Consider the following 42,399-nt stretch of genomic DNA (forward strand, 5'->3'; position numbering starts at 1 on the left):
TAACCGAATTAATTTCGGTTTTAAAAGTCTTTCTAACAAAAGATAAAGTATCCCTGGAAGCTCCATGAACCTGTGGAATACATCGAAAAGAATATGGATCCTGAACACTCGCCTTTTCCTGTTCTGCCAGTTCACTACCGGCTAAAAACTCCCTTAATCGTTCTGCTGTTTTAATTTGCCCCCTGTGGGGACGAACCATATGAACCAGTTCGTCAAACGGAGACATATTGCAATCAAAGGCATCTATAGAAATCGCCGAGATCACATCGGCCAAATAACATAATTTATAAGATTCGGTTAAGGCAAATACCCCATGGGCACTCATAAACTGGGTGCCATTCAATAATGCTAAACCTTCCTTGGATTGAAGTTCTATTGGATTCCAGCCAAACTTATCCAGAATCTTAGCGGCCATAACCCTTTCCCCTTCAAAATATACTTCACCCTTTCCTATAAGCGGCAAAGCCAGATGTGCTAAAGGAGCCAAATCTCCCGAAGCCCCAAGGGAACCCTGTTCATAAATTACAGGAAGTACATCGTTATTATAAAAATCTATCAATCGCTGAACGGTTCCCAAAGCAATTCCAGAATGACCATAACTCAAAGATTGGATTTTCAATAAGAGCATCAATCTTATAATTGGTTTGGAAACAAGGTCCCCGGTACCGCATGCATGCGACATTACCAGATTTTCCTGCAGTTGGGTAAGGTGATCGGAGGAAATTTTTACATTGCAAAGGGATCCAAAACCTGTATTTATTCCATAAATGGGGACATCACTTTGTTTAATCTTATCATCCAGGTATTTTCTCGATTTTTCAATATTCAACCTGGATTCTTCGCTCAACTCCAGTTTTCTTTTATTGGTGATAATATCCTGAAGCACACACAGGTCAAGTACCGCAGAGCTTATATAGTGATTGGAATCCATAAATATTCGGTTGGTTTTATCGGGTTTTATGTTAGCAGAAATTTTTTCAATTCAATAAAAGGAAAATAATGTTCAGGTATCTACTGTTAAACGTTTGCTAAATTAATTGAATATTTTGCAATTTATTCCATTTGCGAATCAATTTTAAATAAATCTAAAAATGCACGGCCAATATTTGCCGCAATATCACCCGAGATCATTCCCTGATAACTCTTTTCATCTGCCATAATATCACCTGCCCTTCCATGTAAATATACTCCGAATACCGCTGCATTTAATGGGTCGTATTTCTGGGAAATAAGCCCCGTAATCACTCCGGACAGCACATCTCCAGATCCTGCGGTAGCCATTCCGGGATTTCCTGTATTATTAATAAACATTTCATCCCCTGAAATCGTAAAGGTAAAAGCCCCTTTAATAACCAGGATCACCTTATGTTTTGTAGTGAATTTCTTTGCCTTATCCAATTTTTCAAAATCATTCTTCCATTTTCCTATAAGTCGTTCCAATTCTTTTGGATGTGGAGTCAAAACAGAATTTTTGGGCAATAACTTCAGTAATTCCTTTTCTTTTGAAAGCATATTTAAACCATCGGCATCGATTACCATAGGATTTGAAGTTTGTTGCAGCAATTGCTTAAAAGCATTTAAAGGCACTGTTGAAGTCCCTGCTCCCATTCCAAAACAGATAACATCCGGTTCTATATCAAATGTAATGTTGCTAAGTTCATTTTCATCAATATCTGTAATCACCATGGCTTCAGGCAAAACCGTTTGAAGTACCTGGTAACCGCATTTTGGAGAAAAGAATGTCACCAATCCTGCTCCGGTTCGTAATGCGGCAGTACCGGCTAAGGCGATGCTTCCAATCTTACCGTAGCTTCCTCCAATTATTAACGAATGTCCATAATCGCCCTTATGGGAATTTTTTTTCCTCGGAATATATAACCCGATAGCTTCATTTTTATCGATAAGCCGGGCTTTGGCCGGCGCTTGATGCAGAAATTCCCTGTCCAGGCCAATATCCAGTATCTGCAAATCCCCAACAAAACCGGCAGTTTGTGGCAGGAAAAAAATCAGTTTTGGAGCTTGAAAAGAAAGTGTGAAATTCGCCTTTATGACAGCGTCATTTTCTGAAGGAATCTTCTCTGAAAAAAGACCGGAAGGCATATCGACGGAAAGTATAAATGCCCCTGAAGAATTTATGTGTTTCACTAACTTCCCTACCCATTCATCCAGGGACCTGTTAAGTCCAATCCCAAAAATGCCATCGATAATAAAATCTGTTTTCTTTAAATCGGGAAGATCATCTTTTTTCGTTAACAAGATTGGCCATGAGGAAGCCACCTCTTTAATTTTTTCATAATTGGCTAAAAAATCTTCAGAGCGTTTATTGCTGTAATTAACAACGTAGATCGTTACATTATACCCGTTTTCTATCAACAACCTGCCTATCACAAGTCCATCTCCTCCATTATTTCCAATTCCGCAAAATATCTTAATCGAAATTTTAGCACCCTGCAACCTGGAATGAATTTCATTAAAAACAAGCGTAGCAGCTCGTTCCATAAGTATTTCTGAAGTTATTCCTTCTTTTTCAATGGTTACTTTATCTGCTTCTGCTAATTGTTCAACATCAAAAATCTTCATAAATGTCATTTTATATAGGCAATACAAATATAAAACTTCCTAACCCCAAACCCTCTTACATAACAAATTCTTAATAAAAACTGTTCAATTGGACTATATTCAGTCTGAATTAAATAAATTTGCCCAAATTTTAAACAGATGAAAGAAGTCGCTCTTAATGCCATACATACATCTTTAAACGCGAAGATGGTTCCTTTTGCAGGTTATATGATGCCTGTTTCATACGAGGGAGTAACTATAGAACATGAAACCGTTCGTAAAGCCGTGGGTGTTTTTGATGTTTCCCATATGGGAGAATTTCTTATTACCGGACCCCATGCCCTTGAGCTTATTCAAAAAGTATGTACTAATGATGCATCAAAACTTATAGACGGCAAAGCCCAATATACCTGTATGCCAAATGAAAATGGCGGGATTGTAGACGATTTGCTCATTTACAGGATTCAGGAAGAAAAATATTTACTGGTTGTAAACGCTTCCAATATTGAAAAGGATTGGAACTGGATTGCCCAGCATAATTCCATGGATGCTACGATGCGGGATCTTTCTGAAGAGTATTCCCTGCTGGCAATTCAGGGTCCAAAAGCAGCCGAAGCAATGCAATCTTTAACCCAGGTAGATCTTGCAAATATGAAGTTTTACACCTTTGAGGTAGCAGAATTTGCCGGAGTTAAAAATGTGATTATATCGGCGACAGGATATACCGGAAGCGGTGGTTTTGAGATCTATTTCAAAAATGAAGATGCCGTTCAAATTTGGGAAAATGTAATGGAAGCCGGAGCCGATTTTGGCATTAAACCAATAGGCCTTGCCGCCCGCGACACTTTGCGTTTGGAAATGGGTTTTTGCCTTTATGGAAATGATATCGATGACACCACCTCTCCTATTGAAGCCGGTTTAGGCTGGATCACAAAATTCACCAAGGATTTTGTAAATTCTGAAAATCTTAAAAAACAAAAGGAAGAAGGTCCTACCAGAAAATTGATCGCTTTTGAAATGGAAGAAAGAGGAATCCCCCGTCACGACTACGATATTGTAGATGAAAATGGCAAGATTATTGGCGTAGTAACCTCGGGCACCATGTCACCTTCATTAGATAAAGGTATAGGAATGGGGTATGTTCCATTGGAAATTGCCAAAACCGGAGAAAAAATCTTTATACAGGTCCGGAAGAAAGCTATCCCTGCAAAACAGGTGAAGTTGCCCTTTTATAAAGGATAAAACTATTGAAAAAAATTTTGATTTTAGGAGCAAGCGGCTTTATAGGCAATGCCTTATATAAAGAGCTTTGCTCCTATTTTGATACCTATGGAACCTATTATTCCAACGCTAAATCATTCAGCAAAAACCAAAAGTTTTTTGAGTATGATATGGAATCGGAAAACATTGAAATTTTACTGGAGAACCTAAAGCCCACCATAATTATTTCGGCACTTCGCGGAAATTTTGATGCCCAGGTGAGCACCCATTTTTCTATTATTGATTACCTTCTGAAGAATGACTGCAAGCTGATTTTTATCTCATCGGCCAACGTTTTTGACGGGTTCACCAATTACCCTTCCTATGAATATGACAAGACATTGTCTCAAAGTATTTACGGAAGGTTTAAAATTAAAATTGAAAATGCACTTTTAAGACTTCCCAATAACAAATACAATGTTTTGCGATTACCAATGGTTTTTGGAGCAAACTCCCCACGTGTTATGGAGATTAAAAACAAAATAGAATTTGGAGAACCGCTCGAGGTTTTTCCAAATGTGATAATTAATGCTACCGAAGTTTCTAAATTAACCCAGCAGGTACATTACCTCATAAACCGAAAAAAACAAGGGGTTTTTCATTTGGGAAGCAATGATCTCACCCATCAAAACGACCTGATAACCGATATTGCCGAAGTGTTGGGATATAATAATCCACTTCTTAAACAGGTTTACGACTCCAATTATGACCGGTTTTTGGCAGTTTTACCCAAGGATAATCCGCTACCAAAAAATCTCCAGGTTTCTATTCATCAAGTGATCCAAGCTTCCATTATCATATAAAAACACTACAGCTAAGCACATAATTAACCCCAGAAGAATCTCGCTTTTTATCCCTATAATCCTTAACTTTAAAAAATCGAAATCTATTATTCAAAAAGCCGTTACTAAATTAAAAATAATACAAAATGAAAAAACTAACCGAACAAGAGATCAACGATAGACTGGAAAATTTGGAAGGATGGGATTATTCTGAAAATGCAATCCATACCTCTTTTGAATTTGAGAACTTTAAAGAAGCTTTTACCCTGATGACACGTATTGCTTTTGAAGCCGAAGCGCAACAACATCATCCGGATTGGTCGAACGTTTATAACCAGTTGGAAATAAAATTATCTACCCACGATGCCGGTGGAGTGACAGAAAAAGATTTTAAATTGGCAAATGCAATCGAAGGAATTGTAAACGCAGATTAATACTGAAGATCTAGAACCTCGGGGCAAGCCCACGAGGTACGAATTGGAAACTAATTTTAAAAACCCGAGGCAAGCCTCGGGGGAATTAAACCCTCAATGAGGGATTAAAACAAACCTACGTTCCATTTTTTAGTTAAAGAATGGAACGTTTTTTTTATTTTTACACCAGAATTAAATTTTTTATGGGAAGAGCATTCGAATTTAGAAAAGCACGAAAGATGAAACGCTGGTCTGCAATGGCCAAGGCATTTACCAGAATTGGAAAAGATATTGTAATGGCGGTCAAGGAAGGCGGTCCGGATCCGGATGCCAATTCCAGGTTAAGGGCAGTGATCCAGAATGCCAAGAGTATTAACATGCCCAAGGAAAATGTAGAACGAGCAATAAAACGAGCCAGCGATAAAAGCCAGGGTGATTATAAGATCGTAATGTTTGAAGGCTATGCTCCTCATGGAATCGCCGTGCTGGTAGAAACTGCAACCGACAATAACAACAGGACCGTGGCCAATGTTCGGATGCACTTTAGCAAAGCCGACGGGAATCTGGGAACTTCAGGATCTGTGGAATTTATGTTTGACCACACCTGTAATTTCAGGATTCATGCAGAAGGTTTAGATCCTGAAGAATTGGAGTTGGAATTGATAGATTTTGGTGCAGAGGAAGTATTTCAGGATGAAGATGATATTCTTATCTATGCCCCTTTTGAAAATTTCGGATCAATTCAGAAAGAACTGGAACACAGAAACATTGAAATTCTTTCTTCCGGATTTGAAAGAATTCCCCAGGTTACAAAAAAACTTTCTGAAGAAGAAGCCGCAGATGTAGAAAAACTACTGGACCGCCTGGAGGAAGATGATGATGTGCAAAACGTGTATCACACTATGGAAGAAGTTATGCACGAGGAATAAGAGTTGATAAAAACATAATAATCAGGAATAGAGTTAATTAGAAAAATTATATAAAGTGTTACTTTAGAAATAAATAATCTTAAAAATTTCTGTTTCAAAATCCAGAAGTATCTTTTCAGGATATTTCAAATCAATGGCATTTCAAATTTTTCAGGATTTTTTCCCTGAACATCCTGATAAAATTTGCGGATTTTGGAGAAGTCTTTCTCCTTATCATTTGAAGTATAAAAGGGCTCTGAAAACCTAACTATCTTTTTTTTGTAGTCAAAAGAGACCATAATAATAGGAACTTCGGCTTCTTTTGCTATGTAATAAAATCCGGTTTTCCAATTTCTTACTTTTTCCCTGGTTCCTTCAGGAGAAAGTGCAAGTCTAAAAACAGGTCTGGATTTAAAAATTCCGGCGATTGTCTCCACTTTATTCTGTTTGGGAGTACGGTCCAGGGGAGTTCCACCCACCCATTTAAAATACCAGCCAAAAGGAGCTTGAAACAATTCTTTTTTAGCAACAAAATCAATTTGCAAACCAAGGATATTACGCACCAACAGCCCGGTAAAAAAGTCAAACCAACTGGTGTGAGGGGCAACTATAATAACGCATTTTTTAACAGAAGCATCAATTTCGCCGTCCAGTTTCCAACCGGATATTTTGCATAATAAAAAATGTGAAAATCCTCGCATTAAATTTATTCTACCTTTTCTGCAGATCTGGGAGCTCTTTTTTCTCTGGTTGCTTTGGTTATTTCTCCTTTACGACGTTTACGCTCTTCTATTAACAGCGATAATTCTCTTCCGGTTTGCCCGCGAACCGAAGTGTTTTCCTGGGCTCTTCTTATTAAATAAGGCACCACTTCCCTTACAGGGCCAAATGGCAAAAGCTTGGCTGCATTATAACCTTTTCTGGCCAGGTTATAACTTATATGGTCACTCATCCCAAATAACTGACTGAACCATGCCCGGGTGTCATTTTTTGAAATATCCTTGTTCTCCATAATTTGCATGGCAAGGTAATTACTCACTTCATTATGGGTTCCAATAAAAGTGGAGATATCATCAATATTGTCCAGGCAGTAAGACATAACACCATTAAAACTAACATCTGTAGCTTCTTTGCTTTCGCATATGGGAGTGATATACCCCATTTTTTTCGCCCTTTCATTTTCCTTTTCCATATAAGCACCCCGAACGATCTTTGCGCCAATTTTAAAACCTTCCTTTTTGCCCTTTATGTGAAGATCCTCAAGATATTGCTGCCTGTCCCATCTGTAACATTGTAAGGTATTAAACACAATTGCTTTCTCACCGTTATATTTTCTCATCATACGCTCCATAAGTTCATCTGCAGCATCCTGCATCCAGGATTCTTCGCCATCAGCCAACACGCTGATATCATGTTGGTATGCAGCCTCACATATATTTTCCACACGCTGTTGCACACGCTGCCATTCCTTTTCTTCCTCTTCAGTCAGGGTAACTTTCGATGTTACTTTTTCCCAAATCCCAAGTCTTCCAATTCCGGTTGGCTTAAATACAGCAAAAGCAAGTTCCTTGTTTTCTGCAGCAAATTTAATAATACCGATTTTCTTTTTCATAGCAGCATCAAATTGCTCCTCCTCCTCTTTTCCTTCTACCGAATAATCCAGGATACTATGCAGCTTCTTCGTGTACATCTTTCTAATGGTAGGCAGGCAATCCTCCATGGTCTCCCCTCCGCTAAACTGATTAAAAATAGTGGCTTTAATAAGTCCTTCCACAGGAAGATGCAGTTTTAAAGACCAATTGGTAAGTGCAGTGCCTATTTTTACCAAGGTGGGACGGTTTATCATTCCAAAAAGAAATAACGCCCTGTTGAGTTCCTCATCAGATTTTAACTTAAAAGCTGTCTCGGTATCGTTGAAAATTTTTTCAGTAATCATTACAATTGAATTAATACACAAATATAATTATTGAGTATTGATTATTTATCAAAATTCTCCTTATTTTCGACATATTTTAATAAAGCGCAAAACCTTATTAACTATGACTTCTTCCTCCAATCAGGCCCCGGTCTTTTACTCTGAAAATGCCTACCTGCAATTGAACAATTTTCTGGATCGTTCCAACCATTCCGCAGTGTTTATTTTAGTGGATACCAACACTCACAATCATTGTCTTCCTGCATTTTTAGAAAAGCTTGAAACATCAAAAACCATAGAGGTAATAGAAATGGATGCGGGAGAAGAGTTCAAAAACATTGAAACCTGTACCGGTATCTGGAATGCATTATCTGAACTTGGAGCCGACAGGAAAGGCCTTATGATTAATCTTGGCGGTGGGGTTGTTACAGATCTTGGAGGATTTGTAGCCGGCACTTTTAAACGTGGGATTGAATTCATCAACGTTCCTACAAGTCTTTTATCCATGGTAGATGCCTCTGTTGGTGGAAAAACCGGGGTAGATCTCGGAAGTCTTAAAAACCAGGTAGGGGTAATTACTCAACCGCAAATGGTCCTGATAGATCCCGAATACCTGTCAAGTTTACCGGCAAATGAGATGCGCAGCGGTCTTGCCGAGATTTTAAAGCACGGACTCATTGCCGATAAGCAATACTGGGAGAAGGCCACAGATTTGCAAAAGCTTACCCTGGAAGATCTTGAAGAATTAATAGCAGAGTCTATTGAAATAAAAACCAGGATTGTTGAACAAGATCCAACAGAACAAAATATAAGAAAAACCCTGAATTTTGGACATACCCTGGGCCATGCAATCGAATCCTATTACTTATCACATCCTGAAAAGGAAAAACTCCTGCACGGGGAGGCTATCGCTATTGGAATGATCATGGCGCTTTATATTTCCACTAAAATTTCCAACTTCCCGGAACCTCAATTGAAAGAGATTACAAAAAAAATCCTGGAGGTATTTCAAAAGGTAAAAATCACCAAAAAAGACTTTGAAAAGATAATTGAACTTTTAAAATTTGATAAGAAAAACACACATGGCCGTATAAACTTTGTGCTTTTAAAAGAAATTGGCAGCCCGGTAATTGACCGTACAGTCCCTAATAATCTTATTTTGGAGGCCCTGGAATATTATAAAAACGCTTAACCGGGAATCATTCAGGCGGGCCTACCTCGAATTTATAAAAATATTTTTCAATATCTGAGGTTTTTGATTTTCTTAGTCCCTAAGAATCGTCCAGACCTACCATTTTCAGAAAAAGACGATCGCTGTTTTTAGGGTTATGTACATTTCACCTTTAATTATTTTTTAAAATAATTCTGTTTTTGTTTGATTATGAACTAGTTATTTATTTATATTCCAGTCTGAAAATATAGAATTGGAGTATTGCATTTTTAGTATTTCCCAGATTGCAGATATTGTGAATTTTGTTATAATTGCACCAAGAAATATTAGCTATGAAACGATCATAACGGATGCACTATATAAACATCGATGACGATATGCGAATTACTCCCTGTAGCAATCGGGAAACCAATAAAAAACAATAAATGTCCACATATGAAAAGAGTCATTGTAGATTACAAAAAATTAACCCCGGAGATTTTAAGTCTCCTGGTGGAGAAATATCCCGATGGTTATGATGATGATCAAATCATTTCCTTTAAAAATGCAAAAAATGAAACGGTTGAAGCTGTTGAAGTAAAAACTTCAGACTCCATTTATCTTGTTAAGGTAAGTACCAGACTGGAAAATACTATGGCCAACTATGACGAAGATGATTATGAGGATGCCGATTTTAATGAACCTATTGTAGAAATTCCCGAAAAAAATGCTGAAGAAGAAGAACCCGAAGACTAAACCAGCTTTCTGGGAGCACGCTCATGAGTTGGAATGCTCAGTAAATATTTATAGTACTGATGATCTCACTAACCTTTTTATACAATGTTAGGATTAACCGAAATTTTTAATTTTTTCAAGAAGATTTTTTAAAAATACCACAAGTAATCAAAAAAGATCAAAATAAGACTTGTGCGAATCATTTTAAGCCTTGCTAAACCTTAGAATCACGTTTTTTTTTGCCATAATTCATACTTTCCCGTAATCTTTTTAAAATCTCGTGATCTTCACGAAGTTTCACCCTTTTATTGTTAAGCTTTTCAATCTCCTTGTAAATTGCCGGCTGACTAAACCGGTTGGGTCTTATGGTTTCATTTTTATGCAGGGCATATTGCACCGTGAATTCGGCACCAAAAAACAGGATCAAACAGGTATAATTCACCCAAAGCAAAATTAGCACTATGGAAGAAGCACCTCCGTAAACAGATCCTGGATTACTTTGCCCAAAATAATAACCTATCAAAAATTCACCAATAAGAAACAAAATAGTGGTTAATACTGCCCCGTAAAGCGTTATTCTCCATTTGATTACAATATCGGGCAACAACTTAAATATAGCTCCAAAAAGAAAGGTAATAAAGATAAATGAGAGACTGTAATTTATGATTTCCAGGCCTACGGCAGTAATAACAGGAGCACTTTCCTCTATGTATTCTCCCATTATTTTTACCAGCCAAGTTATTACCAAAGAAAGCAACAACAGAAATCCAATCACCAGGATCATCCCGAAGGATATGAGTCGGTCAATGAGCATCCTCAGGAAATTTTCCTTTCTGGCAACCACGTTCCAAATGTTGTTCATGGCGATTTTCAATCTGAAAAATACTCCCGTAGCACCAAATAAGAGAATAGAAATCCCAAAAACGATCGCCCAGGTAGAGTTTTCGGTTACTGCAGCATTGCTTATCATTTTTTCTATGGCCAAAGCTGCATCATTCCCAATAAAGCCACTTATCTGGTCATTAATTCGGCCCTGAGCAGCTTCCCTTCCAAAAAAATATCCGGCAATGGAAACAACAATTATGAGAAGAGATGGCAAAGAAAAAATAGCATAATACGCTATTATAGCACTTTCGGCCCATGGATCATTGCTTAACCAGCTGCTATAGGTTCTTTTCAGAAGCCTAAAAAATGTTTTTATACGATTCATAATTTATAGTTCCCCTTGAATAATTTCAAATGATGTTTCTCATGGCCTGCAATAATAAATCCCGCAGCTCCTGCACTTAAATCCTGACCATTTGAAAGACCAACGAATTGCATCATTTTAGGAGTAAAACTTTTAAACAAAAAAATTGTTGAATCCCTTACGGCTATATATTCGTCAATAAAATCAGCCAAACTTCTTTCATTGGCATTTGCGGCAGAAACGTACTTATCCTGATCAAAACCCGGTAGGGATCCTTGGTCTTTTCTGGAAATACAAAGTGCACGATATTGAAAAATCCTTTCTGTATCCAGCATATGCTGAAGCACCTCTGCAATAGTCCATTTCCCTTCTGCATACTTAAAATGAAGATCGACATCTTTCTCTGCGGAATTGAATAAACTCAACATAGCTTCTTTTTGTGTTTGCAACAATTCGGTTAAATCAAGATCCGGAAGCAGGCCGGTATATTGCTGATAATATTCCGGGTAATCGCTTTTTTTTAACTCTTTAATATTCATCTGAAAATTATATTTATTTGGTTAACGGGACTTTCAAATTTAGATATTTATTGGTCTCCCTATAGCCCATCGGGGAGTAATTCGCATATCTTCATTATTTGTTTCGTGTTTCCGTTTTACTCCTTTCATCAATATAAAAAAAACCCCTTTAAACATAGTGTTTTAAAGGGGTTTTAATAAAATTTTAATAATAATCTAGAGGTTTTGAAAGATAGAATGCATCAATCGCTTTTTATCGTTCATGCTTTCCTCAAGAGAGATCATAGTCTCTGTTCTGTAAACACCTTCAATATCATCTAACTGAAAAATTATTTCCTTTGCGTGTTGTGTATCACGGGCACGGATTTTACAGAAAACGTTAAATTTCCCAGTAGTAACGTGTGCTACAGTAACAAAAGGAATATCGTTTATGCGTTCTAAAACAAATTTTGTTTGAGAAGTGTTTTTAAGAAAAATTCCTACGTATGCAATAAAGGCATATCCCAACTTTTCATAATTCAGGGTTAAGGTTGAGCCTAAAATTATTTGGGCCTCTTCCATCTTTTTCACCCTAACATGTACCGTTCCGGCAGAAATATTTAATTTTTTAGCGATATCGGTAAATGGAGTCCGGGTATTCTCGATGAGCATATTAAGAATTTGATGATCTGTTTCATCTAGTTTATACTTTGCCATAATCTTAAAGTCTTTAATTAAAAAGACAAAATTAATATATCTAATTAAATAATTGACAATTATTTGCAATTATTTTCATAATTTATAGTGAAAATTTCATCATTTATAAAGATTTTGTTAACTATAACGTTTTCGGAAAGTTCCTGGTTATCATTCAACCGTATAGCCGAATTATTGCACTGTATTTCGCGGTGCGCATAGAAAGCCAGCTTCGGACTTATTTTCTCAATAACCGGTATAAATTCAATTTTATAATTAGAAAATACTTCTTTAAACTGAATCGCAACATCAACAAATTCCGATTTAAATAAAACATCCCTTAAAATAACATCATAAAACAGTTTCTGATTCTCCGGAATATCAAAATAACGCTGAAAATCCATTTTTTGATAGGATCCGGATGAAATAGCCGTTAATCCGCATAAAATGGCTGCAGCCACATGTTCCCGGATTTTTTCACGATGATAATCATGCTGAAGATGCCCCGCTTCAAAGAGAATGGTAGGCACTCCCCGACTTTGAAAACTATCACCGGTACAATTTATATTGAAGGAATCATCATAGCGACCAATTTGACCTTTTAAATTTTCTTTAAGCTCTTCTGCCATCGCGGCAATGATTTGCATGGACTTTATTCGGGACGGGGTAATGGTTCTTTCCGTGTCCATTGCTGGCGTGAGAAATGAAATACTGGCAGGGTGAGCTGTATTTCCGGCACTAAATATTGTACGTTGATCGTGCAGATTAAAACAAAAATCGGGCTTAAAATCATCAAAAAGCGATCGCAATAACTTGCTTTCCTTTTCTTTGAGGTCTTTTGCATCACGGTTTAAATCAACATTATTCGCGTTTACGCGGGTATATGCGCTGGCCCCGTCCGGATTCAACATAGGAATAACGGAAATCGTACAATTCTCAAGGATCTGCTTTAAAACAGGGTTGTCACCTTGCCTATAAAATGCATTCAGCACATCAAGAATAGCTTTGGTCGTAGTAGATTCATTTCCGTGCATTTGTGACCAAGCCAGAATCTTAATTTTTCCAGTTCCTAAAGTGAGTTTATGAACAGGCATCCCTAATGCAGATTCTCCAATTTTTTTAAGCTGAAATTTAGTGCTAAGACTTTTTAGAATTCCATCAATATAAGAATAGGCAAGATACCTTCCTGTTATCTCCTGAAGCTTCACTAAAGGATATAACTGAAGCATCGTTTTATAGGCCGAATTTTTATTTTCCATGTTTACAAAAGTAAATAATCAAATATTCACATTTGTAAACAGGTATATTTTACAAATGTGTTTACATTAGTGAACAAAGAGGAGTGGTTTCTTCTCGCCTGAAATGGAAAATTTCCATAGGGGTAAAAATTAATACTTAAAATACTATATTTTAGCTGTTTAAGTCTTATTATATAAACCTTTAATTTGCGGTTAAAATGTAAATTCACAAATGTAACTTGCCTGGTTTCGTTATGTTTGTTACATTTGTAAACACACTTCTAATACAAGTAAATTCACAATGGTAAACAGCGACGATTTCTCTAAAAGATTGCAAAAAATTCTGGAATACTACGACCTCTCTGCAGCTGCTTTCTCCGATGCGATAGATGTTGGACGCTCCTCCATCTCGCATATTCTCTCCGGAAGAAATAAACCAAGCCTGGATTTTGTGCTGAAAGTGATTCAAACATATCCGGAAGTGGAACTGTATTGGTTACTGAACGGGAAAGGCTCTTTTCCAAATACACCCGGAAAAACGCAGACCCCTGAAAAACAAACTAAGCAGGCATCTTCAACTTCTCCAGCGCAGACGGTTTCCGATGATCTTCCTGCTAAAACCTCTTTTTCTGAAAACAGCGACAAATCTTCAGCAGATAAAAAGATCAGGAAAATCGTTATTTTTTACCAGGATGGGACTTTTGAGGCTTTCGAAAATTGAATTTCAGCCTTAAAATACCGTTATTTGCAGTGTGAAGTATGCCCCTAAATTGCACCCGAATTGCTTCCACAGGATAACCGGAGGTTTATTAACACCACAAGAATTCTATAATGAAAAAACCAGTGCTTTTAATTCCCATATTGCTTTTATTTATTGCCTGTTACTCCCCTCAAAGAGATTGCTTACAATTTAAAACAGGAAGCTTCCAATTTGAGTCTTATTTGAATGGAGAGCTTGTAACTTCTACTTTTGTGAGGAATGATTCAATAGAAATTGATAAGTTCGAGGGAAAAACGGATACCTCCTCCGTTCGATGGATCAATGATTGCGAGTATATCGTGAAGAATTTAAATCCGAAAAACATGGCAGAACAAAAACCCTTGCACATCAAGATTCTTACAACCGATAAGAACACGTATACCTTTGAATATGGATTGGTGGGGGAAACGAATAAGCAGAAAGGCTCTGTTACTAAAATTGACTAAGGTTTAGCGCTTCCTTTTCGAAGTAATTCATTTTGCTCCTGGATAAGTTCGGTGAGATCTGAAAGCAACTGAATATCTTTAGGGGTTTCAACAGTTTTGTTTTTGGGATCCTGGGATTTTCTTCTAAACCTGTTCATGAATTTCACCACAAGAAATATCGTAAACCCAACTATAAGAAAATCAAGAATCGCTTCCACAAAAGCGCCATAACCTATTGAAATTTCCTGAATTTCAGCTGTACCCTCTTTTGCAGCCAACAGACCTTCCCTAAGAATGATCTTTCTGTCGGCAAAATTGACTCCTTCTGTTAAAAGTGATAATGGAGGTAGAACCACTTTTTTCACGAGAACATCTACAACTTTATTAAAGGCGGTACCAATAATGATCCCTACCGCCATATCGATCATATTGCCTTTGACGGCAAATTCCTTAAACTCTTTTAGAATACCCATTATTCATCAAATAAGTTAATCTGGCTTTCATCAGTTTTAGGTTTCTTAGCTGTAATTTCGCCTATATGCTCATCTGCTCCGCCTTCAGGATTTAAGGTTTCTTCATCATTAACCTCTATGTCTTCGGTCGAAATTTCTTCAGGTTGAAACGGAATAGGATCAAGCAGGTTTAATTGTTTTAATTTTTCTGCAGTTAATTGATTTCCAAGTGCCTTAATACCCTTAACTGAAATAAACTCTTCAATATTAACCTCTTCATTATCACGCTGATCTTTTCCTTTCAATTTGTTAAATACAAGCTCTACCCTTGGGATATAATCTGTAGAAACAAGTTCCAGAAAAGATTTTTCTTGATCGCCAATAAAATTCTCTTCCTTATCCGGGTTCTCTATAAGAAAACGTTTAACGTAATAGCGTTCTTTTTCGGCTTCCCAATAGATTGCTGAAATCGGTTTTTTTGGAATCCATTTTTCAAGGATTATTATTTCTTCGTCAAATCGTGTTGTTATCTCGGGTTTAATGGTTTTAACCACGCCATCCTGAGTGATGACTAAAAGCCTGTCTTCTCCGCGGAACTCTCCAAGCAATTCTCCGCGCTCATCTACATTAAGCCGTTTTACGCTTTCATCAAACCAAATTCTTCGTGGTTTCAGGGTGGAAACTCCTTCCTCTTTTAATTCTATCTTTTTAATTGCATATTTGGTAACGATGTTCCCTTTTACATTGCGACCTTTGATAAGCATATCGGCAAAATCAAGTTCAAATTTCAACTTTTTTATGCTTCCTACCTGTCGCAGGTAAACGGTAACCACTTCTGCTTCCCCGTTTGGATTTGCAGAAAAATAATGGATTTTGGATTCCTTTTTTCCCTGCGTGATATCATATTCCCGGTCACGCGTTATCGAGGTAACCGCCAGTCGTTTAATGTAGGAAGCACCATTTTTTCCATCCCGGTATATAAGATTGTAAATGGTTCTCTTATCCTTTTTCTTAAAAACAGCAACGTGGATAATATCCTTACCAACAAAAGTTTTTGCATCTACTTTGGTCACCATCATTTTTCCATCTCCGGTAAAACAAATAATATCATCAATATCTGAACAATCTGTAACGAATTCGTCCTTTTTTAAAGACGTACCTATAAAGCCCTCTTTTCGGTTTACATATAATTTGGTATTGCGCATCGCCACCTTGGTAGCTTCTATGTCATCAAAAAGTCGCAAATGTGTTTTACGCTCTTTTCCTTCGCCATATTCCTTTTTCAATCTGGTGAAATATGCGATGGCATAATCGGTTAGGTGCGCCAGGTGATGTTTTACTTTTTCGATTTCCTCTTCAAGCGCATCAATTTTTTGCTGGGCTTTATCAATATCAAATTTTGAAATTCTTTTTATTCGAATCTCCGTCAATCGCACGATATCCTCTTCAGTAATCGCACGTTTTAAATGTTTGGTATGCGGTTTTAGTCCTTCGTCAATCGCGTGGATTACTCCCTGCCAGGTTTCTTCTTCTTCAATATCGCGGTAAATTCGTTTTTCAATGAATATTCGTTCCAGAGAAGCGAAATGCCATTGTTCTTCAAATTCACCCAGTTTTATCTCCAAATCTGCCTTCAGTAAACCAAGGGTATGATCTGTAGAACGCATCAACATTTCTGTTACCCCAAGAAAAATAGGTTTGTTATCAATAATAACGCAACCCAGCGGGGAGATCGAATTCTCACAACTGGTAAATGCATATAACGCATCTATGGTTTTATCTGGAGAAATGTTTGGCGGGAGATAGATTAAAATCTCAACATGTTCTGCCGTATTATCTTCTATCTTCTTGATTTTGATCTTCCCTTTATCATTAGCCTTAAGTATAGATTCAATTAAGGTTGTGGTGGTTGTTCCATAAGGGATTTCGGTAATAGCGAGGGTGGTTTTGTCATATTGCGAAATCTTGGCCCTTATACGAACTTTTCCTCCGCGTTTACCGTCATTATAGTCGGTGATATCTGCTTCCCCGGAAGTTGGGAAATCGGGATAGATCACGAATTTTTTTCCTTTCAAATGTTTTATGGAAGCATCTATAAGTTCGATGAAATTATGCGGAAGAATACGGGTGCTTAGTCCAACGGCAATCCCTTCGGCGCCCTGTGCCAGCAATAACGGAAACCTTACCGGCAGGTTTACCGGTTCCTTTTTTCTGCCATCATAGGAAAGTTGCCAATAGGTGAGTTTTTGATTAAATAAAACTTCCAAAGCAAATTTTGATAACCTGGCCTCGATATACCGCGGTGCAGCGGCTCTATCTCCGGTAAGTACATTTCCCCAGTTTCCCTGCGCATCAATCAAAAGGTCTTTTTGGCCAATTTGAACCATGGCATCACCAATACTGGCATCTCCGTGTGGATGATACTGCATGGTGTGCCCAACTATATTCGCAACTTTGTTATACCGGCCGTCATCAAGATCTTTCATAGAGTGCATGATACGGCGTTGTACAGGTTTAAACCCATCTTCAACTGCCGGTACTGCCCTTTCCAGGATTACATACGAAGCATAATCAAGAAACCAATCCTTGTACATTCCTGTAACACGAATAAGTTGTTCTTTTGGTTGCTCCTGAAGTTCTTCCGGGGTATTATCCTGATTTTCTATATCCATTTAAGAAATTAATTTATTCTTTTCCAACACCTTGTTTAAGGATTCTATCATTCCTTTCTTTTTCTTTCCACCAAGGAAAGTGATATTAAAACGGTAGGACCTTGGCCCTTTTTTTCTGCGGCTGGTGATATAAATTTTAAGTGTGCAATAAAATCCATAATCACTCACCTTAAAGTCCAGGAGTTTTGTTTTAGGAAATTCGGCCCGTTTCACCCGATATTCCATAAACTTTGAAAAAAACAGTCCGTTGTTTTTGAAATTAAGCGTCTCTCCATCGCTATCGAATTCAAACAGCTGACCAATACGATGGAAATAAATCCCAAAAGCCAGCAAAATCAAATTTGGAAAAAAGTGGCTCAGTTTTACCGGGTTTTCAGGATCGGTATTCATCAGTTCAACATTCACAAAGATATTAGTGACAAATGCGGCCACCAGGATCATATAAATGGAAGGGACTATTCTGGTTTCGGTAGTGTTTTTAAACCTCATAGGCTATTCTCTTCAACCAGGTCCAATTCAAATTTCAGATTCTCAATAATAAATTCCTGCCTGTCCGGAGTATTTTTTCCCATATAAAAGCTCAGTAATTCTTCAATAGACAGTTCCTTATCCAGCATCACGGGATCCAGACGGATATCTTCCCCTATAAAATGTTTAAATTCATCGGGAGAAATTTCCCCCAATCCTTTAAATCGGGTTATTTCCGCTTTTCCGGTAAGTTTGGTTACCGCCTGCTGTCTTTCATTTTCACTGTAACAATAAATGGTTTCTTTTTTATTCCGAACCCTAAATAAAGGGGTTTGCAGGATATATAAATGATTTTCTTTGATCAGCTCCGGAAAGAATTGCAGAAAGAAGGTTATCAATAACAACCGGATGTGCATTCCATCTACATCGGCATCTGTGGCGATCACGATGTTGTTATACCGAAGATCGGCGATGGATTCCTCTATATTAAGCGCTGCCTGAAGCAGGTTAAATTCTTCATTTTCATAAACGATCTTTTTTGAAAGTCCGTAACTGTTCAAAGGTTTTCCCTTTAAGCTGAAAACCGCCTGAGTATTAACATCCCGGGATTTTGTAATGGAACCACTGGCCGAATCTCCCTCGGTGATAAAAAGTGTGGATTCCAGGTAACGCTCCTTTTTGCTATCTCCAAGATGGATTCGGCAATCCCGAAGTTTTTTATTGTGTAAACTGGATTTTTTCGCCCTGTCCTTGGCGAGTTTCCTAATTCCTGAAAGCTCTTTTCGTTCGCGTTCCGCCTGTAATATTTTACGGTGCAGTTTTTCTGCAGTGTCCTGATTTTTGTGAAGGAAATTATCAAGCTGGGTTTTTAAAAAATCGTTGATATAGGTTCGTACCGTTGGCAAATCCCCGCCCATATCGGTAGAACCGAGTTTTGTTTTGGTTTGACTTTCAAAAACGGGCTCCATCACTTTTATGCTGATGGCTGCAACAACCGATTTTCGAATATCGGCTGCTTCATAGTTTTTTCCGTAATATTCCCGGATTGTTTTAACCAGTGCTTCTCTGAAGGCGAGGAGATGTGTTCCTCCCTGAGACGTGTTTTGTCCGTTTACGAAAGAGTGATATTCTTCAGAATATTGAGATTTACTGTGAGTTAAGGCAACCTCTATATCATGTCCCCTTAAATGTATGATGGGGTATAATTGATCATCGTTGGAAATGCTATCTCCCAGAAGGTCTTTTAATCCATTTTCAGAATAAAATTTCTCACCGTTAAACATTATTGTCAATCCCGGATTGAGATAGACATAATTTTTGAGCATTTTCTCAATATACTCGTTGCGGTATTTGAAATTTTTAAAGATGGATTCATCAGGAATGAACGTGACTTTTGTACCCCGACGGCGGGAAGTTTCATCCAGGATCTCTTCATTTACAAGATTTCCCTGTTCAAAATCCACCGATTTGGATTTCCCGTCCCTGTTGGATTCCACCCTGAAACTGGAAGAAAGCGCATTCACCGCTTTGGTTCCAACCCCATTTAATCCTACCGATTTTTTGAAGGCGCGGGAATCATATTTGCCACCGGTGTTCATTTTTGAAACCACCTCCACCACTTTCCCAAGAGGAATTCCACGACCATAATCGCGAACAATCACTTTTTGGTTTTGTACAGAGACCTCAATGGTTTTACCAGATCCCATGACAAATTCATCAATACTGTTATCCAGTACTTCTTTTAAAAGGATATAGATCCCATCATCGGCGGTGGAACCATCACCAAGTTTCCCAATATACATCCCGGGACGCATACGGATATGCTCCTTCCAATCAAGGGATCGTATATTGTCTTCGGTATATTTGGTTTCCTCGGTCATAAGTGGATTGTAAACTTTCGTCGCTAATATAAGGTTTACGTGAAAAAGTTAAAACAGCCTACCCACAAAGTAATTAACAATATTTTAAGGTGCAATGTTAATTAGATGTGAGATATGAATAATGAGAAATTTTTTGTCTATTTGAATTTGACTATTTCATTTATTAGCAAGTAATCTTTTTCTAGTCTTGTCTCTTGGCTCTATTTTTCTTTTCACTATACTCTTTTCTCTATTTTTTTTCTCAATACTTAATACTCAATACTCACATCTAAATACCAGCTATTTTTTTTCTTAAATCTCACATCTAATATTTCAATACCAACTACACGTTGAACCTAAAGTGCATCACATCCCCATCTTTTACTATATATTCTTTCCCTTCTACCTTCATTTTTCCGGCTTCTTTCACCTTTGCTTCGCTTCCAAAACTCGCAAAATCATCATAGGCGATCACTTCTGCACGGATAAAACCTTTTTCAAAATCGGTATGGATCACTCCGGCGGCTTGTGGCGCACTGGATCCTGTTGGGATTGTCCAGGCTCTCACTTCCTTAACACCTGCGGTGAAGTAGGTTTGAAGTTTTAAAAGGCGGTATGCAGAACGGATTAGTTTAGCCGATCCCGGTTCATCCAAACCTATGTCCTGTAGAAACATTTTGCGCTCCTCATAATCATCAAGTTCGGTAATATCAGCTTCGGTTCCAACGGCAAGGACCAAAACTTCGGCGTTTTCATCTTTTACCGCTTCTTTCACTTTATCTACATATACATTTCCGCTGGTTGCAGATTTTTCATCTACATTACAAACATACATTACCGGCTTATCTGAGATCAATTGCAGGTTTGCGATAAATTCTTCCCGCTCTTCAGCTGTAAGGTCGGTTAAGGCGCGTACAGATTTTCCTGCTTCAAGACCTTTTTTCACCTTTAGCAAAGCAGCTTCTTCCTTTTGAGCGTCCTTATTCCCTATTTTAGCGGCACGCTTTACCTTTTCCAGTTTTTTATCTACTGTTTCAAGATCTTTAAGCTGAAGTTCCATATCGATGGTTTCCTTATCCCTTACAGGATCTACAGACCCATCTACGTGCACGATATTATCATCTTCAAAACAACGTAATACGTGTAAAATAGCATCGGTTTCGCGAATATTCCCAAGAAACTGATTTCCAAGGCCTTCGCCTTTACTGGCTCCTTTTACTAACCCGGCAATATCCACAATCTCTACAACAGCAGGTTGCACCCGCTCCGGATTTACAAGAGCTTCCAGTTTTTCAAGACGGCTGTCCGGTACATTAACCACGCCTACATTGGGTTCTATGGTACAAAACGGGAAATTTGCACTTTGCGCTTTGGCATTTGATAAACAATTAAATAAGGTAGATTTTCCTACGTTTGGCAATCCAACAATTCCAGCTTTCATATGTGTATTTTATTATTTTTCATTTATTGGCCTCCCAATAGCTATCGGGAGTATTTCGCATAACTTCATCCGTGTTTGTATAGGGTTTCCGAAATGCTCATTTCATATGTATTTTTATATTATTTTTTGTCTTTTCCCTTCAACCACGTATTTATCGGGATTTTTTAGCATAAATCACTGCCTGTGAGCAGAAAAAATCATCAGTTTTAATATCCAAATCGATTTATTTACTGTTTTTAATGCAAATTCTAATCCTTTTTTTGCGGCTGCAAAGATAGGTTTTAAAGTTGGAAAATATAAATATTAACCTGTTCCTTACCTCTTAAATATGTTTAAATTTAAGCAGGATTAGGAACATCTTCATCTTGAAACATAAGCAACAAAGATATTATTCATTGGATTAAAAAATCAATTTTCAAAAATAATAAGAAATCAAAAACCTCGGGGAATTAAACCTCGCAAGGAGGGTTTTAAAAATTTAAAAATTCAGGACTTAGCATCAAAGTTTGTTTTTTTGGTATTTTAAAGTGTTAAATAACCCTAAATTATTTCTTATAAAAGGGTACTTTTGTTTTTTTGAAACTTTATTAATAATTAATACTATTTTCTATGAGTAAATTTTTACTATTTATTTTGGCTGGTTTTGCTCCATTCTTAATATCGGCACAGGAAGTAACGGGAACCGTTACAGATAATTCAGGAATGCTACTGCCGGGTGTAAATGTGGTAGAAAAAGGTACCAGCAATGGAACTACTACAGATTTCGACGGCAAGTTCAGCATTGATATAGGACCGGAAGAAATTCTTGTTTTCAGTTATATAGGATTTGAAACGCAGGAAGTGAATGTAGACGGGAGATCTACAATAAATGTAACTCTTGCAGACGGAATGACCCTAAGCGAAGTTCAGATTGTAGGTTCCCGAAGTCCTAAAAGAACCGCTACAGATACGCCGGTAGCAATAGATGTCATCGATGTTCAGGAAGTAGCCACTCAAACCGGTCGGATTGAAATAAACGAATTGCTGCAATACGCGGCGCCTTCTTTTAATGCCAACAAACAATCGGGTTCTGATGGTGCCGATCATATTGATCCTGCTTCATTAAGAGGATTGGGGCCAGATCAAACCCTGGTACTTATCAATGGGAAAAGAAGACACCAGTCTTCATTAGTCAACATATTTGGAACCAGAGGACGCGGAAATACAGGAACCGATTTAAATGCCATTCCTGCCGGTGCTATTAAAAGGATCGAAATTTTAAGAGATGGCGCTTCAGCCCAATATGGATCTGATGCGATTGCCGGAGTTATCAATCTTGTTTTAAACGATGAGGTAGAAAAATTTACCGGAAATATAAATTACGGTTTCTATAGCACAAATGCCGAAGGTAACTTTCCCACAGGAACTCCAAATACCGATGGGAACAGGCTGGATACCGAAAGAGATGGAAACCAAATAGGTAAAGACAAGGATTTTGATGGAGGTTCTGTAAAAGTGACGGCAAACTATGGTGTTGCAATAGGGGAAGAAGGTTTTGCCAACTTTACCACAGAATATATCAGTAAAAATAAAACCTTAAGACCTGGTTTCGATTTTAGACGTGGTTTTGGGGAAGCAGCGATAGACGGATTTAATTTCTTCGGAAATGTTATGGTTCCCGTTTCAGAAAAATCCCAATTTTATGCTTTTGGTGGCCGTAATTACAGGGATACTGATGCGTACGCCTTTACACGAAACAATCCTACCGCAAGAAATGTTGTAAGCATTTACCCTGATGGTTTTACACCAAGAATTACTTCTATAATTACAGATAATTCTGTTGCTGCTGGTTTTAGAACAGAAACAGAAAGTGGATGGAAAATGGACGTGAGTAACACCTGGGGAAAGAACTTTTTCCATTATTATATCAAGGGAACTTTAAATGCTTCTTTACAAGATGATTCTCCAACAAATTTTGATGCTGGTGGGCATAGTTTAAGTCAGAATACTGTTAATCTGGATTTCTCTAAGTATTATGAAAATATGCTGGAAGGTGTAAACCTCGCTTTTGGTGCAGAATATAAAACTGAGAATTTTATGATCTTTGCAGGTGAGGAAGGCTCCTGGGCCACATATGATGGTACAGGAAATGTTAACAATGCTTATGATGACATTGTTAGGGATTTAAATGGAAATCCTGTTTTAGGCATGAACAATAATCCGATTCCAAATCCAAATGAAGATTTATTAACCGCTGGACCTGGAGGATCTCAAGGATTCCCAGGATATGGACCAGCGAATGAAGTGGACAGAAGTAGATCTAACGTATCTTTTTATGTAGATACTGAATTTGATATTACAGATAGGTTTTTGGTTGCAGCAGCAGCCAGATTTGAAGATTACAGTGATTTTGGAAGCACGATTAATGGAAAATTAGCTACCAGATATAAGGTGACTGAAAATGTAAATGTTAGAGGTTCTGTAAGTACAGGTTTTAGAGCGCCATCTTTAGCACAAATCTATTACAATTTAAAGTTCACCAATTTTGTGGGCGGACAGGCTTTGGAATCTTTGTTATCTCCTAATAATAGTCCTGTAACTGCATCTTTCGGCATTGGACCTTTGCAAGAAGAAACCGCATTTAATGCCTCTTTAGGTTTTACAGCAAATCTTGGAAATTTCACTGCTACAGTAGATGGATATTATATAGACATTCAAGATCGTATAGTTCTAACAGGGAACTTTGATGCACCACAAATTGATAATGTGGAAGCAGCACAATTCTTTGCAAATGGTGCAGACACCGAAACTTTAGGATTGGACATTGTACTTTCTCATAAGGCAATATTAGGACAGGGAACTTTCACTTCAAGTTTAATAGGGAATTTCAATGATATGAGTATTACCAGCGTGAAGAACGGACAATTAGATGAACAAACTTTCTTTGGTGAAAGAGATAAAGCATTTTTATTAGCTTCTGCTCCAGACAGCAAAATAATCTTGAACCTGATGTATGATATCAATAAATTTGACATTGCATTAGGATTAAACCGTTTTAGTGAAGTAAAACTACTGGATTTTCAAACCTTTGAAGATGTTGCAGATTATGGCAGCTTTGAGGATCAGATAGCAGCAGCGACAGATACTTATGGGGCTAAAATAACTGCCGATTTAAATTTAGGATATAAAATAAGTGATAACTTAAAATTAAATATTGGTGGCAATAACCTTTTCAATGTATATCCAGATCAACAGGACGATTGGAGTGAAGGTGGAGGATACTGGGATTCTGTACAAATGGGCTTTGGGGGAGCGTATTATTATGCGAAGCTCAATTTGAACTTCTAAAATCCAAACTTTATTTTAACCGGGTGCTCCAAATGGAGCACCCTTTTTTTTTCCGGAATTTCAAAAGCTGATCATTATCATGTTTACCCCTATTTTCACAGGAATTTATATGTTATTGAAGGCCTTAAATTCGAAATAGTCCTATTTTTGCAGACGTAGAAAAAACCATATCATGAACAAAGGTATTTATATTGCAACCCTGGAATCAAATAGCGGAAAATCGCTTATCTCTTTAGGTTTAATGCGCACCCTGCTTGGGAAAACTGTAAAAGTTGGTTATTTCAGGCCGATTATAGATGATGTTGAAGCCGGAAAAAAGGACAATCACATCGACACGATATTAAGTTATTTTAAGTTAAAACAAAATTATGAAGATGCCTTTGCATTCACTCGCAGGGAGATAATTCAGAAACGAAATGATGGAAAATCCGGAGAGATCATCGATACCATCATTCGAAAATACAAGAACCTGGAAGAACGGTTCGACATTGTTTTAGTTGAAGGGAGTGATTTTTCCGGAGAAGGCAGCGTATTTGAATTTGATGTAAATGTGCTTATCGCCAAGAATTTGGGAATCCCTGTAATTATTGTTGCCAGCGGAAAAAACAAAACCCGTGAAATACTAAAGGGAAATCTGCAAATGGCCTATCACGCTTTTGTTAATAAAGATGTACGGGTTTTGGCGATGGTAAGCAATAAAATAGAGCTTCAAAATCTGGAGGTCGCAACTTCTGCGATGAATGAATTTTTACCGGCAGAAATAGGGAATTTTGCAATTCCATTAATAGACACTCTTGGAAATCCAACTCTGAAAGAAATTCTAAAGGATTTGGACGGAAAGGTCCTTTTTGGAGAAGAATATCTGGACAATCAAACCGGGAATTTTGGGGTTGGAGCCATGCAGCTTAGAAATTACCTGAAGCACCTGAAAGATGAAAGTCTTGTAATCACCCCCGGAGATCGGGCCGATATTATTCTTGGGGCATTACAGGCTAATATCTCCACAAATTACCCTAAAATATCCGGAATTATTCTCACCGGAGGATTGATCCCGGAAGATACCATCCTGAAACTTATTGACGGATTATCCCAGGTGGTTCCAATTATTTCTGTTGAAGGTGGCACTTTTAATGTGGCCAATAAAATAGGGATGATAAAATCCAATATTTATGCTGACAGTATTCAGAAAATTGAAACTTCCATCAGTATTTTTGAGAAATATGTATCCTTTGATCCTTTGCTCGAAAGGTTAATAAATTTTGAACCAAGCGGGATCACTCCACGAATGTTTCAATACAGTCTTGTGCAACGGGCCAGAATGGCCAAAAAACACATCGTTTTACCTGAAGGAACAGACGACCGTATCCTGATAGCAGCTTCCCGACTCATCGCAATGGACCTTGTGGATATTACCCTGTTGGGCGATCCGGAAATAATCAAATCAAAAGTTGGAAACCTGGGGATTACTATGGATTTTGAGAAGGTAAAGATCATCAACCCTGCAAAAAATGAATATTTTAAAGATTTTGCCAATACTTATTATGACTTGCGAAAACATAAAAACATCAACCTGGACATAGCAAAAGACAGGATGCACGACGTTTCCTATTTTGGAACAATGATGATCTATAAAGGACTGGCAGACGGAATGGTGTCCGGAGCGGCACATACCACGCAACACACTATAGTACCGGCACTTCAGTTTATAAAGACAAAACCCGGAGTTTCCCTGGTTTCCTCCGTTTTCTTTATGTGTCTGGAAGACAGGGTTTCAGTATTTGGAGATTGCGCTATCAACCCCAACCCTACTGCTGAAGAATTGGCAGAGATTACTATTTCCTCTGCAGAAAGCAGCAAGGCCTTTGGAATTGAACCTAAGATAGCGATGCTCTCCTACTCTTCCGGAAGTTCAGGAAAAGGGGAAGATGTGGATAAAGTGCGGGCAGCCACCGAAATTGTAAAACGATTACGTCCGGACCTTAAAATAGAAGGGCCCATTCAATATGATGCTGCGGTAGATCCGGGCATTGGGAAAAGCAAACTTCCGGATTCCGAAGTGGCAGGACAAGCCAGTGTATTGATATTTCCCGATCTAAATACCGGTAACAACACCTATAAAGCCGTTCAACGGGAAACTGGCGCAGTTGCCATTGGGCCTATGTTACAGGGTTTAAACAAACCGGTAAACGATTTAAGTAGGGGCTGCACTGTAGATGATATCTTTAACACCGTTATTTTAACTGCAATACAGGCTCAGGGAATATAAGTTGAAAAGGAGATTTAATTCCCGCTTGGTTTCATCAAGTTTGAATTCTGAAAGTTCTGTTTTATAAAATAAAAAATACATACATGAAAAAAATCTTAGTGATCAATTCCGGAAGTTCTTCCTTAAAATTTCAACTTATACAGATGCCAGAGGAGCACGTATTGGCCTACGGGCTTGTAGAGCGCATTGGGCAGGAATCCGGGAAACTGAGTTATTCTTCTGAAAAATTTTCCGCTTCAGAAGAAAAGGAAGTTGCAAATCATTCTGAAGCCTTAAAATCGGTTACTACGCTATTGATGGATCCTGAAAACGGAGTGATTCAAAATGCATCCGAAATTCCCGCAATTGGACACCGGGTGGTTCATGGCGGCGATAAATTTTCAGAAACCATCCTTATTGATGAAAAGGTAAAAGCAACTATAAAGGATTTATTTTCCCTTGCGCCACTTCATAATCCACCTAATTTAAACGGAATTGAAGTAGCCGAATCGATTTTTCCAAATTCCAAACAAATCGCTGTTTTTGACACTGCGTTCCACCGCAGTATTCCCGCCCGTGCAAACCGATATGCAATTCCGAATTCATTTTTTGAGGAATATAACATCCAGTTATATGGGTTTCATGGAACAAGCCACAAATATGTTTCAGAAAAGGCAATGGAATATACAGGCGCTAAAAAGTCAAAGATTATAAGCATACATCTTGGAAATGGATGCAGTATTACCGCGATTAAGGATGGGAAAAGCATCGATCATTCCCTGGGATTTGGACCTGTTAACGGACTCATTATGGGAACCCGCAGCGGAGATATCGATCAATCGGTGATCTTTTATATGATCAGTCAACTGGGATACACGACTCAGGAAGTGAGCGATCTCCTGCATCATAAAAGTGGAATGTTGGGACTTACAGGTTATAGCGATCTTCGGGATATTGAGAGCGAAGCTGAAAAAGGCAACCGTGATTGCCAACTTGCCCTTGATATGAATGCGTACCGAATAAAGAAATACATTGGTGGATACGCCGCTGCTATGAACGGCCTGGATACTATTATTTTTACCGCTGGAATTGGCGAAAACAGTTCTACTATAAGAGCGTTGGTTTGCAAGGAAATGGAATTCCTGGGAATTGAGCTTGATGAGAGCGAAAATAACAATCGGTCTAAAGAGATCAGGAAGATTAGTACACACGGTTCTAAAGTAGCTATTTTGGTAATCCCAACCAATGAAGAGCTGGAAATTGCAAAGCAGGTTTTTTCTTTGATTTCCTGATTAAAAATCAATACTATCCGGTAAAGAATCAAGATCGTCCCGCCTTTGGCGTAACTGCAAGAACCAGGAACCAAGACTTGATTTTAATTAACTGATGAACATTTAGTGATGATTTCTATTTTTTTTAGAATACTATAATTATTGGTATAATTTAAAAATTAAGAAAAGTAAGGTTTGTTTTTAAAAATCTCCTTGGAATGAGTAAACCTAACGAGGTCTCAAAGAACTGTTAGGTTTAAATGCAATCTAATTCGAAAAAAACCTCACAGGTTTTAAAGTATCTGTGAGGTTTAAATTCAGGCCGAATTTCAATCTTGTTCGAAATATAACATCACAGGTCTCAATGACGGCTTAGGACCTGTGATGTTTAAATTCATGACAAATTTTCCTTTGTTTCAAAACTATTTCAGTATAAAAATACCGGTAAATCTCCACCCTGCTGATTTTCAGAAAATTAATTTATTTGTAAACAATCAATTGTTTATAAAATTTTAATTAACTGACAATCAATAGTTTGATTAATTTTCCTTGTAAACTTTTAATAATCAAAATGATTTTTGCTGTGTATTTTTTTATACATTTATCCCACGGCAATAAGCTCTTTATAATCAAATTTTACAAGCAAAATGAAAATCGAAACTACCCAAACCCCGGCAAAAACATACACTCAGGATGAAGCATTTGAAGCTTCCGTAGCATATTTTAAGGGCGATGAGCTTGCGGCCAGGGTTTGGATCAATAAATATGCTTTAAAGGATTCTTACGGCAACATTTACGAAAAAGATCCACAGGCTATGCACGTGAGATTGGCAAAAGAGATAGCAAGAATTGAAGCCAATTATGCCAATCCACTTACTGAAAATGAAGTTTTAGGTCTTATAGAAAATTTTAAATACATCGTACCACAGGGAAGCCCAATGGCCGGAATTGGCAATAAATACCAAACCGGGTCTTTATCCAATTGTTTTGTTATTGGGAATGATGGTGACAGTGATTCCTACGGAAGTATCATGAAGATAGACCAGGAGCAGGTGCAGCTTATGAAGCGGCGTGGCGGCGTGGGACACGATCTTTCCCACATTCGTCCTAAAGGTTCCCCGGTAAAAAACTCGGCCCTCACCTCGACCGGGCTGGTTCCTTTTATGGAGCGTTACTCCAATTCTACCCGTGAAGTTGCACAGGATGGACGAAGAGGTGCTTTAATGCTTTCGGTTTCCATCAATCATCCGGATGCAGAAGATTTTATAGATGCTAAGATGGAGCAGGGAAAAGTTACCGGCGCCAATGTTTCGGTAAGGATAGACGATGAATTTATGAAAGCCGTTAAATCCAATTCCAAATACATTCAGAAATTTCCGATTCACAGCGAAAACCCGAAATATACTCATGAAATAGAAGCCGGAGCAATTTGGAACAAGATCGTACACAACGCATGGAAATCGGCAGAGCCGGGAATCCTGTTTTGGGATACCATCACCCGGGAATCTGTGCCAGACTGTTATGCAGATCTTGGCTATAAAACGGTATCTACCAATCCTTGCGGAGAAATCCCGCTTTGTCCTTACGATTCCTGCAGGTTGCTGGCCATCAATTTATTTTCCTATGTTGAAAATCCATTCACGGAGGAGGCAAGTTTTAATTTTGAGCTGTTTAAAAAACATGTTGCCATTGCACAGCGGATCATGGATGATATCATCGACCTGGAACTTGAGAAAATTGACACGATTTTAGCAAAGATAACTGCCGATCCGGAAAATGATGAGATTAAAAGAGTAGAACGAAATCTTTGGCTGGAGATTCGTAAAAAAGCACGGGAAGGAAGACGCACCGGGGTTGGTATTACTGCTGAAGGCGATATGCTTGCCGGACTTGGAATAAAGTACGGAAGCGAAAAAGGAATAGAATTTTCAGTGAAAATACATAAAACCCTGGCTATCGAGGCCTACCGAAGTTCAGTTGAAATGGCTAAAGAGCGTGGTGCTTTCGAATTTTATGATTCAGAAAGAGAAAAAAACAATCCGTTTATTCAGCGAATCAAGGAGGAAGATGAAAAACTTTACTTCGAAATGATGGAATACGGAAGAAGAAATATTGCACTTTTAACCATCGCTCCTACCGGAACCACCAGTTTAATGACGCAAACCACTTCCGGAATTGAGCCTGTATTCATGCCGGTATACAAAAGGAGAAGAAAAGTGAACCCAAACGATAAGGAAGCCCGGGTGGATTTTGTAGATGAAACCGGGGATTCCTGGGAAGAATACGTTGTTTTCCATCACCGTTTCAAGCAATGGATGGAAGCCAATGGTTATGAAATAGACAAGAATTACACGCAGAAGGATCTTGACAAATTGGTGAAAAAATCTCCTTACTACAAAGCAACATCCAATGATATTGACTGGCTTAGCAAAGTAAAAATGCAGGGAGCAGTTCAAAAATGGGTAGATCATTCAATTAGCGTAACCATAAACCTGCCAAATGATGCTACCGAGGAATTGGTAGGAAACCTATACCTGCAGGCCTGGGAAGAAGGATGTAAAGGTGTTACGGTGTATCGTGATGGTTCACGATCGGGAGTTTTAATCTCCAATGAAGAAAAAAAAGAAGAAAAAAACACCTTATCAAATTTCCCTACTAAACGTCCACAAATTTTGGAAGCAGATGTAGTCCGCTTTCAAAATAACAAGGAAAAATGGATCGCTTTCATAGGCCGTATAGACGAGCGACCTTATGAGATCTTCACAGGTTTTGCTGATGATGAAGATGGCATTTTGATTCCACGTTGGGTAAATGAAGGGCTAATTATTAAGAATAAAAATGAAGACGGGACATCAAGGTATGATTTTCAGTATAAAAACCAACGGGGATACAAAACCACGATCGAGGGCTTGTCCCATAAATTTGACCCGGAATTCTGGAATTACGCAAAACTGATCTCCAGCACCCTTCGCCATGGAATGCCAATTGAAAAAGCCGTAGATCTTATCAACAGTTTGCAATTGGATAATGAGTCCATCAACACATGGAAAAACGGTGTTGCCAGAGCTTTAAAACGTTACGTAGCCGATGGTACGGAGGCAAAGGGACAAAAATGTGCCAATTGTAACTCCACAAATTTAATTTACCAGGAAGGCTGTTTAACCTGCAAGGATTGCGGTTCTTCAAAATGCGGATAAATAAAAAAGAGTAAAGAGTAAAGAGAAAAAGACTTTCGCAAAGGATTAAATAGCAGCATTTTAAAAATTTAAAAACCGGGCAACATTTCGAAATTTTGGAATATTGCCTGGTTTTTTTTATGTTCATGAAGCAAGATTTAAGAGAATAGATAGAATTAAGATACAAGAGTCAGGAGCCAAGACAAAAATATTCGTGCATTCGTGGCTAAAAAACAATGATTAATTTCTGCGTATTCTGCGAGTTTGGCGGGAGATAAATTACAAGAACCATTGAAAATTAATGTTTAAAAACGGTCAACACTAATCAGGGAAGCACAAATAGAAAATAGACAAAAAATAGAAAGTAAAAATCAAGAACCAGGAGACAAGACAAAAAAAACATTCGTGTATTCGTGGCTAAAAAGCAATTTGATTTCCGCGGAAATCAGCGAGATCAGCGGGAGATAAAAAATGAGTACATTGAAAATTAATTTTTAAAAAACGGCCAACACTAATCAGGGAAGTTCAAAAATTATTCATGTATTCTTAGCGCAATGAAGATTAATTTCTGTGAAGATCACATGTTGTTTTAAGGAGTAAGTGCTTAACGGAACTTTATCTGGATCCTGTCGCACGTCAAAGAATGCAAGGACAATAATTTTATCGTCTCTTACCGTATAAGGCAACCTCGTCTGTCGAGAAAGTTGGAATCCTCGTATGTTCCCCACTTCTACCTGTCCCATTTGTCGGGTAGATTTGTAAGAGCTTGAATATTTCGTCAGTTTTAAGAACAAAAAGTTTGGCTGTCTTTTCCCCCCATTTATCCTTTATGTAGTCAAAAATTGAGTCAAAGTTCTTTTCGGCTCGCGGAGTAACAAACACCTGCATTAGTACTTCTTTTTAACGTCATCCCAGGAAGTCAGGCTGTTAACGTCCTTCGATTCTTAATAAGATGCGTAAACCTCTTTCTTTTGCTCCTCTGTCAACGTCTTCCATATTTGTCCACCTTCAGCGCCTTCCCTCTGCTTCAAAAAGTCATAAAGTGCCCGGAGCAACTGCTTGTCCTCTATCCGGTCCAAAATTTTACGTAAGTCCAATTTCAGTTTAATGGTTCCCATGGCCTTGATTGTTTACTCCAACTTTACTAAATATTTCCTGGACAATTTCAATTGCACCTATTCCCTACAACGGATTTATAAAAATTTCAGATGTTTTTGATACTCGCCAAAATCCACCAGAACTAAAACGGACAAAATAAAAGCCAGTTGCCAATAAAAAGCGTTCGTGTGGCCAGTACACGGCCAAACAGGAAAGCAATGTTGTCTAATTAGCCATGCTTTAAATCTTCAAAGAGCCAAAGCTGCATAGTTTCTGTAAAATTAAAAACAGTATTTCCGATAAGGTTATTATAGATTTTTCTATAATCTTTCCATATAAGGTTGCCAGGTTACCAGTACATATTTTTTCCTGCCGTTTTCCATTTTGCTTAGAAATCCGAATTCATAAACAAAGAAATAGAGATCCCTGCTGGCATTTTTCCAGTAATGAGTAATAAAATGAGGATCAAAACCCTGCTCAATTAAAACTTCAGATCTTACAGTTGCTTTTCCGGCTTTGTTGAACTTTTTCAGAATCCTTCGGTTGGTTTTAAGTTGCCTGTCTACCCGGGCATAAAACCCCCTGCACTCTTCCTGGAGCATCTGGTAATGAAAGGCACTTTTACAAGAAGGATTACAAAATTTCTTATCACTTCTTCCCTTTAAAGGTTTATCACATACCGGGCATTTTCTTTCATCCATTTTTACAGGTAAAATATTGTTTATCAGCATAATATACGACTATTCCACGGCTGTAGTCATTTTCCCTGTCTATTTTTATTAAATTATACGTGCGACCATGGACAGGAAATACATCACCCTTAAGAACTTAATGATAGCGGAGCAAAAATGCATAGGGCTTAAGTTTTACCAGGATAAAGTGCTGCAGGCGCTTGTCAATGAACTTCCCGAAATCGCATGGAGCGATGAGTTCCATATGAACTATGTGCCCAACTCACCAACGGCCCTGGACGGGATATTTGAACAATTTCGCGGAGTAGCCTGGGTGAACTGCAATCATTTTTTCACCAACAGCGGGTTTAGTCGGAACAATGAGGCTATTAATGTTGACTGGTTCAGGAAACGCAAACATCCTGCAGGATATCGTCGCTGCCCTGAAAGTTACCTGTTAAAGCTCGAATTAAAGCGCTACGCGAACAACACCGTAAAAACTTATGTTTCATGTTTTGAGGCGTTCATCAATCACTACAGCCATATTGAGCCAGAGAATATCAATGAAAACGATATCCGGGCTTACCTTCAAAAGCTGATACAGGAAGGAAGTTCCAATTCCTATATCAACCAGGCGATCAATGCCATAAAGTTCTATTATGAAGTAGTGATGGAAATGCCCAACCGGTTTTACGGGATGGAGCGGCCGCGGGTGGAGGAGAAATTGCCGAAAGTGCTTTCCAAAGAGGAAGTACTTTCCATCATCGCGCATACCAACAATATAAAACATCGCTGTGTGGTGAGTTTGCTTTACTCCGCCGGACTTCGGAGGAATGAATTGCTCAATTTGATTCCTGAAGATATCGATGGGAAACGGATGATGATTAAAGTTAGAGGGGGAAAAGGAAACAAGGATAGGTATACTTTACTTTCTGATACACTGTTGAAAGAGTTAAGAACCTATTTTGTAAAGTGGAAACCAGCGACCTATTTGTTTGAGGGTCAAACCGGGGGACGGTATTCCGCCGAAAGCATTGCTCAAATAGTGAAGCAGGCAGCTGTCCGTGCGAAAATTAAAAAAAATGTCTCGCCCCATATGCTGCGTCATAGTTTTGCCACCCATTTATTGGAAGCCGGTACGGATTTACGATATATCCAGGTGCTTTTAGGCCATAAAAGCAGCAAAACCACCGAAATATACACCCATGTGGCAACAAATGTTTTTTTTAACATAAAAAATCCCCTAGATTCGTAGAAGACAAGGGAGATATAAACACAATGTGTTTATCTGTACGTTGGCAACCATTAAGAAATGAAACTCTTACATATATTAATAACTCTCCTTTTCTGTACTGCCACTTTTGGACAGAAAGTGACTTATAACCATATTGTGGACTCTTCAGACCAGGACATAATAGAAGTAATGAAATTGTTTGAAAACTATTTAGCTTCAAATCCTCAAAATAAATTGGAAAGTCCGTATTGGAATTCTACCGAGCAGGAAAAACACAAAAACTTTGACTTCTTAGAAAGTGAATTTCAACCTTCGCTATATATGGGATTTCCCGTCCACGTGCTGAGTATAAAATCTGATAATAACACCTATAAAATCAAAGCTCAATTTTCTTACACTAAAGAAGATGGAACACCATATATTTTAGCCATAGTAAACTATCAAGCTAAAAAGGAAAACGGCAAATTCAAACTTTACAATTGGCTGACAGATAGCCGAAAAAAATGGAATTGTACCACTGTCGGTTTGGTAGATTTTTACTATCCAGAATATCACGAATTTAATTATGATAAAGCTAATCAGCTAAATGACTTTATAAAGGAAACCTGTAAAAATTTTGGAGTTAGCCCTAAACCATTTGAATATTATTTAGCGGACGATTATGATGAAATCCAGAGATTAAAGGGAATTGATTATTATATCGGACAGGGTGGAGAAACCAGACCCAGTGGAAAAGCGGCTGATGACAAAGTCTATTGTGGAGGCTTAGGTGAATATTACCCACACGAGGTTTTTCACGTTCAAATAGATGACCATTTTCCTGAAAAACATTTCTGGGTTTCGGAAGGTGTAGCAACCTTTTTGGGTGGCAGCCGAGGAAAAACTCTGGAATGGCATATAAAACGGACAAATCAATATTTAAAAGAACATCCTGAAATAAATTTAAGCGATATGCTTAGGTTGGCCAATTTGGATAACCGAACAGCTTATCATTACGTCTTGGGAGGTTTAATCGCCAAGAGAATTTTTGAAAAAGGCGGATGGAACCTTTTAAAAAAAATTATGAGAAGTGGGAAAACAGATGAAGAATATTATGTGGCAATTGAAAATCATTTGGGTGTAAAGAAAACGGATTTAAATACTTACCTGAGAAATCAAATAGAAATTGAGGCAAGAAAATAACGGTTGCCAACAACATATAAAAACAATGCTCAAACCTGTCCCAATTCGAAACTTCGTGCTCGTCTGCAGCGCTTGATTGTCCTGCGGACAATCACCCTTGCCAGCTCGCACTTTTTTTATACGGGACGTTGCCAAAAACACCGCTGACAAACAAAACGTAAATATTCAATTTTAAATAGTTATGAGATTTTTGCCTTACTTAAAGTATATATTTTTAGTAGTTAGTATTATAATTTTCACCCTTTACATATGGGACAATAATTATATAAATAAATACACGCTTGTATTTGGTTTTATTCTGATTTTCAGTGTGCCTGTTTTAAACAGATATGAAAAGCAGCGGATTTCTCACTCAAGCGGAGAAAAAAAGAAGCACTAAAACTATCATTTTTGAGAGGTAAGAAAATTGGAGTTTCAAAATTTAATTCAGCGGACTTTCTCACTCAAATGGAGAAAAATAATCGGATATAAAAATGCCCTTTTTGAGAGGTAAGGAAATTTAAACTTTAAAAGCAACACGCAACAGATTAAAAGCGAAGCGGCTCACTCGGGCGGGCGGTGCATTTGGCAACAATGTATAAAAACAATGCTATCTTAGTGTCGAATCGAAAGTCTTTGAGTACTTGCTGCGTCTGATTTTCCTGCGGAAAATCAACGCTGTCAATCGCCGCACTGTTTTTATACGAGACGTTGCCACACATTAAAAAAATCCAATGATTGAAAAACTAATTGAACGGACAAATACTATAGAATTCTATCAAAACGGACATTTCCATTTGAAAAATTTGAAAGGTGAAATCGGGCAATTTAATACAATGGAATTCAATTTTATTATAGAGGAGCGAAATGATAATGGGAAAACTTATAATGTGGAGCACTGGAAGTTAATTGCTCACAGAACAATTGATTTTAAAGGAATTTTTGCGGACTTATATCTGCCGTACATTAAATTAAAAATTTTGAATGATCATCCATTACTATGGACATATAACCAGCCAAGTTTAGAATGTGAATTAATAAAGTTTCCCGAAAACCCAAGTGAATTTATAGGTGATTTATTTTTTGAATATGAAAAAGTTGCGGGTAATTGGATTCCACTACGTAAAACTTTTTGTGCTTTGAATAAATATTACAAAGAAAATGGGAAACGTAATATATCGGTTCCAAAACCTTTGAAAGAGTCGATTGAAAAAGTTTGTAAGAAACACGGAGTAGATTTTAAAGTGAAAAAGGAAATCGATGGCTATGATAAGGGTTATGCAAATCAACCTAATATCAAACTTCTGATTTTTGGCAACGAGGATGCCAGTCCGGATAACTATAACCTGGGCCAACCTTATATAATTGCCGACGAATTTATAGCGAATAAAAAATAAAACGTGTGGCAACAACATATAAAAACAATGCTTAAATCAGTCTCAAATGGAAGCTTCGTGCTCGCTTGCTCAGCCGATTGTCCTGCGGACAATCACGCACGCCAGCTCGCACAGTTTTTATACGAGACGTTGTGTGCCATTTAAAAAACCCAAAAAAGTGACTGAAACATACAAAATAATCCTTCGACATTACATAATCGGATTAGCAATTACGGTAGTAATATTTTGGATGATAAATGAAATTCCAGGCATTTATTATTTTGAAGAACATTTGACCGAATGGATAGCTACCTTGGTAGCCATTCCTGTGATCGGACTTTTTATGGCGAAAATTCTTTCCAACCGACTTAAGCGGACTAATGGAAAGCTTTACCTGTTTTCGACCTGGATAATTCTTCTCACTTGGGTTTTAATTTTATATTTTAAAGCTGCGATTGTTGGAATTGTAACTTCAATTGACCAAGTTCAATTTAAATTTTTAGATTCAATTATCGGATTTACAATTTATCAACTTTGGATATTTCTCGGACTTGGAATTATTCACGGCGTAATTGGTGGAATATTCTTAAGTATTGACTTGAAAAAGAACAGACCAAAATTAAAAACGTCACACAACAACATATAAAAACAATGCTTAATTTGTTCTCGGATCGAAAGTCTTTGCTCACTTGCTTAGCGGATTGTCCTGCGGACAATCACGCACGCCAGCTCGCACAGTTTTTATACGAGACGTTAGCAAACAGTTAGGTAAATCACTTGCGTAATGTTCGGGTTACATATTTGTATTCTAAATTTGACCAAAAGAATCCAAACGAAAACAGTCTAATTAAACCATCTATAATGCTTAGGACACCTTGTATCATATGTTTAATTTTACCCCCTTTTGTCTTTCTAATCTTCATATTTTCTAAGTTTTAGTTAAACCGATTTGCTAACATTCTGTAAATGCAAGCGCAACGGATATTGTGAATAGTGCGCCTGACATTTACAGGGGGCGTTATGCACAAGTGGCTACATACGTACTATATCAAAAAAGCCTTTAGGTAATTGCTTTTTCGCTACTTTTAAGCAGTCATCACACATTGTCATTGAGCCTTTAAGTCCGTCACTACCTGCATTGGTTTCAGCCGCAATTACAGTAGGTTTGTTTTCACACCTAATCATTTTATGTCCACCACCTAATGTCATAAAACTTTGTCCGTTAGGCTTTTCTGCTTGACATCTTTCTTTGTCTATTGGTATCATAATGTTTTCGTTTTTTTAGTCCGCCACCAGATGCATAACAGCACCTATAAAAAATAGCGGGGTTTGTGTTAATATTTAAGTTTGTGTTTCAGTTTTAATTTCTGTTTTATCCGATAGTTCGTGCCTTGCAATCCGCTACTTTTCATAGCTGCGGCACGTTATGCCACATTAAAAACAACATAACGGTCAAAAAAGGACTGACCATCCAAAATCAAGATGTGAAAATCTGTCAAAAAGAAGTAAAAATAAGACAGACGAGAAGTCGAAAATCGAAAGAGTAGAAAAAATAATAACTTTGAAAGACAAAAAAAGAAAGTCTTTCATCATAACAAAAATAAATATGAATAATTTTATTAAAACAACATTTGCTATTATATTACTAATTAGTTCGTTCTCTTGTAGTAATGATGACTCTCTTAAACGAGAAAGTACAAACCTTGAAGAAAAAGTAGAATTAAAAACATCAACGGATTTGGTTACTCCATTTTTTCAAAATTTAGGAGGTACTGAAATCATTGTAACTAATAATTCTTTTGAAACTAAATATAGAGCAGAATCGAAAAAGCAATTTAAGTTCAATGGAGAATTCTCTTCTTTATCCGATTATGCTGTAATTTTAAAGGATGGCTTTATTGTTTTGGAAAGTGATGAGAGATATAAAATTTCTCTAAATAATGATATTGCTTATATTAAAACTCCTGAATTTTCAGGTAATATAAACGAGGTTAATGAAGTTAAGACATTAAAAAATATTAAGACATTTATTTTATTAACTTACTTGAAAGAAATTACATCTGATAATTCTAAAAAAATAAACTTAAATTCGTCTTTAGCTAACAAAGCTTCTTGTAGTTTTTGGAATACTTACTATAGTATAGGCGTAGGGCTAACAGAATCAGCTGCACAAGCTGATTTAGAATACGAAGTTCAAGATGATATTAATAGTGGAGATGCAAATGGTTGTACTAAAATTGGAGGTCAGGAAGCTGTTTCATTATCAGGTGGTACCGTTTGGGCACAAGCTTGGTGTTGCTAATAATTATAAACTTAATAAATAAAATTATGAATTCAATTCCATTAATGATTGGTCCTTTTGAAATAATAACAACATTAGCTATTATTATTTCTTTATTTTTTAGTTCCCTTTTTTTAATTTCAAAATATGAAAAAGGTAAAACTTACTTCATTTGGTTACTTTTAATAATCTTTTTACCAATACTTGGTTCTCTTTGTTATCTAATAAAACATTTAATAAATTTTCCGAATAATAAAAGAGAAGAAAGTATAAATAACGTGGCATAACAAGGTATATAAAAAATAGCAGTTAAGGTCTAAACCATAGGTTTGGCTCTTTTCTGCTATCTTTGTTTTTGAAACAAAAAATGACACATACTAACCTGCTACTTTTCATATACTATTCGTTACCACAAATAAAAATATAAGACTATGAACAAATTATTATGGACTTTTCTGATTCTGATATGGTCTGCCGCACTTTTAATGTTAATTTTTGCATTAACCGACTTTGGGCCTGATTATCCTTTAACGGACTATAAATATATTATTGTTATCGGATTTATAACCATTACGGGTTTTATGAAATTATTATACAGCAGATCAAAAATGGGAAGGAATGGTTAAGAGATAAAAATGTGGTAACAACATATAAAACCAATGCTTAGACCTGTCTTAAATCGAAGTTCCTTGCTCGCTTGCCTCGCCGATTGTCCTGCGGACAATCACGCTCGCCAGCTCGCACAGTTTTTATACGAGACGTTACCCTTAATTGCTCCAAAATAACCTGCGGATTAATTTGGGAGCAATAAATTTAAATCAGGGTGGAAAATGGTGCGGTAAACGGACTGTACCAGGACGGGTAAAATGCGGAGCGGACTGATAAACAGAACGGACAAATAGAAATCTAAAAAAGCGGACTCATTTACTCGGCTCGCAATTTTGAGAAACGGATTTTTAAGGGAAAGCGGATCAACAATTCCCAGCGGACTTTTAATCAGTTGCGGGTAAAATAACGGATAATGGAACGTGCTTACTCGGCCGTGTCGCAAACAAGGGTAACAACATATAAAAACAATGCTTAAATCAGTCTCAAATCGAAGTTCCCTGCTCGCTTGCTTAGCGGATTGTCCTACGGACAATCGCGCTCGCCAGCTCGCACAGTTTTTATACGGGACGTTACCAACAATAGCTCCTGAAAACACTCAAAAATAAATTTGAATGAAAATTAATAAAATAGGATTCTATATTTTAAATGTGATTTTATTCTCTGCAATAATAATCGGACAATATGAATGGATTGAACCACAAACTGTAATTTCCATATTTATAATACCAGCATTTATAATATCGGCATCCTTGACCTATGGAGTAACAAATAAAAAAACAAATAGAAATGAATAAAGTTCGAATATCAGGGTTAGTTATCCTTCTTTTTGGCCTGGCAGCACATTTTTTAATGAATTTGAACGGATTTTGGATCGGAGCAAGTATTGGAATTGGAATTGGACTTCTGGTCATAGGAAAAATCAAAAAGGTTTGGTGACCGACTTGAAAAAACGCTTGAAGAATCAAATTAAAAAATATTTCCGTTGGCTTACTCTGATGTGTCGCTAAAGTTGGTAACAACATATAAAAACAATGCTAAATCTGGTCTTGAATCGAAACTTTGTGCTCGCTTGCTCAGCGGATTGTCCTGCGGACAATCACGCTCGCTGGCTCGCACTGTTTTTATACGAGACGTTATGCCCAAGCCCCAGAGTGATTAGATTAAATTATTTAAAAAATGAAAAAAGAATTACTACCAAATTATTATCAAAAAATTGGATTGATATTCGGACTAATTTCAATTTTAATTTTAACAACCTATTATTTTGAGTTAGAATTAATTAAATCAAGTAAAGACATTATAAAAAGTATTTTTGAAAATATTCTTTTAGCCTCCCTCTTATTAATAGTATTTACAAAAGAAAAATATGAAACGGACAAAATAAATTTGATAAGATTAGGTACACTGAAACGAGCTCTGATTTTTGGAGGCCTAATATTAATTTTTGAATCAATTTTAAAATTAATATTAAATAGCGATTTTTTCGAAATTAGAAGTGGTTATGAGATAATGATTATGATACTTTTATTTTACCTAATAATTTTCAAAGAGAAAGTAATTAAAATTAAGCCAGGGCATAACAACATATCCTATGAAAAGCAATAACCTTGTCTTTCAAAATTAATATTTTATTTTCTCTTATTCCATTCTTTATAAAATTTTAGAGCGTTAAATTCTTGATGAAGCTTTGCTTCAGTGAGAATTTAATGCAAAATAACCCGCTCAGCATCCTATTTGTGGTCACTTCTATTGAGCGCCACCAGCATCTCTATGATTGGTTAAATAAGCCCATCCACTAGCTAAAAAATGTGATCCAGAATGGCCACCTACGTTGTTTTGTGGTATGGGCTTTTAATATTTTGAGCTTGGTCATTGATTTATATTTTATGCTATAACCCCAACTTCGTAAGGGATTTCGGTTTTAATTACGGCTAAAGTCCGACTTAATAATTTGTGGGCCACTTTGACTATTATTTTCTTGACATCCTTACCCAGGTGTTTCCTGTAATAGGACTGGATAACCGGATCTGTTCTTATTGCCTGCCATGATGCTTCCACAAAATAAGAGCGGATTAAGCGGTGGCATCGGGGGTTCATTCCCATCGATTTTGAAGTAGCTCCGCTTTGATGGATTCCGGGTGCCAGTCCAACATAACCTGCCAGGTGTTTTAAGCTGCTGAAACGTCTCAGATCTCCTAGTTCTGATAAAATGCCAACTGCTACAATGCCTCCAATTCCCGGAATGCTCCTTAGCAGGTAATAATCTTTTTTGAAATGTTTCCGACAATATGCTCTTAGCTGGCTTGAGATATCCCGAAGCTCTTTATCGATAAACCGGAAAGTTCGCATTTTACTGGCCATGGTTTCCCGGGCAGTGGGGTAATTAAATTCCTGACTATCCACCCAATGACGAAAGGCGTGGCTCCAGTGATCATTATCAAACTCCGCTGGAACCTTTACGCCAAAGAAGAGCAACTGCATTTTAATAACAGATTTGATTCGTCGAAGATCCTTCACTAATTCGTTCCGAC

General features: G+C 37.4%; 38 protein-coding genes (1 of these 38 running past the window's edge). 20 read left to right on the forward strand and 18 right to left on the reverse strand.

The annotated features are described in order from the left end of the window. Together hutH and ACKGJN_RS13220 are read right to left on the reverse strand one after the other, a co-directional pair. Positions 1–931, reverse strand: partial view of a histidine ammonia-lyase gene (gene hutH, locus ACKGJN_RS13215; RefSeq protein WP_409540018.1) — the 5' portion only. 581 nt of this gene lie to the left of the window's left edge; 931 of the gene's 1,512 nt are visible here — the first part of the coding sequence; its start codon is at positions 929–931; its stop codon lies beyond the left edge, outside the window. A gap of 122 nt (positions 932–1,053) precedes the next feature. Continuing rightward, positions 1,054–2,580, reverse strand: a complete 1,527-nt coding sequence (locus ACKGJN_RS13220) for an NAD(P)H-hydrate dehydratase (protein WP_409540019.1) — start codon at positions 2,578–2,580, stop codon at positions 1,054–1,056. 138 nt (positions 2,581–2,718) lie between these two features. Here ACKGJN_RS13220 and gcvT point away from each other — a divergent pair, with 138 nt between their 5' ends. From gcvT to ACKGJN_RS13240, 4 genes are all read left to right on the forward strand, one after another. Beyond that, positions 2,719–3,801 (forward strand): glycine cleavage system aminomethyltransferase GcvT, encoded by a 1,083-nt coding sequence (gcvT, locus tag ACKGJN_RS13225; protein ID WP_409540020.1) that lies wholly within the window; start codon positions 2,719–2,721, stop codon positions 3,799–3,801. 5 nt (positions 3,802–3,806) lie between these two features. Next, entirely contained in the window at positions 3,807–4,622 is an 816-nt protein-coding gene (locus ACKGJN_RS13230) for a sugar nucleotide-binding protein (protein ID WP_409540021.1), read from the forward strand. A gap of 125 nt (positions 4,623–4,747) precedes the next feature. After that, the gene (locus tag ACKGJN_RS13235) at positions 4,748–5,035 is read left to right on the forward strand and encodes a 4a-hydroxytetrahydrobiopterin dehydratase (protein WP_409540022.1); all 288 of its coding nucleotides are present in this window, start codon (positions 4,748–4,750) and stop codon (positions 5,033–5,035) included. A gap of 182 nt (positions 5,036–5,217) precedes the next feature. Further along, positions 5,218–5,943, forward strand: a complete 726-nt coding sequence (locus ACKGJN_RS13240) for a YebC/PmpR family DNA-binding transcriptional regulator (protein ID WP_409540023.1) — start codon at positions 5,218–5,220, stop codon at positions 5,941–5,943. A 125-nt stretch (positions 5,944–6,068) separates the two neighbouring features. Here ACKGJN_RS13240 and ACKGJN_RS13245 read toward each other — a convergent pair whose 3' ends face one another. Then, positions 6,069–6,623 carry a 1-acyl-sn-glycerol-3-phosphate acyltransferase gene (locus ACKGJN_RS13245; RefSeq protein WP_409540024.1) on the reverse strand — a complete coding sequence of 185 codons (555 nt, stop codon included), beginning with the start codon at positions 6,621–6,623 and terminating at the stop codon, positions 6,069–6,071. Between the two features lie 5 nt (positions 6,624–6,628). Beyond that, positions 6,629–7,858, reverse strand: coding sequence for a proline dehydrogenase family protein (locus ACKGJN_RS13250; RefSeq protein WP_409540025.1), 1,230 nt, complete (start codon positions 7,856–7,858; stop codon positions 6,629–6,631). Between the two features lie 103 nt (positions 7,859–7,961). On the opposite strand from ACKGJN_RS13250, the gene aroB reads away from it, so the two are divergent. Together aroB and ACKGJN_RS13260 are read left to right on the forward strand one after the other, a co-directional pair. Beyond that, positions 7,962–9,029, forward strand: coding sequence for a 3-dehydroquinate synthase (aroB, locus tag ACKGJN_RS13255; protein WP_409540026.1), 1,068 nt, complete (start codon positions 7,962–7,964; stop codon positions 9,027–9,029). 414 nt (positions 9,030–9,443) lie between these two features. Next, a complete protein-coding gene (locus tag ACKGJN_RS13260) occupies positions 9,444–9,743 on the forward strand; it encodes a hypothetical protein (protein WP_409540027.1) in 300 nt (99 codons plus the stop codon). 193 nt (positions 9,744–9,936) lie between these two features. On the opposite strand, the gene ACKGJN_RS13265 is transcribed toward ACKGJN_RS13260, so the two are convergent. From ACKGJN_RS13265 to ACKGJN_RS13280, 4 genes are all read right to left on the reverse strand, one after another. Beyond that, positions 9,937–10,932: a YihY/virulence factor BrkB family protein gene (locus tag ACKGJN_RS13265; protein ID WP_409540028.1), complete on the reverse strand. Its 996-nt coding sequence runs from the start codon at positions 10,930–10,932 to the stop codon at positions 9,937–9,939. Further along, a complete protein-coding gene (locus ACKGJN_RS13270; protein ID WP_409540029.1) occupies positions 10,929–11,450 on the reverse strand; it encodes a DinB family protein in 522 nt (173 codons plus the stop codon). Before ACKGJN_RS13270 ends, ACKGJN_RS13265 begins: the two co-directional genes overlap by 4 nt. A gap of 195 nt (positions 11,451–11,645) precedes the next feature. After that, on the reverse strand, positions 11,646–12,125 hold the full coding sequence (locus ACKGJN_RS13275) for an Lrp/AsnC family transcriptional regulator (RefSeq protein ID WP_409540030.1): 480 nt from the start codon (positions 12,123–12,125) through the stop codon (positions 11,646–11,648). Positions 12,126–12,184: 59 nt separating this feature from the next. Next, positions 12,185–13,363 (reverse strand): M14 family metallopeptidase, encoded by a 1,179-nt coding sequence (locus ACKGJN_RS13280; RefSeq protein ID WP_409540031.1) that lies wholly within the window; start codon positions 13,361–13,363, stop codon positions 12,185–12,187. A 280-nt stretch (positions 13,364–13,643) separates the two neighbouring features. On the opposite strand from ACKGJN_RS13280, the gene ACKGJN_RS13285 reads away from it, so the two are divergent. After that, the gene (locus ACKGJN_RS13285; protein WP_409540032.1) at positions 13,644–14,063 is read left to right on the forward strand and encodes a helix-turn-helix domain-containing protein; all 420 of its coding nucleotides are present in this window, start codon (positions 13,644–13,646) and stop codon (positions 14,061–14,063) included. Between the two features lie 110 nt (positions 14,064–14,173). Beyond that, positions 14,174–14,548, forward strand: coding sequence for a DNA topoisomerase IV (locus ACKGJN_RS13290; RefSeq protein ID WP_409540033.1), 375 nt, complete (start codon positions 14,174–14,176; stop codon positions 14,546–14,548). Here ACKGJN_RS13290 and mscL read toward each other — a convergent pair. The 5 genes from mscL to ychF form a co-directional block, all read right to left on the reverse strand. Next, the gene (gene mscL / locus ACKGJN_RS13295) at positions 14,545–15,000 is read right to left on the reverse strand and encodes a large-conductance mechanosensitive channel protein MscL (RefSeq protein ID WP_409540034.1); all 456 of its coding nucleotides are present in this window, start codon (positions 14,998–15,000) and stop codon (positions 14,545–14,547) included. The two genes, ACKGJN_RS13290 and mscL, sit on opposite strands and share 4 nt — an antisense overlap. After that, positions 15,000–17,651, reverse strand: a complete 2,652-nt coding sequence (locus ACKGJN_RS13300) for a DNA gyrase/topoisomerase IV subunit A (RefSeq protein ID WP_409540035.1) — start codon at positions 17,649–17,651, stop codon at positions 15,000–15,002. Before ACKGJN_RS13300 ends, mscL begins: the two co-directional genes overlap by 1 nt. Further along, positions 17,652–18,140 carry a hypothetical protein gene (locus ACKGJN_RS13305; RefSeq protein ID WP_409540036.1) on the reverse strand — a complete coding sequence of 163 codons (489 nt, stop codon included), beginning with the start codon at positions 18,138–18,140 and terminating at the stop codon, positions 17,652–17,654. It lies immediately after the preceding gene. Next, positions 18,137–19,999 (reverse strand): DNA topoisomerase IV subunit B, encoded by a 1,863-nt coding sequence (locus ACKGJN_RS13310; protein WP_409540037.1) that lies wholly within the window; start codon positions 19,997–19,999, stop codon positions 18,137–18,139. The genes ACKGJN_RS13305 and ACKGJN_RS13310 overlap by 4 nt, the downstream gene beginning before the upstream one ends. 322 nt (positions 20,000–20,321) lie before the next feature. After that, positions 20,322–21,419 (reverse strand): redox-regulated ATPase YchF, encoded by a 1,098-nt coding sequence (ychF, locus tag ACKGJN_RS13315; RefSeq protein WP_409540038.1) that lies wholly within the window; start codon positions 21,417–21,419, stop codon positions 20,322–20,324. 609 nt (positions 21,420–22,028) lie between these two features. Here ychF and ACKGJN_RS13320 point away from each other — a divergent pair. The 4 genes from ACKGJN_RS13320 to ACKGJN_RS13335 all read left to right on the forward strand — a co-directional run bounded on the left by ACKGJN_RS13320 (position 22,029) and on the right by ACKGJN_RS13335 (position 31,459). Then, positions 22,029–24,746: a TonB-dependent receptor gene (locus tag ACKGJN_RS13320; RefSeq protein ID WP_409540039.1), complete on the forward strand. Its 2,718-nt coding sequence runs from the start codon at positions 22,029–22,031 to the stop codon at positions 24,744–24,746. A gap of 172 nt (positions 24,747–24,918) precedes the next feature. Further along, positions 24,919–27,012, forward strand: a complete 2,094-nt coding sequence (pta, locus tag ACKGJN_RS13325) for a phosphate acetyltransferase (RefSeq protein WP_409540040.1) — start codon at positions 24,919–24,921, stop codon at positions 27,010–27,012. 83 nt (positions 27,013–27,095) lie between these two features. Next, entirely contained in the window at positions 27,096–28,283 is a 1,188-nt protein-coding gene (locus ACKGJN_RS13330; protein ID WP_409540041.1) for an acetate/propionate family kinase, read from the forward strand. Positions 28,284–28,909: 626 nt separating this feature from the next. After that, positions 28,910–31,459 carry an adenosylcobalamin-dependent ribonucleoside-diphosphate reductase gene (locus tag ACKGJN_RS13335; RefSeq protein ID WP_409540042.1) on the forward strand — a complete coding sequence of 850 codons (2,550 nt, stop codon included), beginning with the start codon at positions 28,910–28,912 and terminating at the stop codon, positions 31,457–31,459. A 515-nt stretch (positions 31,460–31,974) separates the two neighbouring features. Here the strand turns inward: ACKGJN_RS13335 and ACKGJN_RS13340 are convergent. From ACKGJN_RS13340 to ACKGJN_RS13350, 3 genes are all read right to left on the reverse strand, one after another. Continuing rightward, positions 31,975–32,181: a hypothetical protein gene (locus ACKGJN_RS13340; RefSeq protein WP_409540057.1), complete on the reverse strand. Its 207-nt coding sequence runs from the start codon at positions 32,179–32,181 to the stop codon at positions 31,975–31,977. Then, on the reverse strand, positions 32,099–32,326 hold the full coding sequence (locus ACKGJN_RS13345) for a type II toxin-antitoxin system RelE/ParE family toxin (protein WP_409540043.1): 228 nt from the start codon (positions 32,324–32,326) through the stop codon (positions 32,099–32,101). Before ACKGJN_RS13345 ends, ACKGJN_RS13340 begins: the two co-directional genes overlap by 83 nt. Positions 32,327–32,856: 530 nt before the next feature. Further along, positions 32,857–33,267: a hypothetical protein gene (locus ACKGJN_RS13350; protein WP_409540044.1), complete on the reverse strand. Its 411-nt coding sequence runs from the start codon at positions 33,265–33,267 to the stop codon at positions 32,857–32,859. A 67-nt stretch (positions 33,268–33,334) separates the two neighbouring features. Between ACKGJN_RS13350 and xerA the strand changes: the two genes are divergently transcribed. The 4 genes from xerA (at position 33,335) to ACKGJN_RS13370 (ending at position 37,624) form a co-directional block, all read left to right on the forward strand. After that, complete coding sequence (gene xerA / locus ACKGJN_RS13355) at positions 33,335–34,462, forward strand: site-specific tyrosine recombinase/integron integrase (RefSeq protein WP_409540045.1); 1,128 nt, start codon at positions 33,335–33,337, stop codon at positions 34,460–34,462. A gap of 57 nt (positions 34,463–34,519) precedes the next feature. Continuing rightward, entirely contained in the window at positions 34,520–35,623 is a 1,104-nt protein-coding gene (locus ACKGJN_RS13360; protein ID WP_409540046.1) for a hypothetical protein, read from the forward strand. 713 nt (positions 35,624–36,336) lie between these two features. Next, positions 36,337–36,999 carry a hypothetical protein gene (locus ACKGJN_RS13365; RefSeq protein WP_409540047.1) on the forward strand — a complete coding sequence of 221 codons (663 nt, stop codon included), beginning with the start codon at positions 36,337–36,339 and terminating at the stop codon, positions 36,997–36,999. Between the two features lie 46 nt (positions 37,000–37,045). Then, entirely contained in the window at positions 37,046–37,624 is a 579-nt protein-coding gene (locus ACKGJN_RS13370) for a hypothetical protein (RefSeq protein WP_409540048.1), read from the forward strand. A 386-nt stretch (positions 37,625–38,010) separates the two neighbouring features. On the opposite strand, the gene ACKGJN_RS13375 is transcribed toward ACKGJN_RS13370, so the two are convergent. Then, a complete protein-coding gene (locus ACKGJN_RS13375) occupies positions 38,011–38,244 on the reverse strand; it encodes a hypothetical protein (protein WP_409540049.1) in 234 nt (77 codons plus the stop codon). Between the two features lie 295 nt (positions 38,245–38,539). Here ACKGJN_RS13375 and ACKGJN_RS13380 point away from each other — a divergent pair, with 295 nt between their 5' ends. The 4 genes from ACKGJN_RS13380 (at position 38,540) to ACKGJN_RS13395 (ending at position 41,473) form a co-directional block, all read left to right on the forward strand. Continuing rightward, positions 38,540–39,280 (forward strand): hypothetical protein, encoded by a 741-nt coding sequence (locus tag ACKGJN_RS13380; protein ID WP_409540050.1) that lies wholly within the window; start codon positions 38,540–38,542, stop codon positions 39,278–39,280. Between the two features lie 410 nt (positions 39,281–39,690). Beyond that, on the forward strand, positions 39,691–39,885 hold the full coding sequence (locus ACKGJN_RS13385; RefSeq protein WP_409540051.1) for a hypothetical protein: 195 nt from the start codon (positions 39,691–39,693) through the stop codon (positions 39,883–39,885). A 594-nt stretch (positions 39,886–40,479) separates the two neighbouring features. Continuing rightward, a complete protein-coding gene (locus ACKGJN_RS13390) occupies positions 40,480–40,662 on the forward strand; it encodes a hypothetical protein (RefSeq protein ID WP_409540052.1) in 183 nt (60 codons plus the stop codon). Between the two features lie 382 nt (positions 40,663–41,044). Further along, on the forward strand, positions 41,045–41,473 hold the full coding sequence (locus tag ACKGJN_RS13395) for a hypothetical protein (protein ID WP_409540053.1): 429 nt from the start codon (positions 41,045–41,047) through the stop codon (positions 41,471–41,473). A gap of 279 nt (positions 41,474–41,752) precedes the next feature. Here ACKGJN_RS13395 and ACKGJN_RS13400 read toward each other — a convergent pair. Continuing rightward, positions 41,753–42,399, reverse strand: a 647-nt coding sequence (locus ACKGJN_RS13400; RefSeq protein WP_409540054.1) for a transposase, incomplete at its 5' end; no start/stop codon positions are given.

It is taken from the genome of Gillisia xinjiangensis (genome assembly GCF_046298265.1).
In the GTDB taxonomy this organism is placed as follows: Bacteria; Bacteroidota; Bacteroidia; order Flavobacteriales; family Flavobacteriaceae; genus Gillisia; species Gillisia xinjiangensis.

Excerpts from the sequence above, each read along its gene's own strand:
- ACKGJN_RS13350 (WP_409540044.1), bottom strand. The coding sequence starts at position 33,267 with ATGCTGATAAACAATATTTTACCTGTAAAAATGGATGAAAGAAAATGC.
- ACKGJN_RS13365 (WP_409540047.1), top strand. The coding sequence starts at position 36,337 with ATGATTGAAAAACTAATTGAACGGACAAATACTATAGAATTCTATCAA.
- ACKGJN_RS13345 (WP_409540043.1), bottom strand. The coding sequence starts at position 32,326 with ATGCAGGTGTTTGTTACTCCGCGAGCCGAAAAGAACTTTGACTCAATT.
- gcvT (WP_409540020.1), top strand. The coding sequence starts at position 2,719 with ATGAAAGAAGTCGCTCTTAATGCCATACATACATCTTTAAACGCGAAG.
- ACKGJN_RS13240 (WP_409540023.1), top strand. The coding sequence starts at position 5,218 with ATGGGAAGAGCATTCGAATTTAGAAAAGCACGAAAGATGAAACGCTGG.
- ACKGJN_RS13280 (WP_409540031.1), bottom strand. The coding sequence starts at position 13,363 with ATGGAAAATAAAAATTCGGCCTATAAAACGATGCTTCAGTTATATCCT.
- ACKGJN_RS13260 (WP_409540027.1), top strand. The coding sequence starts at position 9,444 with ATGAAAAGAGTCATTGTAGATTACAAAAAATTAACCCCGGAGATTTTA.
- ACKGJN_RS13395 (WP_409540053.1), top strand. The coding sequence starts at position 41,045 with ATGAAAAAAGAATTACTACCAAATTATTATCAAAAAATTGGATTGATA.
- ACKGJN_RS13330 (WP_409540041.1), top strand. The coding sequence starts at position 27,096 with ATGAAAAAAATCTTAGTGATCAATTCCGGAAGTTCTTCCTTAAAATTT.
- ACKGJN_RS13270 (WP_409540029.1), bottom strand. The coding sequence starts at position 11,450 with ATGAATATTAAAGAGTTAAAAAAAAGCGATTACCCGGAATATTATCAG.
- ACKGJN_RS13235 (WP_409540022.1), top strand. The coding sequence starts at position 4,748 with ATGAAAAAACTAACCGAACAAGAGATCAACGATAGACTGGAAAATTTG.
- aroB (WP_409540026.1), top strand. The coding sequence starts at position 7,962 with ATGACTTCTTCCTCCAATCAGGCCCCGGTCTTTTACTCTGAAAATGCC.
- ACKGJN_RS13265 (WP_409540028.1), bottom strand. The coding sequence starts at position 10,932 with ATGAATCGTATAAAAACATTTTTTAGGCTTCTGAAAAGAACCTATAGC.
- xerA (WP_409540045.1), top strand. The coding sequence starts at position 33,335 with ATGGACAGGAAATACATCACCCTTAAGAACTTAATGATAGCGGAGCAA.
- pta (WP_409540040.1), top strand. The coding sequence starts at position 24,919 with ATGAACAAAGGTATTTATATTGCAACCCTGGAATCAAATAGCGGAAAA.
- ACKGJN_RS13370 (WP_409540048.1), top strand. The coding sequence starts at position 37,046 with ATGGAAGCTTCGTGCTCGCTTGCTCAGCCGATTGTCCTGCGGACAATC.
- ACKGJN_RS13390 (WP_409540052.1), top strand. The coding sequence starts at position 40,480 with ATGAAAATTAATAAAATAGGATTCTATATTTTAAATGTGATTTTATTC.
- ychF (WP_409540038.1), bottom strand. The coding sequence starts at position 21,419 with ATGAAAGCTGGAATTGTTGGATTGCCAAACGTAGGAAAATCTACCTTA.
- ACKGJN_RS13375 (WP_409540049.1), bottom strand. The coding sequence starts at position 38,244 with ATGATACCAATAGACAAAGAAAGATGTCAAGCAGAAAAGCCTAACGGA.
- ACKGJN_RS13385 (WP_409540051.1), top strand. The coding sequence starts at position 39,691 with ATGAACAAATTATTATGGACTTTTCTGATTCTGATATGGTCTGCCGCA.
- ACKGJN_RS13300 (WP_409540035.1), bottom strand. The coding sequence starts at position 17,651 with ATGGATATAGAAAATCAGGATAATACCCCGGAAGAACTTCAGGAGCAA.
- ACKGJN_RS13310 (WP_409540037.1), bottom strand. The coding sequence starts at position 19,999 with ATGACCGAGGAAACCAAATATACCGAAGACAATATACGATCCCTTGAT.
- ACKGJN_RS13245 (WP_409540024.1), bottom strand. The coding sequence starts at position 6,623 with ATGCGAGGATTTTCACATTTTTTATTATGCAAAATATCCGGTTGGAAA.
- ACKGJN_RS13285 (WP_409540032.1), top strand. The coding sequence starts at position 13,644 with ATGGTAAACAGCGACGATTTCTCTAAAAGATTGCAAAAAATTCTGGAA.
- ACKGJN_RS13275 (WP_409540030.1), bottom strand. The coding sequence starts at position 12,125 with ATGGCAAAGTATAAACTAGATGAAACAGATCATCAAATTCTTAATATG.
- ACKGJN_RS13250 (WP_409540025.1), bottom strand. The coding sequence starts at position 7,858 with ATGATTACTGAAAAAATTTTCAACGATACCGAGACAGCTTTTAAGTTA.
- ACKGJN_RS13335 (WP_409540042.1), top strand. The coding sequence starts at position 28,910 with ATGAAAATCGAAACTACCCAAACCCCGGCAAAAACATACACTCAGGAT.
- ACKGJN_RS13290 (WP_409540033.1), top strand. The coding sequence starts at position 14,174 with ATGAAAAAACCAGTGCTTTTAATTCCCATATTGCTTTTATTTATTGCC.
- ACKGJN_RS13360 (WP_409540046.1), top strand. The coding sequence starts at position 34,520 with ATGAAACTCTTACATATATTAATAACTCTCCTTTTCTGTACTGCCACT.
- mscL (WP_409540034.1), bottom strand. The coding sequence starts at position 15,000 with ATGGGTATTCTAAAAGAGTTTAAGGAATTTGCCGTCAAAGGCAATATG.
- ACKGJN_RS13220 (WP_409540019.1), bottom strand. The coding sequence starts at position 2,580 with ATGAAGATTTTTGATGTTGAACAATTAGCAGAAGCAGATAAAGTAACC.
- ACKGJN_RS13340 (WP_409540057.1), bottom strand. The coding sequence starts at position 32,181 with ATGGGACAGGTAGAAGTGGGGAACATACGAGGATTCCAACTTTCTCGA.
- ACKGJN_RS13305 (WP_409540036.1), bottom strand. The coding sequence starts at position 18,140 with ATGAGGTTTAAAAACACTACCGAAACCAGAATAGTCCCTTCCATTTAT.
- ACKGJN_RS13320 (WP_409540039.1), top strand. The coding sequence starts at position 22,029 with ATGAGTAAATTTTTACTATTTATTTTGGCTGGTTTTGCTCCATTCTTA.